We start from the raw sequence: 56884 nt of genomic DNA on the forward strand, positions 1-56884 counted from the left end.
GGAGAAGGATTCGAACCTTCGAAGGCAGAGCCGTCAGATTTACAGTCTGATCCCTTTGGCCGCTCGGGAACCCCTCCCCAAGTGCGAGGCGCATACTATCAGATCCAGAGGCTTTGTGAACCCCTTGATGAGGCTTCTGGCAGTAAAAAATGACTGTTCGTCGATTTTTTGATACATCCAGCTCAAAATTCAAGCTTATCAGCAAGTTGTGCGCTGCTTTTCTGCACAAAGCAGCATGTGTGCAAGCTGGCGATCGCGCTGAACATGAGGCAGATAAGAGAAGGCCGCCAGTGTCGGCGGTCTTCCCGGGCCTCACATCTAGCGCTGGAACGGGTAGACCGAACCCAGTCTCAAGATCTGGGTCAGCTCGTCCAGTGCGCTGCGGGACTCCTGCACCAGCGCCGGATCCCGCAGATCGTCGAGGGTCAGGCGGTCGCGGTAGTGGCGATCCACCCAGCCGTCGAGGCGAGCAAACTGGCTGTCGTTGATCAGGCAGGCCGGATTGACCGCAGCGAGTTCCTGATCGTTCATGGCGACCCGCAGCCGCAGGCAGGCCGGGCCGCCGCCATTGCGCATGCTCTGTTTCACATCCATGTAATGCACCGTCTTGATCGGGGTACCCTGCGTTAGCAGCTTGTCGAGATAGGCAGAGACCGCCGGATTGTCGCGGCACTCGGTGGGGGCGATGATCGCCATCTCGCCATTGGGCAGGGTGAGGATCTGGGTGTTGAACAGGTAGGATTTCACCGCATCCAGCACGGAGACCTCGGCGGTCGGCACTTCGATAAAGTGCAGATCCCCCTCACCAAACTTGCCGCTGATCTCGGCCAGCACCGCCTCAGTGTTGAGGAACGCTTGTTGGTGGAAGAACAGCACGTTCTGGTTGCCCACCGCGATCACGTCGTTATGGAACACCCCCTGATCGATCACCTCCGGGTTTTGCTGGATAAACACCACGCTCTCCTCGCCAAGGCCGTGCAGGCGGGCGATGGCCTGGCTCGCTTCCAGGGTCTGGCGTGCCGGGTAGCGCGTCGGCGCCGGGCGGGAGTGATCAAAGGCGCTGCGGCCATAGACAAACAGCTCGACGCCTGCCTCGCCATAGGCACGGCACAGGCGGGTGTGGTTGGCGGCGCCCTCGTCGCCGAAGTGATCATTTTCCGGCAGATGGAGGTGGTGGCTGAAGTGGCGATCGTTGTTGAACACGGCGCGCAGGATACGGCCCGTGACGTCCGGCTCCAGGGAGCGGTGAAACTTGTTGGTCAGGTTGGCGGGTGTGAAGTGAATGCGGCCATCCTGGGTATCGGCACTGGGAGAGACTGTGGCGGCGTTGGCGGTCCACATGCTGGAGGCCGAATAGCAGGCAGCCAGTACGGCGGGAGCCTGTTTGGCGGCCTGCTCCAGCACCCGGGCATCGTTGCCGCTAAAGCCGAGGCGGCGCAGGGTGGCGAGATCGGGACGCTCTTGTGGCGCCAGTACCCCCTGGGTCATGCCAAGCTCGGTCAGCGCCTTCATCTTGCGCAGCCCCTGTTTGGCGGCCTCTTTCGGATTGGAAGCCTCCTGGGCATTGCTCTGGGAGGCAACGTTGCCGTAGGAGAGGCCGGCATAGTTATGAGTCGGGCCGACCAGACCGTCGAAATTGACCTCGAAGTGCTTCATTGAGTACATCCTTTCGATTTTTATGATGGGTAGCGGTTCCTTCCGCGCACAATGCGTCGGGGTTGGGCCATTATAAAGAGATTTTATGTTTTTGTAACAAGCCGGTAACCAGCAGACGTTTTTATGTCGTTTCAGATATAAAAAGAGGGGCGGTATGGCAGAAAATTGAAAAAGCGGTTGCGTCTGGCCCGCACCCTTCGCATTAATAAATAAAGAAGCAATAAAAGAAGCCGTGTGGTTCGGGCTGGTCAGGCAAATTTGCTCACAAGATTGCTTTTTCGCGCCAAATCTCTTATACAGCCCCACAAAACCGCACACCAACCCCGTCGGGTGCAATGAGGATAATAGTTACAGCATGGGCAAATCACTGGTCATAGTGGAGTCTCCGGCCAAGGCCAAGACGATCAACAAATATCTGGGCAAGGACTACGTGGTGAAATCCAGCGTGGGTCATGTTCGCGATCTGCCCACCAGCGGCAGCGCCAGCACCGAGCCCAAGAAACCTGTCATTCGCGGCATCAAGTTGAGCGAAACCGAGAAGGCTGCCAAGGATCGCAAGGCCCTGTTTGCCCGGATGGGTATCAATCCGACCGCTGGCTGGCAGGCTAACTACCAGATTTTGCCCGGCAAGGAGAAGGTGGTCAGCGAGTTGCAAAGTCTGGCCGAGAAAGCCGACACCATCTATCTCGCAACCGACTTGGATAGAGAAGGAGAGGCGATCGCCTGGCACCTGCGCGAGATCATCGGTGGCGACGATAGCCGCTACAAGCGCGTGGTGTTCAACGAGATCACCAAGAGCGCCATCAAGGAGGCGTTCGCCCAGCCGTCCGAACTCAATATTGACCGCGTCAATGCCCAGCAGGCCCGTCGTTTCCTCGACCGCGTGGTGGGTTACATGGTCTCCCCGCTCTTGTGGAAGAAGCTGGCTCGCGGTCTCTCCGCCGGTCGGGTGCAGTCCGTTGCGGTGCGCCTCATTGTCGATAAAGAGCGCGAAATCAAGGCGTTCGTACCGGTCGAGTTCTGGGATCTCAATGCCGATCTGCTGACCGGTGACAAGGCTGATCTGCGGATGGAAGTGGTCAGCCGCAACGGCGCCGACTTCAAGCCGGTAACCCAGGCCGAGACCTTCGCCGCCGTGGCGGCCCTGGAAGGGGTCGACTACAAGGTGGTGAACCGGGAAGACAAGCCGACCGGCTCCAAGCCCTCAGCCCCCTTCATCACCTCCACCCTGCAGCAGGCGGCCTCTACCCGTCTGAGCTTCGGGGTCAAGAAGACCATGATGATGGCCCAGCGTCTGTATGAAGCGGGTTACATCACCTATATGCGTACCGACTCCACCAACCTCAGCAAAGAGGCGGTTGAAGCGGTGCGTGAATATATCGGCGAGCAGTATGGCGCAGCCTATCTGCCGGCCGAGCCGAATCTCTATGGTTCCAAGGCGGGCGCCCAGGAAGCGCATGAGGCGATCCGTCCCTCCAGCGTGCTGGTCACGTCCGAGATGCTGGAAGGCATGGAGCCGGATGCCATGCGTCTGTACGATCTCATCTGGCGTCAGTTTGTTGCCTGCCAGATGACCCCGGCCCAGTACGACTCCTCCACCCTGACCGTCAAGGCGGGTGAGTTCGAGCTCAAGGCTCGTGGCCGTACCCTGCGCTTCGCCGGTTGGACCAAGGCGCTGCCGCCGATGGGCCGCAAGGGTGAAGATAGCCAGCTGCCTGCGGTGACCGTGGGCGAGGTACTGAAACTGGTCAAGCTGGATCCCCGTCAGCACTTCACCAAGCCGCCTGCCCGCTTTACCGAAGCAGCGCTGGTGCGCGAGCTGGAAAAACGCGGCATCGGCCGTCCGTCTACCTACGCTTCCATTATCTCCACCATCGTCGATCGCGGTTATGTGCGAGTCGAGAGCCGTCGTTTCTTCGCCGAGAAGATGGGCGAGATCGTCACCGATCGTCTGGTGGAGAACTTCGTCGAGCTGATGAACTACGAGTTCACTGCCAAGATGGAAGACAAGCTCGATGGCATCGCCGAAGGGACGCTGGAGTGGAAGAAGGTGCTCGATGCCTTCTACGCCGAGTTTACCCAGGAGCTGGAGAAGGCCGACAAGGCGCCCGAAGAGGGCGGCATGCGTGCCAACCAGATGGTGATGACCGATATTGACTGCCCGGATTGCGGCCGCAAGATGGGTATTCGTACCGCCACCACCGGCGTGTTCCTCGGCTGCTCCGGCTATGCCCTGCCGCCGAAAGAGCGCTGCAAGAAGACCATCAACCTGGTCTCTGCCGACGAGTTCGTCTCCACCACTGACGGTGATGAAGCAGAAACCGAAGCGCTGCGCGCCAAGCACCGCTGCGGCGTGTGTGGCACAGCGATGGATGCCTACATCATCGACGACAGTCGCAAGCTGCACGTCTGTGGTCGCAACCCGGACTGCGATGGCTATGAAATCGAGAAGGGCCAGTTCAAGCTCAAGGGCTACGAAGGGCCGAGCATCGAGTGCGACCGTTGCGGAGCAGAGATGCAGCTCAAGAACGGCCGTTTCGGCAAGTACATGGGTTGTACCAACGAAACCTGCAAGAACACCCGCAAGATCCTGAAAAACGGCGACATCGCGCCGCCGAAAGAGGATCCGGTGCCGCTGCCTGAGCTCAAGTGCACCCAGTCCGACGCCCACTTCGTTCTGCGTGACGGGGCTGCCGGTCTGTTCCTGGCGGCCAGCAACTTCCCCAAATCTCGCGAGACCCGCGCGCCGCTGGTGGAAGAGCTGCAACGCTTCAAGGACCGCATCTCCGCCAAGCACAAGTATCTGGCCGGTGCCCCGCTCACCGATCCGGACGGCAACCCCGCCATCGTGCGCTTCAGTCGCAAGACCAAGGAGCAGTACGTGATGAGCGAGGTCAACGGCAAGGCGACCGGTTGGACCGCGCACTACGATAACGGTACGTGGCAAGAGAGCTTGCCCAAGCCGAAGAAAGCGTGATGAAAAGAGGCCCCGACATGGGGCCTCTTTGCTTATGGATAGCGGTATACTGAGACAGCTGCAAGGAGTGTAGCGTTGTAACAAGGAGGTTGATATGGAGATTAACGAGATCCGGCCGGGCATGAGCTGCATGACCCGGGAAGGGGCGGCCTATGTGCTGGAGGTGGACCGGCAGAGCCTGCTGGTGCTGCTGCAGCGCGAGGACGAGACCATACCGGTGCAGGTGCGCAGCGAAGAGATCCTGGCGCCGCTGGAGTGATCCGGCAGTGACCCCCTCAAAACGGCAGTAGAAAAAGCAGCTCGGCCAAGTCGGGCTGCCATTGCCACTCCTTCATTCTGACCCGTCCCCCGATCACCACGCCCCCCTCTTGCTGCAGGCGTCCCGTCTGTTCGGCAAAGCCTTGCGATCCTTTGGGTAGCGAGATGGTGCCCGCCGCGCCCAGCACCCGATGCCACGGCAGTACTTTATCGGTTTCCCGCAGCACCTTGCCCACCAGTCTTGCCCGTCCGGGCAGCCCGGCCAGATCGGCCACCTGACCATAGCTGACCACTCTGCCAGCCGGGATCAGGGCGATGATCGCCTCGATTCTGGCCACTTTTTCATGGGAGGGGTGAAACATGGATGCCTGTTGTTGCTGTAGTTGCTGTTGTTCGGATGGGTCATTGTGGCCTCTTGGCGTAGCCGGGAGCAAGGGGGCGGGGAGTGGGCGGAATATCGGATATCTGGGGCTGAAATGAAAAAAGGCGGCCGATTGGCCGCCAAAATAGAGACAACATTACCTCTGTGGTATCCGGTAGCGCACCTGCAACTGATCGAGAATCTGCAACTGGCCCGGCAGGCGGGCGGCGAAGTGATCCCAGCCCTTGTGGGCGGGATCGCTCCAGGCCACCTCGGCCGTGGCCAGCATACGCGGGAACAACATGTAGTCGAGACGATCACGGCTGGTGATCAATTCTGACCACAAGGGGCTCAGCACCCCGAGGATGTTATCGTTGGCATGGAAATCGGCTGGCGCAGGATCGCACGCATAGACCTGCTCCAGATTGAGGGTCCCCGCCCAGTAGAGGCCGGGTTCATGAATATCGGCGCTCCAGGCCAGATCCAGATAGAGGGACTGGGCGGGCGCCATCACCACCGGATAACCGGCTGCCGCGGCGTCCAGCCCCGCCTGGAAGCTGGTCCAGGCACAGACGGCGGCTTTGCGGCTCACCTTGTCGCCGTGCAGGATCTCCTCCCAACCGATCATCCGCTTGCCCTTGTCGGCCAGATAGCGCTGGCAGTGACGCAGCAGATGGCCCTGCAGCTCGCGGCAGTCGGCGTAGCCCTGCTTGGCCATCAGCTGTTGGCAGGCGGGGCTGTCGGTCCAGACACCGGTCGGCACCTCGTCACCGCCCATGTGGATCTGCGGGCCGGGGAAGAGTTCACACACCTCGTCCAGCACCGTTTCAAGGAAGCGGTAGGTGCCGGGCAGGGCGGGGTTGAGCACGTTGTCATCAAAATGCTGAACCGAGAGGTAGCGGGAGTGATCCGCCGTTTCCACCAGCAGCTCGGGCAGTGCCTTGATGGCGGCGTGGCAGTGGCCCGGAATGTCGATCTCGGGAATGACGGTGATGCCGAGCTCACTGGCATAACTCACCAGCTCCTTCACCTCGCTCTGGGTGTAGTAGCCGCCATAGGGCTCGGCGCCGCCGCTGAGCTGGGGGCCGATCGCCAGATCGTGGCCGCGCCAGGCGCCCACGTCAGTCAGAGCCGGGAAGGCCTTGATCTCGATCCGCCACCCCTCGTCATCGGTCAGGTGCCAGTGGAAGCGGTTGAACTTGTAGAGGCTCATCAGCTTGAGCAGGCGCTTGATGGTTGCCGGAGTGTGGAAGTGGCGGGCACAGTCGAGAAAAATGCCGCGAAAGCCAAAGCGCGGGGCATCCTCCAGCGTGACGCAGGGCAGGCTCTCCCCATGTTGCAGATACCACTGGGCCAGAGTGACCAGCCCATGACGCCAGCCTGCTTCGTCGGCAGCGGAAATCACCACCTCCTGTGGCGTGATGGTGAGTTGATAGGCTTCGGGGGCCAGTTTGGCCTCGGTCAGCCGGATTTCGGCGTCGTGATCCTGCTCCAGCGCCAGCGACGTTAGCTCGTTGAAGTGGGCCAGCAGACCCGGTACATCGCGGGGGGCGCTGACATGGGCCCGCTCGGCCAGCCGGAAGTTCCCCTCCAGCAGCACTTGATGAGCCGGTTGCGGCACTATGCCAAGCAGCGGCTCGACTTCGGGCAGGTCGGGGCGGGTTACCGGCGGGTTCTCCAGTCCGAGATCCTGCGCCGCCAGCGTCACCGGCAGCAGCTGGGCACCGGTGGTGGCCTCCGGCAGGCTGAGGAAGAACCCTTGCGGCATGTCGGAGAGCTTCTTGATGGGGGTCTGGCGGCAGCAAAAGCGCAGCTCGCAGCTACCCGCTTGCGGGACAATCACCTTGTAGCTGCCGCTTTGGCGCTCCAGCTCGCCCCCTTGCAGTGAGTCAGGGTCGATATGGCGGGCCAGACAGAAGTGCAGCTTCCACTGGGTATCCGGCATGCGGGAGAGGGTGAAGGTGAACCAGACATCCTCGCCGTCACGTCGGGCGACCTGGGTGTGGATCAGGGGTGTAGACATGGAAAATCCTCTGATTGGGCAAACAGGATGGCGCCATCGAGCGCATCTGCCTGGGGGGGGATCAGGTTGAGCTGGCCGAGACGGGGAGCGAGGCGCGAGCCAATCCCCCCCAGCAGGGCGATCTGGCTGGCACCGAGCTGGGTCATCCCGTCCAGCAGGATCCGCAGCTGTTCGCAGGTTTCGTCCAGCAGCTGGTTGGCTAGCTCGTCGCCATCGCTGGCGGCATCGAATACCCAGGGGGCAAAGTGGCCATAGTCGGCCGGAATGGCGCGGGCGGCCCAGCGCACTACTTCCGCCTGATCCCGCTTGAAGCGATCCATCAAGCGGATGGCGAGGGTGCTGGGAGGCAGAATTCCGTCGTGGCAGAGTAGGGATTGCTGGATGGCGCGCAGCCCCAGCCAAGCGCCGCTGCCTATGTCCGAAATGGGGAAGCCGCGGCCGGAGCAGGTGCGAATTTGACCTGCGTGATAGAGCAGCCCCACCGAGCCGGTACCGGCGATGAGGATGGCCCCCTCACGGCCACCAAAGGCGCCGAGGCAGGCGCCGAAGGCATCGGAGGTGAGCCTGACGCTGGCAAAGGGGAAGGGCATGGCGAGCATGGCGTGATAGCAGTCGGCCAGCTCGGCGGAGGCGAGCGCCAGCCCGACCCCCATCTGTTGTTCACTCTCGATGCCGAGCCCGGCGGCAAGGCGGGCGCTGGCGATGGCGGCCAGCACATTGGCGTGGGCATGGGGGATGCCCAGCTCCAGATTGGAGCCTGCCGCGCGCCCCTCGCCAAGCAGCTTGCCGGCCCGATCGCGAATGCGGGCGCGGGTGTGGGTGCCCCCGCCATCGACCCCGACCCAGAACTCAATCATGGCGGCCTCCCTGCTCATTTCGATCACTCAGGGCACTCTGCCAGCTGATGGCCAGAGCAAACCAGGCTGGCTGTATGGAGGATCCACTACTCTCCCCAATGCCAATGATGCTCGAGCTTGAGCCGATCTCAATCATGGTGCTCTCCCAGCTCATTTCGAGCACTCAGGGCGCTCTGCCAGCTGATGGCCAGGGCAAACCAGGCGGCGTGGGGGATCCACTGCTCGCCCCAGCGCCAGTTCTGATCCAGCCGATCCTTGTACGCTTCTGGGATGAATGCCACATCGTTTTCGTCATCAAACCCGGCGGTGATGCCGTTGCATATCCCCCCCTGCGCATTGGGATACCCGGTGGTATAGGCGGGGTTGTTGATGCCGTGACCCGCCAGCATGCAGGCGTTGAACGGGTTCTGCCCGAGGATCCAGTCGAGCTGGTGCTGGCCGAAGGTGAGCAGCGGCTTGCGTTGGCTCGGCAGCTGGGCAGCGGCGGCAAACGCCATGGTCGCCAGCGACGCGAGGCGGGCGTTCTCTCCCTGCCACCAGTAACCGGATTCGTTGTTATGGGGGATAAAGAAGCTGACGCGCGGCGCTTCATCCACCCCTTTCACATATTGGCGGGCGAGGGAGAAGGGGTTGCCCGCCCGGGCGCAGAGCGTCAGCTCGGCGGCCAGTGCCTGCTCTACCACGGTTTGCACCCGGGCCTTGTGCTCCTGATCCGGCTCTACACCTAAATATTCCAGCAGCGCCAGCACCGGCAGCCCCGCCTCGGCGGCGTGGTAGTAGGGGCGCGAGCCATCCTCGTTGGCCGACCAGTAGTGACCCAGCTCCGGATGAATGCGCTGGTGGGCGCAGAGCTTGCTGGCGCGGGCTCTTGCCTCATTCAGCCACTCGGCGCCAAAGGTGCGGGTCAGTTCCACCGCTGCCAGCAGGGCGCAGTAGTCGTCGATGATGTTTTCGACCCCGTCATCAAGATAGGCGAGGTTGTGCTCGCACAGGTGCTGGTAGCCGCGTTTGGCCGCCTCGGCGTAGCGGCTGGCATCGAAGTCGCCACTGACGCTCTCGCGGGCGGCGCGGGCCAGCGCGGCGATGGCCATGCCGCCCCCTTGGCGGAAACCCGCCTGCCAGTTGGCGGATTTGATCCCCTGTTGGGTGGCATAGGCACACAGCTCCCGCTGGGCGGGATCCTTGCTCCACTTGTCGAACAGGGTCATGTAGAAGAAGCCCGACTCATCCTGCATCCGGCAGAGGAAATCGGCGCCGTGCAGCGCCTCGTCATTGAGCCGCTTGCAGAGGTTCACCCCGTCGATATCGCGGCGCGGGGCCAAGAGTTCGCGGCATTTGAGCAGGGCCCACACCACCATGGGGGTCTGCTGGGGATTGAGGTAGTTGGCGTAGGAGAGGTGGCTCAGGTATTTGCTCATGTCGCCGCTGGCATCGAACCAGCCGCCGTGCACATCTTTGTGCTGGTCGGTGCCAAACAGACGAGCGTTGCGGTCGGCACGATCAAAGGTGCCGCTGGCGCGCTGTCCCTTGAAGTAGTGAATAACGTCCGAGAGGCAGCGGCTGGCCAGCAGATCCTGGCCGATGGCAAAACGGGTCGAGCGGACAATGCGCTGTTCTGTGGCGGCTGCGCCGATGGGGGCCGTGATCGCCTCCAGCCGGTAGTGGCCGGGCTCCTTGAAGGCAGAGAAGTCGGCGCTTAGGTAAGTGCGGCCCTGCCAGCCGGGCACGCTGCCAGCCGCTTGCAGCGGGGTTTCAAACAGGATCTGGCCATCATCTAGGCGTTGCAGCCTGACATAGCCGCCGAGATCATGGGCGGGGGTGGTTTGCAGCAGGGCGACCTTGTGGCCGTCGCACTCGTAGCCCACCTGATTGATCAAGAGTTCCATCAACTTCTTACTCCTGTGGTTCACCGCCGAACGGTGAGGCACATCACGGGGCTGTGGCCGCCCCGTATCGAGGCATGGCCGGACAGGGCTGTCCGGCCGGTCTAAGACTCACCATCACTCGTAGAGGTAGCAGCGCACGAAGTGGTTGTCGGCAAGCTTGGTGATGGCAGGCAGCGCCTCCTTGCAGCGGGGCATCGCCTGATTGCAGCGCCCGGCAAACGGGCAGCCACAGGATTCCGGCGTCCAGAGCGGGATCTCCCCCTTGCGGCCCCCCTCCAGCTCGGCGTGGATGCTCTTCTCGGGGTCGGGCACCGCCGAGATGAGCAGCTGGGTGTAGGGGTGCTGCGGGTGGTGCAGGATCTCGTCCACCTCGCCCCACTCCACCATGTGACCCACATACATCACCGCCAGATCTTCCGCCACATAGCGGGCGGTGGCGATGTCGTGGGTGATGTAGAGCATGGAGACCCCCAGCTCGTTCTTCATCTGCTCCATCAGGTTGAGGATGCCGATGCGAATGGAGACATCGAGCATGGAGGTGGGTTCGTCTGCCAGCACCACTTCCGCCTCCACCGCCAGATTGCGGGCGATGTTGACCCGCTGGCGCTGGCCGCCGGAGAGCTGGTGCGGATATTTGGCCGCAGTCGCCTTGGCGGGGGTCAGGCCGACCTTTTCCAGCAGTGCGTGGACCATGTCGGGCAGATCTTTCTTGTCGATCACCTTGCTGTGCAGCAGCAGGGGGCGGGCGATGTGGTGATAGATGGTGTGGGTCGGGTTCAATGAACCGAACGGATCTTGCCACACCATCTGCACGCTCTGGCGATAGTCCAGCAGGGCGGTGCCCTTGTTGAACTCCTCCAGATCGTGGCCGCGATAGAGAATGCGCCCGGCACTGAGCTTGTACATCTTGGCGATGATCTTGGCGATGGTGCTCTTGCCGGAGCCCGACTCACCGACCACCGCCAGGGCGCGGCCCCGGTGCAGGTTGAAGGTGATGTCGGACAGCGCCCGCATCTTGCCACTCTTGATGGCATTGGAGTTGATGGGGAAGTCCTTGTAGAGGTGCTGGACTTCGATGATGGGTGCATCGGTTTTGGCGATTTGCATGACAGACATCCTTAACAGCCAGCGGCCTTGTCCAGATAGATCACGGAATCTTGTTGCCGCCCCTGCTCTTCATAGAGGTGGCAGGCGGTCTGTTGCCCGGGGCGGATTTCGGCCAACTTGGTGTACTCCTGACGGCAGCGATCGTGCACCTTGCCGCAGCGGGCCTGAAAGCGGCAGCCGACCGGCACCTCCAGCAGGTTGAGCGGGGTGCCCGGGATCCCCTCCAGCACCGTCTTCGGCCCGTGCAGGGGCGGGAAGGAGTTGCCGAGTCCCTTGGTATAGGGGTGCAGCGGCGCGGTCAGGATCGCCTTGGAGGGGGCGACTTCAATCAGTTCGCCGGCATACATGATGCCGATGCGATCGCAGAACTCCACCATCAAGGAGAGGTCGTGGGTGATGAACAGAATGGAGAAGTTGAACTTCTCTTTCAGGGCATAGACCTTCTGCAGGATCTCCCGCTGCACCACCACGTCGAGCGCCGTGGTTGGCTCATCCATGATCAAGAGCTCGGGGTTGAGCGCCATGGCGATGGCGATCACCAGCCGCTGGCGCATGCCGCCGGAGAACTGGTGCGGATAATCTTTGAGCCGACTCGGGTGGATATCGACGATGGTGAGCAGCTCCTGCGCACGCTTGATCGCCTCGTAACGGGTCATGCCGGGGTTGTGGGCCAGCAGCACGTCGCAGAACTGCTCCTCCATCCGCAGCACCGGGTTCAGGGCATTCATGGCGGACTGGAACACCACCGACACCTGTTGCCAGCGGTAGGAGCGCAGCCGCTCCTCGTTGTAGTGGAGGATGTTCTCCCCCTTGAACAGGATCTCGCCACCGCTGATGTAGGCGGGTGGCTTGTGCAGCCGGGCGACCGAGAAGGCGACGGTGGACTTGCCGCAGCCCGACTCGCCGGCGAGGCCGAACACCTCACCCTGTCTGATATCGAAGCTGACCGAGTTGACGGCGCGCACGTCGCCATTTTCGGTGATGTAGTCGACGCAAAGATTGCGTACTGACAGCAGGGGATGCTTGTTCATGCTGTCTTCTCCTGTGCGGCAGAGAGCGGTGTGGCGACCGGTGTAGCCAGTTTCTTCCAGCGGTTGAGCCCTTTGTGGGAGCGCAGTTGCGGGTTGGCGATCTCGTCGATGGCGAAGTTGAGCAGGGCCAGACCGGCACCCAGGGTGGCGATGGCGAAGCAGGGGGCCAGCACTTCCCACCAGGCGCCGATCAGGATGGCGCTGGAGGTCTGGGCGTTGTAGAGCATGATGCCCCAGCTCACCACGGTCGGGTCACCGAGACCGAGGAACTCCAGAGTAGCTTCGGTGACGATGGCGTAGATGATGGAGCCGATGAAGCTCACCCCGATGATGGAGATGAGGTTGGGCAGGATCTCCACCAGAATGATGCGCCAGGCCGGCTCGCCCAGCACTTCGGCGGCGATGACGAACTCTTTTTCGCGCAGCGCCAGGGTCTGGGCGCGGATCACCCGCGCGCCATAGGCCCACGAGGTCAACCCTATTATCACGGCAATCACCGTCGGCGACGCCTCCCCGATAAAGCTCGCCAGCACCAGTAGCAAGGGGAGGTTGGGGATCACCAGCACCACGTTCATCAGGAAGGTGAGGCACTCATCCACCAGACCACCGAAGTAACCGGCGGTGATGCCGATGGCAACGGCCAGGGTGCAGACCAGCAGGCCTGCGCTAAAGCCCACCAGCAGCGAGATCCGGGCGCCGTTGGTGAACTGGGACCAGATATCGTGGCCCATGCGGGTGGACCCCATCACGAACTCGGTGCTGGGCGGCTGGTGCGGGCGAGCCACCCGTTTGGTCGGCTCGTTGCTGGCCAGAATGGGGGCAAAGATGGCCATCAGCACGAAGGCAACCACGATGGCGAGGCCGCAGGCGGCTTTGCGGTTGCCCAGTAATATTTTGAGGATGGTGGGCATTTGCATCTTATTTGCCTCCTGTACGCAGACGGGGATCCAGGAAGACGTAGAGCACGTCGGCCAGGAAGTTGAAGCTGAGCATGGTGATGGTCATGATGAGCAGCTGCCCCTGAATGAGCGGGTAGTCGCGCGCCAGAATGCCCTGATAGAGGGTCAGGCCCAGCCCCGGGTAGTTGAAGATCACCTCGGTGATGAGGGAGCCACCGATGACGAAGCCGAGCGCCATGGAGAGGGCGGTGACGCTGGGCAGAATGGCGTTGCGGGCGCCGTAGTTGAAGATCACCCGGTTGCTGGAGAGCCCCTTGGCCTTGGCCATGGTGATGTAATCCTCACCGAGCAGGTTGATCATGTTGTTGCGCATGGTGATGAGAAAGCCCCCCACCTGCACGATGGCCAGGGTCAGCACCGGCATGATGGCGTGGGTCATGATGCTCTTGATGTGCTCCCAGCCCCAGTCTGCCGGAATTTCCGGACTGTAGGCGTAGCCGATAGGCAGCCACTCGAGGCTGACCCCGAACAGGAACAGGGCGAGCAGGGAGACCACCACCGGCGGAATGGCCTGCATCACCAGGGTGAGCGGGGAGAGAATGCTGTCCATCCGGCCGCCGCGATACCAGGCGGCGAAGATGCCGACGATGGAACCGATGGAGAAGCTCAGGATGGTGGAGGTGCCGACCAGAAACAGGGTCCAGCCGATGGCACGGCCCAGCACGTCAGAGACCTGCTGCGGGTAGAAGCGCACCGAGGTGCCGAGATCCCAGGTGAAGACACTCTTCACATAGGTGAGAAATTGGGTGCCGATGGGGCCGTCAACAAAACCGAAGGTGGCTTTGAGCGCTTCCAGGGCGGCGGGTTCCATCATGGCGCCAGCGCGGGCAAACATAACAGATACGGGGTCGCCAGGCATGGCACGAGGTAACAGGAAGTTGATGGTGGCGGCTACCAGAAAGGCAACCAGGTAGAAGGAAAAGCGTCTCAGTATGAATCCCATGATGGTACCTTTTACTGCAAGCCTGCCCCGCGTCGGGTATAGCTACCCCAACCCCGGCAGAACCGGGCAAGAAGGGGATTAACGGGGAAGATGGCCCCCCGCAGGGGGCCGGGATTGTTTAGCTGTTTGGCTTGAGGGACAACACGTGCAGCAGACGCTCAGGGGTGTCCGGGTGGAGCTGAGGTTTGGCTACCGGGTTATCAGCACTGAACCAGCCGTTGAAGCGCTTGGTGCTGTACTCATACCAGGTCGGGTTGTTGAAGACCGGAATGATGGTCTGGTTGGCACCAACACGATCCTGGATGGCGAACATGATCTCCTTCTGCTTGGCCGCATCGGCGGTCTGGGTGAAGTCATCGATCAGCTTGTCGAGCTCGGGGTCCTTGTAACGGGGCGCGGCGAAGCGGTTGCCACGGTCACCCATGTTGCGGGAGTGGAACGCGGTCTCGAAGTACTTGTGCGGGTTGGCACCGGCAAAGTAGCCCTGCAGCGCCACATCAAAGTCGCCAGTGATGAGGTTCTCGGTCCAGACGGTCGCTTCCGGGGTAGCGGTCTTGGCGTTCAGGCCCAGCGCCTGCAGCCCTTCCACACCAATCTGTACTGTGTTGACCCAGTCGGTCCAGCCGTTCGGCACCAGTACCTTGAACTCGATCTTTTTGCAGCTCGGAGTGTCGAGGAACTTGTCGCCGTCACAATCCTTGTAGCCTGCCTCTTTCAGCAGTGCCTTGGCCCCTTCCAGATCGAACTTGTTGTACTTGCCGTACTTCTTGTCCACTTCCGGGTTGTTCCAGGAGTCAAAGGCTTTGCCCAGACCTGACGGGTACTCGTTGACGGTGGGGTAGCCGTAGCCCGCGATATCCACCATGGACTGGCGATCCATCGCCATGGAGAAGGCGCGACGGAAGTTGATGTCGTTGAAGGCTTCGTGGTTGCCCGGGTTCTTGGTCTGGAAGTTGACGTTGAACGCCACGGTACCGGAGGCCGGGAACCAGTATTTGTTATTCTTCGGATCGTTGCCGACGTAGAGGCGCTCGATGTCCGGCACGAAGGAGCCGAACCAGTCGATGTCACCCTTCATGACAGCAGCCAGCACCTGGTCGTTGGTGGCCATCTGCGGCATGCGCAGACAGTCGATGGCGAGGTTGGCGTTATCCCAGTAGTGCGGGTTGCGGCACTGGGTGTAGAGCTGGGCGGAGAAGTTGTCCACTTCGGTGAAGGGGCCAGTACCGACCGGCTTGTCGTTGGTGAAGGCAACCGGATCTTTCACCGATTTCCACTGGTGCTCCGGCACGATAGGTACCAGCACCAGATCATTCACCACGTTGGTGTTGACCTCGGTCAGGTCGAATTTGACCTTGTTGGGGGCCAGCTTCTCGACGCTCTTGATCTGGGTCCAGATTGAGCGCTCATCCAGCGCCTTGTTGGCCTTGACCAGATTGAAGGAGAAGATGATGTCATCGGCATCAAAGGCTTCGCCGTCAGACCACTTCACGCCGTCACGCAGATCGAAGGTGACGGATTTCAGGTCATCGCTGAACGCATAGTTGGTGGCCAGACGATAGACGGGTTTGCCCCCTTGCATATCGTTGAAGATCACCAGCGGTTCATAGATGAAGTGACGGGTGGTGTGCAGCAGGCCCGCTTGCAGGAAGGGGTTGAAGTTCTTGACCCACGCGGTTTCCTGTTGTGCGACCATGGTCAGCACGGTTTTGTTTTCTGCAGCCATGGCGTTGCCGGCGGCGCCGGCGAGCATCATGGTGCCCAGCATTACAGCAGTAGAGATTTTGGATACTTTGGCAAGCATATGTTTTCCTTTCTTATTTTTTTGGCATTCCCGAGGGGTCGCCTTGTTTTGTGTGAGCACCGACTTCGCATGCTGATGAAATCGGCCCTCTGTGTTGGTCAGGTGTCTAACCTTTGTCATTCTGTTTTCCAACGTCCCTAGCAAACCAGAATTAACAGGAAAACAACAACTATTGATTTCGTCGTTTTCGTAAAAATTGACGGTGTCACGTCAATCTCGTCAAAATTAATTTTTATCTGTTTAAAATCATTGGGTTGCGTTATTTGTTTTCGTGCAAAAAGTGGCTGTGAAAATGGCGTATATGACAAAATTGTGAATTGGATCGGCTCTCGATTTCGGGGTTGTGCGGGGCTTTGTTTTGCGCAAAAAGAAACCAGATTGCCAATTGTGATCCGGCCCCCGTTTAGGGCGCGGGTCACGGCTTGCGGTTGGCGAGTTGACGCAGGGTCTGGGCGCTGTGTTGCAACTGCTGGCGCTGGTGGTCATTGAGCGGGCAGTGGCCCAGCACATACTCGGTAGTGGCCACCACCGTCTTCCAGCGCGGCGACTTGGGCAGGGTATCCAGACTCAGATATTTGTCGAGGGTGCGGGTCTGCGGGCTGGATCTGTCCATATAGACCCGCCACAGCTTGCTCTTCTCCGCCAGCACGATTTTTCCCTTGCCGGTGCCCTGCTGCCAGGCATCCAGGGTGAGCTGCATGGTCTCGACCAGCGCCCGGCGCAGCGGCTCGTCATCCTGCTGGCGAATGAGGTCATCGGCCAGCGAGCGGAACTCGCCGCCAAGGCGGCTCAGCTCGCCCAGCAGCTGCTCATCCTCGATGATGGCTTGCCGCGAGAGGTTCTTGAGGGCGTTCTCCAGCGCCATTACCCGGTTTTCGTCCTGACGCTGTTCGGTACTCAGGGTGAGGGCGAAGGCGGCCTCTCCCCCCAGCGCGATGGGCAGGGCGCGGGCATTGAGCACGTCCTTCTGCCCGGCCACCAGAAATTCCAGATTATGTTCCCGCTCGCTGGCAAGGTCGGGCCACTGCTGTTGCAGCGGGGTGGCGAGCCACTCATTGAGGGGCTGCCCCTCCATAGCTTCCGGCTCCTGTCCCAGCAGGCGCGCCATCACCCGCGAGGCAAACAGCACAGTGCCTTGCTCGTCGATAAAGATCATCGGGTCGGCTCCTTCGCCGAGCAGGGCCAGCAGCCGCTGCTGATCCTGATGCAGCCGATCCTGCAGGGTGAGGCGATGTTCGATCTCCTGCTTCAACAGCCGGTTTTCCACCAGTGAGGCGCGTCCTGCCTTGGCCTCCAGCAGCGCCTTGACCCGGGCAAACAGCTCCTCCTTGCAGAAGGGTTTGACCAGATAGTCGTTGGCACCGGCCCCGAAGCCCTCCTCGATATCTTTGGGCTGGTTGAGGGCGGTGAGCAGCAGCACCGGCAGCATCTCTTTCGGGTGCTGCTCGCGCAGGCGGCGGCAGACGTCAAAACCGGAGAGGGTCGGCATCATCACGTCCAGCAGGATGAGATCCACCGGCTCCTCGGCCAGCTTGGCCAGCGCATCGTGACCGTCGCTGCTGGGCAGGATGCGGTAGCCGCAGGGCTGCAGCAGATGGCGCAGGATGTGCAGATTGATGGGCTCGTCATCCACCACCAGAATAAGCGGCGCACCCTCGGGGGGAGGGGGCAGATCGTCGCTCTCCCAGTCCGGCAGGATCAGCGGTTGCTGGCGAACCAGCTGATGCTCGATCTGGCGGCTGTCGAGGGTCAGATTGGCGGCTTTGCCGGTGGCAAGGGGCAGGGTAAAGGCGAAGGTGGAGCCGACGCTTGGCTCGCTCTCGACAAACAGCTCGCCCCCCATCAGGTGTACCAGCTGGCGGGTGATGGAGAGGCCAAGGCCCGCCCCCTGCTTGCTCACCTCCGGGCTCATCTGCACCAGCGGCTCGAAGATATGTTCCAGATGGTCGGGGGCGATGCCGATGCCGGTATCCGTGACCTTGATGCGCAGGAAGTTGTTCTCGACGATGGCACTGAGCACCACCTTGCCCTGCGGCGTGTATTTGATGGCGTTGCCCACCAGGTTGTAGAGCACCTGTTCGAGCCGCTGTTCGTCGGCCAGCACCGGCGGCAATTCGGCCGGGCTGATATCAACCAGGGTGAGGGGTTTGGCCTGCACCAGATGCTGGCAGAGATCCAGTACCAGCCGGATAACTCCTTTGGATGAGACGGGCTGGGGGTGGATCTCCAGCTGGCCGTAGCGCATCTGGTGGTAGTCGAGCAGATCGTCCACCAGACGGGCCAGGCCATCGGCGCTCTTGATGATGAGGCCGAGCTGCTTTTGCTGCCCTTCGGTCAAATCCTGCTGGCTGGCTAGCATCGACTCGGCCATCCCCTTGATGCCGTGAATGGGGGTGCGCAGCTCGTGGGAGGTGTTGGCCAGCAGTTCATCCTTGAGCTTGTCCGCCTGTTGCAGGCTGAGGTTCTGCTTGTGGGTCAGCTTGACCTGCTGTTGCAGCTCCTGGGTCTGCTGCTCGATCAGTTCGATTTTGTCCTTCACCGAGCGCTGCATATGGCGAAACGCCTCGGCCAGCCGATCGATATCATCGCCGGTGCGCTCGATGGCGATGGGGTGATCCAGCGCGCCGTCGGCCACCTGCTCGGCCGCTTCGGTCAGGGAACGCAGCGGCGCCGTGATGGAGTGGGAGAGCCAGCGGGAGAAGAGGATCAGCAGCAGTACCGAGCCCGCCCCCAGCACTATCACCAGGGTTTCCAGCTGGCGGATCGGGGCATAGGCTTCCCGGGTGGAGATCTCGGCGATAAAGGCCCACTCGGTGTCGAACACCTTCACCTGGGTGTAGGCGGCCAGCACCTCGTCATCCTGATAGGAGTAGAACAGCCCGACCCCCTGCTCGCCGGAGAGGGTCTTGGTGATGAGGGGCGTTTGCAGCGGCCGGAAGTTGGGGCTGAAGCTGTTCTCGACGCTGAACTCCGGCGCCAGCCAGGCATCGGCGCGCATCCGCTTGTCAGGGCCGATCAGGATGGTCTCGCCGGTCTCGCCCAGCCCCTCCCGCTCCGCCATGATCTGGTTGAGCTTGTCCGGCAGCAGCTCGAAAATCACCACTCCGCGCACATAGTCGTACTGCATCACGGGCGCCGCCATGTAGGCGACCACCTGCCCGGTCAGCTCGTTGCGGCCAAAATCGGTGAACTCGAAGATCTGCTGCGGCTTCTGGCCACCATCGAGGCGGCGTTTGATCTTGGCGAAGGTCTGCCCCAAGCCGCTGCCCTGATAGGGGCCGGAGAGCAGATTAGTGGCAAAGTTGGGATGCTTGGTGACCGAGTAGACCACATCACCGTTGAGGTCCACCAGAAAGATGTCGCTGTAGTTGGACTTGCGCACCATGTCGGCATAGCCGCGATGAAAGCGCTGGTGTACCCGGCCATACATCTCGTCGGCGAGGATCAGGGCACTGATGGAGGGTTCGATCTCCACCTGGCTGTCCGGTTTGCGCAGTTGATCCCAGGTGCCGGGCAGATAACGGGCCTGGGCGCGGCTGCGGGCCTCCTGCGGCGTGGTGCCCAGTTTCTCGAAGGCACCGGTAAAGCCATAGAAACGGCCGATACTGTTGCCGGCGAAATCCTGCTGGGAGAAGTTGATGATCTGCTCTTTGAGGTTGTTGAAGTAATCCTCGAGCTGACTCTTCTTGATATTACGGACGGAGACCAGATGGTTGGAGGTCTGGGTGGTGAGATCCTTGCCGTGGCTGTAGAGGAAGAAGAGGGTGATGACCAAAAATGGCACCATCCCCAACATGAAAAAAGCCAGCATTAGCTGCGGTCTGAGTCCACGAAGCTTGAAGATCCATTTCATCTTGTGATTTTCAATTGAGAATCCGGTTATTAAGCCGCTCAAGTCTCGAACGAAAGCGTAATCATTTCAACGACTTTATCCCAAATTCGCTTGGTGGGTCACAGCTGGATGGAGAAAATTGCAGCAAGCCGTCTAAACCCTGAGCAAACAGTCTGCGTCAGGGCTTAAATTGCGAAAAAGGGGTTGTGCTGGCGCTCGTGGTACGTATAATGCGCCTCGTTGTCAGGCAACTGGCACGAAAGCAGTAACGCGGGAATAGCTCAGTTGGTAGAGCACGACCTTGCCAAGGTCGGGGTCGCGAGTTCGAGTCTCGTTTCCCGCTCCAAATTTCCATCGCACCAACGATGGAACTCACTTTCAAGACAATCAGTCTTGTCAGCATGGCGCGTTAGCAAAGCGGTTATGCAGCGGATTGCAAATCCGTTTAGTCCGGTTCGACTCCGGAACGTGCCTCCATCTTCTCTCTGTTTTTCCTGAATCATCACTCTTCGAGCCGTGAACCTCGGTCAGTATCCTTGCTGCACCAGTAGCTGTTCGCAGCCTGCCTGTTTCCATTCGCGCTCGAGATAGTGGCTCACATCCGCCATGTTTTGCCCCCGATATTGAAATTGCAGCTCGGCGCTCTGGTGTCCGAGATCCGCCATCCGTTGTTTCAGGCTGCCGCATTGCCACAGGCTGACGGTGGGTACACCCCGTTCGGCCAGCACGATGGCATCGTCCCTGTTCAACTGCCACTCCTCCAGTTGTGCCCGTGTCAGGGCAATCATCAGCACCAGCAGTGCCACTTCAGACAGTTTCATGCGCATCTCCCTACAGCATGTTTTTCCCCTGATAACTGTGGCAAAGCGCACGATTTTCGCAAGTTTGTTAACTGTTGGTTAATGACGTAACCCGTTTTCAGTATTTCCCGTTTTTTGCCATTTTTTTATAAAAAAATGGGTTGGTGATGTAGTAATCCTACATGGAGTGGAGTAATCTTTGCTCAGTGGTCTTACCAGTAAGGAGTTACATCATGTTTCATCCCTTTTCCATGACTCAGATTATTCTTCGTCGCATTTATGTATTGCTGGTGGGCATTCTGGCGTTCCCCGTGATGCTGTTTCGCAGCGATCGTGCCCGCTTCTACAGCTATCTGCACCGGATCTGGAACAAAACCAGCACCAAACCGGTTTGGCTCAAAATGAGCGAGCGTGGCGAGCGGATCTTCTACTAATCCGCAATTTGATTTCGATGAAAAAGACAGCTTCGGCTGTCTTTTTTTATATGTTTAAAAACATATAGTTAACGATGTGCTCTGCTATTATCCGCATTCCGGTTACATGGTCGGCGTCGGTGGTTCCTGTGTCGTGCAGATTTGCCGAGCAGGCCCACTTCCGTTTGGCCCCCTCTCTCGACCTGCTCTGTGATGCAAGGAGATGCGATGATCATTCGTCAGGCCCGAGCCGTAGATATTCCCGCGCTGGTGGCGCTGCGCATGCAGCTGTTCTGCGAGGTGGGTGAGCTGGCGAGCCCGCAGGCAGATCCTGCCCTGTGGCAGGCCACGGTTGACTACTTTACCCGTGCGATGAGTGAAGAGGGGGCTTTATCCTGGCTGGCCGAGGCCGATAAGCAGGAGGGCGGCAAGCAGATCGTGGCGGCGGGAACGCTGGCGCTGTTTGTGCGGCCACCCTATCCCGGCAATCTGGCGGGGGTGGAGGGGTATCTGCTCAACATGTATACGCTGCCGCAATGGCGCCGGCAGGGGATCGCCACGGCGCTGCTCGACGCCATTACCGCTTGTGCCAGAGCGCGTCAGCTCGGCAAGGTGTGGCTCCATGCCAGCGATGAGGGGCGCCCCCTCTATGAGCGGATCGGGTTTGTCACTAATCCTGCCTCGCTGGAGTGGCAACCGGGGGCCGGATAAGGGGGCAACCCCGTTCTGGTGAGTCCCGGCCGGTCCGTTTGATTTACCGCAATAAATATGGCGTCAGATGGGAGCGCGATGACGCGGCCAACTATGCTGATGGAGCTCGCCACCATTATCTTATTGATCCACTGTGTGGTTTGGCCATGGTGGGGGCCAGTCTGGAGGATACGTTTCGATGTTCAATAGCAAACTGAAAGCCGAGTTGCAGCAGTGTCAGGAGCAACTTCTGGCACAGCAGGGATTTTTCGACGCCGTGCATGGCAGCGTGGCGACCATTACCTTTACTCCGGATGGCACTGTGCTGGCCGCCAATGATCTCTTTCTCAACGTGGTGGGTTTCAGTGCGCCCGAGGTCGTGGGCCATCATCACCGGATGTTTTGTGACACGCAGTATGCCCAGAGCAGCGCCTATCAGCAGTTTTGGGCCGATTTGAAACAGGGGCGCTCCCGTACCGGGGTGTTCCAGCGCTTCAACAAACGGGGCGAGGCGATCTGGCTGGAGGCGACCTACTTTCCCGTCAAGTTGCGGGGTGTGGTGACCAAGGTGATCAAGATTGCCGCCGACATTACCGAGCACCATCTGCAACTGCTCAGCCAGCAGGCGCTGGTGACGGCACTGGACCGCTCGATGGCGATGATTGAATTTACCCCAAGCGGAGAGGTCGTTACCGCCAATGGCAACTTCCTCCAGACCATGGGCTATACCCTGGCGCAGGTGCAGGGCAAGCATCACCGTATCTTCTGCGATGATCAGTTTTATCGTGAACAGCCCCACTTCTGGGAGGAGCTGGGCCGTGGCCAGTACAAGTCCGGCCTCTTCTGTCGCCAGAACAGTCACGGCGGCAAGGTATGGTTGGAGGCGACCTACAACCCGATCCTCGACGAGAATCGCAAGGTGGTGAAGGTGATCAAGTTCGCCAGTGACATCACCGAGCGGATCAACAAGAGCGATGCGGTGCGCGAAGCGGCCATGCTGGCCCACGGTGCGGCGCGGGAGACCCTGAACTGCGCCGAGCGCGGGGCGGGTCTGCTGGCCTCGGTGGTCGACACCTCCAGCCTGATTGCCAGCCAGCTGACCCACAGCATTGGCCTGATCAACCAGCTGAACGAGCAGTCGCGCAACATCGAGGCGATCGTCTCCACCATCAGCAGCATTGCCGATCAGACCAACCTGCTGGCCCTCAACGCGGCCATCGAGGCGGCGCGGGCGGGGGATCAGGGGCGCGGCTTTGCGGTGGTGGCCGATGAGGTTCGCCAGCTAGCGGCCCGCACCTCCCTCTCTACCGACGAGATTGCCAAGGTGGTGCAGAACAACCGCGAGCTGACCGCCAGGGTCACCTCCGAGATGTCCGATGTCGCCAGCAGCGCCGAGCTGGGCAAACAGCAGGTGGGCGAGGTGAACGAGGTGATGAGCGAGATCCGGCGGGAGGCCAACAACGTCTCCAGCACCGTCTCGGATCTGGCGATCTGAGCCCCCGGACTTTCTGCCATGCCGGGGCATTGACTCATCTTTGAGCAGTCAGTGCCCCAATCTGAACCCCTCCTGTATCGTCCCGCCATTGTGAATTGTTCTGGTTTGACCTCTTGATTAGGCTTGCCGCCTCATTCATTTCAGAGCAGGAACAGAACAAGATGGCATTACAACAGAAGGGGCGGGCAATGGCCCTGCTGGTTATGGTCGCGAGCATGGGTCTGGGCGGCTGTATGGGGCAGATGGGGCTTTCCGGCATGGTTACCAAGGGCAACCTGAGCGTGGTGGATAACCGCTACGGTCGTGCCGGGGTCTTTATGCTGCTTGCACCAGTCTACGGTCTGGCAGCGACCGCTGACCTGTTCGTCTTCAATACCATCGAGTTCTGGTCTGGCAAAAACCCCATTACCGGCAAATCCCCGGCCGTGGTGGACATGAAGGCCAACCCGGTGATCAAGGTGAACCAGCATCTGGATCCGGCCCTCAAGAAGGTGCCGCTGGCCATGCTGCCACAGGGGGTGCGCGAGGTTGAGATCAGCTACCCGAACGAGCGTACCGCCCAGATGGAAGTGCACTATCTGGATGGTCGCAGCAGCATGATGCGCGGCGAGAAGCGCGGCGAGCTGATGGATATCTACTTCGACGGCAAGTTTGTCTCCACCCTGACCCGATCAGAGCTGGAGCAGATGAGCGCGAACGCCAGCGCCGCAGCCTGATCATCACGGCTGATACCGACAAACAACGCCCCGCAACTGCGGGGCGTTTTACATTGGGCCTAGTCGGGCTGCTTGCGATGGGGCGGGGTGAGGATCAGCCCCAGCAGGCGGCGCAGGTGGGTGAGCTGCTCGGTCAGCTGGACGTTGAGCCAGAGGTAGCCATTGATGGCCGCCTCGGTGTTGGGGGGCAGTGACACCTGCGTCGCCACCTCGTGCAGGCGGGCGATGGCGGCATCCGCGCCGCGCCCGTCACCGGTTAGCATCATCAGGGCAAGCTGGCTGATCGCCTCCTCGGTGGCCTGATGGCAGGCGTGCAGTTCGCGGGTGCTCTGCATCAGGAAGTGGCTCTCCCGATCGTTCCAGTAGGTGTTGGCCAGCATCTCCAGAGTGCAGAGGGTGTTGCGCATGGTGACCTGCACCGCATCAAACAGCGAGATACTGTGGCGCGTCTCTTTGGCCGCGGGGGCCAGCAGGGCCCGCAGTTTACCGGTCTGGGCCAGCAGTTGGGAGAGATTGTGCTTGAGGCGCGGGCGCTCCAGCACATTGGGGGAGAGGTGGGTGTGATAGAGCCGCCCCGACTGTTGCAGGATCTGGTGCAGTTGCAGCCGCCAGTGGCTGTAGGCCCGCTGGGGATAGATGCTGCAAAAGAGCAGCGCCAGCAGGGAGCCCAGTATCACATCGGCACTGCGCCACAGCGCCGTCTCGATATCGCCCGGCATGGCCCCCATGGTGACGCCCAGGGTGATGCCGATCAGCAGCCCCACATAGGGGCGCTTGCCGAGCGCCAGATAGCCGCAGAGGAACATGATGCACCCGCACCAGATCAGGGTGAGTGGCAGGGAGTAGATCTCGAGATAAAGTGCTACCACCCCGCAACTGGCGCCGAAGATGGTGCCCACCACCCGCTGCAGGGCGCGGGAGAGCACATTGCCCCAAAACGAGATGGGGCCCATCACCACCACCAGGGTGATCAGCGGCCAGGTGCTCTCCGGCAGTTTTAGCTCGCGGGTCAGCAGAAAGGTGAGCATAAAGGCGAGCGCAATGCGCAGGCCATGGACGATCCGGTAGCGGCCATAGACCAGCAGATCGAGTCGGGAGAGGGGGGCATCAAGACGCACAGTGAGCCTCGTATAAGGTTGCCTGTTGGTGGTGGTGGATGGGCGCCTACATCCGGCCGACGCCCCGTCGGGATTCAGGCCAGTCGTCCCTGCAATGGGTGGATCCAGACCCGCTCGCCAACGGCGATCCCGGGTTGGTCCGGCACGATTTCGATCAGGCAGTTGGCATCGGCCATGGAGCTCAGAATGCCGGAGCCCTGCGGCCCGGTGGTGCGCACCCGCAGCTGGCCGTTACGGTCCTGATGGAAGATGCCGCGCAGAAACTCGGTGCGGCCCGGGCGGCTCTTCATCTTCTCGTCCGCCAGTGCCGAGAGGCGCAGCGGTTGCCACAGCTTGCCCTGCAAGCGGGCGATGGCGGGCTCGACAAATTGCAGCACGCAGATCATCGCCGCCACCGGATTGCCCGGCAGGCCGAAGAAGGGGGTCTGCCCCAGCTTGCCAAAGGCGAGCGGGCGGCCCGGCCGCATCTGGATGCGCCAGAAATCGATCTGGCCCAGCTCCGCCAGCACCAGCTTGATAAAGTCGGCATTGCCCACCGAGACCCCGCCCGAGCTCAGCACCAGATCGGCGCTGGCGGCAGCCTGCTCCAGCTGCTGGCGCAGAATGGTTTTGTCATCGGGAATGATGCCAAGATCCATCACCTCGCAACCGGCGGCGCGGATCAGGGCCATCAGGGTGAAGCGGTTGCTGTCGAAGATATGGCCGGGGGCGAGCTGCTCGCCCGGTGCCTGCACCTCGTCACCGGTACTGAACAGCGCCACTTTCAGCGGGGTGCGCACAGTGAGACTGGCTTGACCGAGTGATGCAGCCAGTCCGAGCTGGGGGGCACCAAGCCAGGTGCCAGCCGGAATGGCGACCGCCCCCTTGGCGAGATCTTCTCCGGCGAGACGCACATTCTGTCCCGCCCGGATCGGGGCGGTGACGGTGACCCACTCACCTTCAATCTGCGTCTCTTCCCGCATCACCACGGTATCCACGCCGGGGGGCAGCGGGGCGCCTGTCATGATCTGCACCGCCTGACCGGCCAGCACCGGCTCATGGCGCTGCTGGCCCGCCAGCACTTCCCCCACCAGTTGCCAGCGACCGGCGGCGAGATCGTCGCTGCGAAGGCCAATGCCGTCCATCGCCGAGTTGGCGTGGGGCGGCACATTGATGGGGCTTATCAGATCGGCGGCTAGCACGGCGCCGTGGCACTGGGCCAGCGGCTTGTCCAAGCAGGCCGTGCTCGGGGTGAGGGCCGCCAGAATGGCGTTGCGGGCCGCCTCGACCGAGAGAAAGCCCTTGCCCGCCTCCGGCTCCTTGCTCTGGCAGCCGTCAAGCCAGCTACAGACGAAGTCGGCGATGGCCGCCAGATCGTTGATATCGAGGCGGGGCAGGCTTGTCTGCTGTTGTTCGCCACTCTGTTGGGGCTGATCGCTGGCCAGCGCGATGATGTCGCCGTCTTCGGGGAAAAGCAGTGGCTTGCCAATTTCGGCGCGGTGCAACTCGATTTTCGGGAAGTGTTCGTGCTTGAACCCCTCGACCAAGAGCAGATCGAGCTCTGTCTGATCGAAGCTGGCCAGCAGCTGGCGAAAATCAGCTTCGGCCAACTCTGTTTCAATGATGCGAGCGTGGCGGCGGCGGGAGGCCACCATCATCTGCTGGGCACCCGCCTTGCGCAGGCGATAGCTGTCCTTGCCCGGCTGGTCGATATCAAAGTCGTGGTGGGCGTGCTTGAGCACCCCGATACGCAGGCCGCGATCCACCAGCAGGGGGATCAACTGCTCCAGCAAGGTGGTCTTGCCGGTGCCGCTCCAGGCGGCGAAGCCGAGCAGGGGAAGAGTGGGGGCCGGGGTCATGAAGTGACTCCTTGTTGGGGGTCGATAGCCGGGGCAAGCAGACGGGCCTCGTAGGCGGCCAGCTCGGCAGGGCTGTTGAGATTGATAAAGGCATCCGGCTGATCGGCAAAGCTCACCACCGCCATATTGTGGCGGGCAAACCAGATATCGATTTTGCGCTCACCCTCGGCCAGTGCGGCGGTGAGGGAGGGGAGCAGGGATTTGTGCAGCAGGGCCACCACGGGCTGCAACCAGTCGCCATCGTGGGCCACCACCAGCTCGGTATCCGGGGTCAGGGCGGCGCGAAAGCGGCTCATCAGATCCAGCGGCAGGGCGGGGCCATCGCAGGGGACAAACAGCACCCAGTCGTGACGGGCGGCGGCAAGACCGGCCTGCATGCCCGCCAGCGGGCCGAGATAGTCGTTGTTGTCATCGCGGATGACCGGGGCCAGCGCCTGATAGCGGGCCTGACTGCGGTTGGCGTTGATCAGCACCTCATCCACCTGGGGGCGCAGCCGTTCCAAAACGTGGTCGATAAGAGGGCGTCCCGCCAGTGCTACCCATCCCTTGTCTTCGCCCCCCATCCTGGTGGCGCGGCCTCCTGCCAGGATCACGGCCGATACGGGAAAAAGTCTAGAGGGAGATTCGCTTCTTGAAGTCATGTCGCTCGATGATTTTTAAAGGGGTCGTCTCTTGCAGCTGGCCACGGGCGAGGATCCATTGCCGCTCGCACAGGTCGGTCAGGGCGTTGCTCTGGTGGCTGATGACGACCAGGCCGCTGCCATGTTCCCGCAGATCTTGCGCCAATGCGGCCATCAGGGCAACCGAATGTGTGTCCAGATTGGCGGTGGGCTCATCCATCAGCAGAAAGGCCGGTTGCAGCGCCCAGGCGCGAGCCATCGCCAGCCGTTGCCGTTCGCCACCCGAGAGAATGCTGATGTGCTCCCGTGCCAGCCCCTCCAGCTCGACCCGGCGCAGCGCTTCGAACACCCGGATCTCGCTGCCGAGCTGTTTATCCAGCGCCCAGGCCACGTTGTCGTGCACCGTGCGATCGAACAGATAGGGGGTCTGGTGCAGATAGGTAACCCTACCCGGCCCCAGATCCCGCTTGAGCAGCCGGTTGAGCCGCTGTTGCCAGCGCCCCGGCAGATTGGTGTGGCCGCGGGTGGGGGCGAGCAGCCCCGCCAGGATCTTGAGCAGGGTGGTCTTGCCCACCCCGTTGGCCCCGTGCAGCCAGATGGCATCCCCCGGTGCGATGGCGAGCCGGTCAATCTCGAACAGCTGGCGTTCGCCAAAGCGCATGGTGAGTTGCTGGGCGGTCAGGGCCATGGGGTACTCCTGTTGATACACAGTGGGGGCATGGTCAGTTCTTCAGATAGCTGTGGCCGCGACAGGCGGTGAGCAGCAGGTTGAGCAACAGGGCGAGGGTGAGCAGCACTATGCCGAGCGCCCCCCCCTGGGTGAAGGCCCCTTTCTGGGTCTCCAGCGCGATGGCGGTGGGGATATTGCGGGTGAAGTGCAGGATATTGCCTCCCACCATCATGGAGCAGCCCACCTCGGTGACGATGCGGCTGAAGGCGCCGATGATGGCGGCAAGCAGGCCAAAGCGGCACTCGTGCATCAGGCCGATCAGCGCCTTGGGCCAGGAGACGCCCAGGGTCAGGGCGGTCTCCCAGGCGCGCCGATCGCTCTGGACAAACGCCGCGTGGGCCATGGTGGCGATCACCGGAAAGGCGATCAGCATCTGCCCCACCACCATCGCCTGCTGGGTAAAGAGCAGCTTCCAGTCGCCAAAGGGGCCAGCCCGCGACAGCAGCATATAGAGCAGCAGGCCAATCACCACAGTCGGCACCGACTGCAGGGTATTGATGCAGGAGAGCCAGAGCCAGCGGCCGGGCAGCGGCAGATAGGCCAGCGCAAAGCCCAGCAGCAAGGCGGGCAGCAGCACCAGCAGCAGGGCGATGCAGGAGACGGAGAAGGAGACCCCCACCACCTGCCACAGTTCAGTGTCACCACTGAACAGCAGGGCGAGGGCAGCCAGCGTGGTATCGATCAAGGTAGGCATGACGCCTCTCTCTCATCGTGCAGGGCGAGGGCCGTCAATACGGTCGTGTCGAGCAGTGTCGGCATCAGACGCCTCCCTCAGCGAAGCGGGGGAGGGCCATCAACATCATCGCAGGGGTCAGCGTTGCCATTATTTCCCGTTGGCATCCGCCACAAACAGCGCCTGACCCGCCACCTTGAAGTCGCCGATCAGGGTCTGGCCATGCTCGGAGACCAGCCAGTTCTTCAGGGTGCGGGCCCCTTCGGTGTTGAGATCCGGGTAACGCTCGGGGTTGACCAGGATCACCTGATAGGGGTTGAACAGACGCTTGTCACCCTCCAGCAGTACGGCGAGATCCAGCTTGCTCTGGTAGGCGAGCCAGGTGCCGCGGTCGGTCAGGGTGTAGGCACCGAGCTCGGAGGCCATGGTCAGGGTCGGGCCCATCCCCTGGCCGATGGATTTGTAACCGGCAAACTCGGGTTTGACGTCAGCGGCTTGCCACAGGGTCTTCTCCTTGATGTGGGTACCGGACTCGTCACCGCGGGAGATAAAGGTCTGGCCCTGATCCTTGATGGCTTGCAGCCCCTTGGCCGCGTCGTGCAGCTTGGCCAGACCCGCCGGATCTTTGGCCGGGCCGACGATAACGAAGTCGTTGTACATCAGGTGCACCGGCTCGATGCCAAAGCCCGCCTCGACAAACGTCTTCTCGGCAGAGGGGGCGTGGGTCATCACCAGATCCGCGTCGCCATTTTCGCCCATCTTCAGGCTTTGGCCGGTGCCGGCCGCCATCACCTGCACCGGATAACCGGTCTCCTTGGTGAACTGGGGCAGCAGCCAGCCCAGCAGACCGGACTGCTCGGTGCTGGTGGTGGTGGCGAGGCGGATTGGCGCCTTGGCTGCTTCGGCATGGGCGGCCCCGGCGATCAGCAGGCTGGCCGCGAGGGAGAGGGCAAAACGTTTGAGGTTGGTTTTAATCGTCATCTTGATGCAACTTTTCATGAACGATGAGAGGAGGGCAAGAGTAAGCAAGCAAGGTGCCAAACTGTTCCTTTGTCGCTGCATTCACGGTTTGCCGTTTAAAAACAGAAGCTTATTAAAATCAATTAGGTGAGCTTGTTATCGCTTTTAATAATTGGTGTTGGTGCTTTTGATACGGTAAGGACAAAATGTCCCACTAAGGTTCCGGTTATCGGGACATTCTCCGACCTTACGTGCATCCGAGGTACTTTTTTCATGACTGCACCTGCCAGCCGCTGGTCTGCCCTCTCCCTGCTCATCGTTGACGATGAGCCCGGCATGCGCAGCTTTCTGGCCAAGGCGCTGGCCAAGCGCTTCGCCCAGATTGAGACTGCCGCCAGCGTGGAGGAGGCGGAAGCCCTGCGCTGCCGCCTTCACTTCGACCTGATCATCGCCGACATCCGGCTGCCGGGGCGCTCCGGCATCGAGTGGCACGAAGCCATCGACCCCGCCACCCGCCGCAGCGACATCATCTTTATGACCGGTTTTGGCGATATGGAGACGGCCCTCAAGGCGCTGCGCCTCGGTGCCAGCGACTTTATCCTCAAGCCCTTCAATCTCGATCAGATGGTACAGGCGGTGGACAGAGTCATCGAGCGCCGCCAGATGGAGCGGGAGAACCTGCTGCTGCGCCGGGAGGTGAGCAAGCTGTTCCCGCCCACCCTGATTGGCGACAGTGCCAAGACCCGCGAGCTCAAGACCCTCATCGCCCGGGTTGCCCCCTCCAACGCCGCCGTGCTGGTGGAGGGGGAGTCCGGCACCGGCAAGGAGCTGGTGGCCCGCGCCCTGCATCAACTCTCCGGTCGGATGGGGGCCTTTGTGCCGCTCAACTGCGCCGCCATCGCGCCCGAGCTGCTCGAAAGCGAGCTGTTCGGTCACGTACAGGGGGCCTTTACCGGCGCCCGCAAGGGACGTGACGGCCTGTTTCGGGTCGCCCATCAGGGGACGCTATTCCTCGACGAGATCGGCGAGATGCCGCTGGCCATGCAATCGTCCCTGCTGCGGGCGCTGGAGCAGAAGGCCATCCGCCCGGTGGGTGCCGAGCGCGAGCTGGCGGTGGATGTGCGCATCGTCGCCGCCACCAACCGCAACCTCAAGGCCGAGGTGGAGGCGGGCCGCTTTCGCGAAGACCTCTTCTATCGCCTCAACGTGGTGGCGCTGCCGGTGGCCCCGCTGCGGGATCGGATCGATGACATCCCCGCGCTGGTACACCACTTCACCCGCCAGCTCACCGCCGAGATGGGGATGGGCTCGTTGAGCTGGACCCACGAGGATGTGGTGGCGATGCAGGCTTACCCCTGGCCCGGCAACGTGCGCGAGCTGCGCAACCTCATCGAACGCTGCCTGCTGTTGGGCAAGCCGCCGGCGGATTACTGGCAGAGCAGCAAGCCTGCCGAAAAGGGGGCGAGCGAGGAAGGTTATCCGCTGGCGTGGCCGCTGGCCGAGGTGGAAAAAGCCCACATCCTGCAAGTGGTGGCGAGCCATGATGGCAACAAGTCGGCTGCCTCCCGGGTGCTGGGGGTGGCGCGCAAGACGCTGGAGCGCAAGTTCAAGGAGTGGGCCATCGAATGAAGAGCCGTAACCGGATGGCGTGCCGATGAAACTGACCCTGCTGCCCCGCTGCGTGCGCACAAAAGTACGCTGGCGCCTGCTGCTGCTCACCTCGGTGCCCATCATGCTCACTCTGGTGGGCATGATCGCACTCACCCTCTACTGGACCCTCACCTACAGCTGGCAGAACCTGCTCACCACGGTGCGCAGCGATCTCGGGGTTGCCCACCACGCCATCACGGTGCAGCAGCAGCGCCAGACCGAGCATCTGGAGCATTTGCGCGATGCCTGGGCCTTTCAGCTGCGGCTGCGGGAATCGCCGGATCAGTTGCAGGATTGGGTGATGCCGCTGGCGGCCAACTATGGCCTCGATTTTCTGCGCTTGCGCCGTGGCCCCGCGCTGGATCAGCTGACGGCGCAGGAGCGCGCCGCCCTCACGGCCGGACGCAGCGTCAGCCACTTCGTGGTCTGGTCGCAGCAGGAGATGCGCGCCCTCTCCCCGCAGTTGGCCAAGCGGGCTGTGCTGTGGCAACGGGATGGCACCAGGGCGGTGGAAAACCGGGGGCTGATCAGCCTCTCTCTGGCTCCGGTGATGGGCCGCGACGGGTCGCTTTGGGCCGTGCTGGAGGGGGGCGAGCTTGTCAACGGCAGCACCCGGCTGGTGGATGAGCTCAAGGGGCAGGTGTTTGCCAAAAACACCCTGCCGGATGGCAGCGTTGGCACCGTCACCCTGTTTCTCGACGATCTGCGGGTGAGCACCAACGTGCCGGTCAGCAGCAGTCGCCAGATTGGGCGGGCGGTAGGCACTCGGGTCTCGCCGCCAGTGCGCGAGCAGGTGCTGGGGCGGGGGGAGATGTGGATCGATCGCGCCTTCGTGCAGGATGCCTGGTATGTGTCGGGCTACGAGCCACTGCTGGGGGCGAACGGCGAGCGGATCGGCATGCTCTATGTGGGCTTTCTCGAGTGGCCCATCATCCGCACCTATCTCACCAATCTGGTGGAGCTGGGCTCCGGCGTGGTGCTGCTGTTGTTGCTCTCCGGCCTGCTGGTCTATCGCGGCGCGCGGGATCTGTTCACCCCCATCGAGCGGATGCACAAGGTGGTGCGGCAGGTGCAGGCGGGTCAACCGGCCCGCATCGGCCCGCTGGCCCTCGACCCCGATCACGAGCTGGCCCAGCTTGGTCGCCAGTTCGACGCCATGCTGGACAGGCAGGAGGCGCACCAGCAGCAGATGGCCCGCAGCGCCGACGAGCTGGAGCAGAAGGTGGCCGAGCGTACCCAAAGCCTCGAGCAGAAGACCGCCGAACTTGAAGATCATATCCATATGCTGACCGAGGCGCGCCAGCAGCTGCTCATCAGCGAGAAGCTGGCGGCCCTTGGCGAGTTGTCGGCCGGGGTGGCCCATGAGATCAATAACCCGCTAGCGGTGATCCTCGGTAATGTGGAGCTGATGAAGCTGGAGCTGGGGGAGGCGGCCGAGCCGGTCAGCGAGGAGCTGGCGCTGGTGCTGGCCCAGATCGAGCGCATTCGTGCCATCACCCGCAGCCTGCTGCAATACTCCCGCCCCGGCGACTACGAGACGGCGCCGGTGTGGCAGCACCTCAATCCCATCATCGAGGAGAGCCTGACACTGGTGCGCTCCGCCCTACGTCAGCAGCAGGTCGAGCTGGTGGCCGATCTCAAGGCGCAGCAGCCCATCGAGGCGGACCGCCAGCAGTTGTTGCAGGTGCTGATCAACCTCTTGGTCAACGCCAGCCACGCGCTGGGGGAGCAGGGGGAGATCCGGGTCGAGAGCCGCGACTGGGTCGATGAACTGGGTCAGCTGCGCGGGGCCGAGGTGCGGGTGATCGACAACGGCAGCGGCATCGAGGCGGCGATTATCGACAAGATCTTCGATCCCTTCTTCACCACCCGCGCTACCGGCACCGGGCTGGGGCTGGCCCTGAGTCACCGTATCATCAGCCGCTGGGGCGGCGAGCTCTTGGTGGACTCTACCCCGGGGCAGGGGAGCTGCTTTACCGTGCGGCTGCGTAGTCATGCCCTGCTGCCCAGCGGCAGCGAGCCTGCGAAACTGGAAGGGTGGCGCATTGCGCTCAATGCCGAGGGGCGTGAGACAGGCGATTAATCTTGTTATAAAAAGGCCCGTTATAAAAACAGCCCGTCAACATGGTTGGCGGGCTGTTTTGTCGGTGGGTGAGTGGTTATTTACTGCGGGCTCCACACCAGCTTGCCGCTCTGGGTCAGGTCATAGCCGCCGAGGCGGGCCGCCAGCTCGCGCCCCTCGGGGGATTGCAGCCAGCCGATCAGCTGTTGCAGCAGGGTGCGAAAGAAGACCCCTTGCGGCATCACCAGATCGAAGCACTCCTGTGACAGCGGCATAAAGCCGAGGCCAAATTCGGTGGCGGTGCTCTGGGCACCGGGCCCGACGTCGGCATCGCCACGGCTGATGGCGGCGGCCAGCTCCCGCTCGCTGTTGACCTCGAGGGTGCACTCCAGCCGGGTCAGCGACTCCCCCTGCGTTTGCAGCCACTCCTGCAGGGCACGCTGGCTGCCAGCCCCCTCCTGACGCATGGCCCAGCGCCAGTCGAGCGCTTCTTTCGCCTCTTTGGGTTGCAACCCCTGGCGCAGCACCAGCCCCTGCACCCGCCTAAATCCATGAACGATCACCCATTGTCGGTGGCCCTGATACTGCTGCACCAGCGCAGGATGGCGCAGGTGGGCCTCCTCGGCCTGCCCCCAGTGGATGGCGCAGAGATCCACATGGCCGCGTGCCAGCATCGCCAGCCCCTGACGGGTGCCGCATGGGGTGTAGCCCACCAGTGCCTGTGTGCCGAGCTGCTGAGCCAAGCGACTGCTGGCGTAGTGGAGCAGCACGTCGTCCGAGCCTGCCAGCAGCAGCCGGTCGTTCATCACCCCCTCATGGCAGCTGCCAAGCAGCCAGCGATCGAGCAGGGATCGCGGAAACAGCCACTTGCCGGTCGCCTTGGTGGCGGGGATGCGCGCCTCGTTGGCGAGCTGGTAGACCTTCTTCTCGTTAAGATCGAGGTATTCCGCCACCTGCTTCACATTCATAAACTCGTTCATGGCTTGTGTTTGACCCTCTGGCTGGTCTGATCGAGATACAGAGCTATCGGTTCGGCACTCATCAACTCGTTCATTGCCTAGTCCCGCATCCCGCGACCGGCCAGACTGGGCGCCAGCACCGGCGGCTTCTCGTCCAGCACGATATGGTCGTGGCCGCTGAATACCTCGAAGTGGCGCCCCTTGGCGCGGGCAATCATGGTGATGCCGAGCTGGCGGGCCAGATCCAGCCCCATCTGGGTGACGCCGGAGCGCGAAAACAGCACCGGAATGCCCATCTGCGCCACCTTGATCACCATCTCCGAAGTGAGCCGCCCGGTGGTGTAGAAGATCTTGTCGTGGCCGCTCTCGCCGCGCATCCAGAGCTCGCCCGCCAGGGTATCCACCGCATTGTGGCGCCCCACATCCTCGACAAAGGAGAGAATTTCACTGCCACGGCAGATGGCGCAGCCATGCACGGCACCTGCCATCTTGTAGGTTTCGTTATGGGCCGACAGCGCCTTGAGCAGGGCGTAGAGGGTGCTCTGTTTAAGCTCGGGCGCCGCCAAGACCACCCCTTCGAGCTTCTTCATCACGCTGCCATACATGGTGCCCTGACCGCAGCCGGAGGTGACCGTCTTCTTCTCCAGGGATTTGTCGAGATCGGCGGCCTGCTGGCTGCTCACTACGGCGGCGGCCTCGCTCTCCCAGTCGACAATCACCGACTCGATGGCCGCAATATCCTCGATAAAGCCCTGATTTTTGAGATAACCCAGTACCAGCGCCTCGGGGCGGGCCCCCAGCGTCATCAGGGTTACGATCTCCTTCCAGTTGAGGTAGACCGTCAGTGGCCGCTCACAGGCGATTTGGCGGGTTTGCAGCTGTCCCTGTTCATCCATCACCTCGACGGCCATAGTGAGCTGGGCTGCTGCATTGCTTTTGATAAAGGTCGGTGTCATGGGCCCCTCGCGACCGGTTGCCGGGATCTAAGGGGAGGGATACAGCAAGTTTTGTTCCAGATTACTTTGGGCGAGACTCTCTTTCTACGGGGTTGAATAGGTTCAAATACAGTTTGCGATTCGAATCAACTTCCATTACAGGTAGATGACGTGGTTAATATGGTGCAGTAGGGAATACCTATGCATTTTGTGAAGGAGAGAAATTAATGGTTTTGCCTAAAGATCGACTTCGGAAAATTCATGGTATTGCAGAGCCACTAGGTTCTGCTGACCCATCGGTTCTTGCAAGAAGAAAGTATCACGAGATGGTTGCTACATGGTTGGCGAATAAATCTTATATTTTGCAATTACTCTTCGTGACGATTGGTTTCGTGAACGTATTGCTTCCTGCATTGTCTAGGCCTTGGCGTGCGGTGATCGAAAGTACTTTTATAGCCAGAGAGATATTTCATGATTATTCAACATTTAGCGGGTTGGCAATAGCCAATCTCTATATTTTGATAGCATTATTCCTAATTAGAACCTTGCAAATAAAGAGCCTGCCAGGAGGTTCTGCTTTTGCTCTTTCCTATAGAAACATTATTGATATGGAGCTCTTTCCAAGAACCCCAAAAGAAGAATTAGCTTATTGGTCTGAGATTGTATTTGGCCTTGCAGGCACGACGATATGGCTGTTTATACCATTTGGAGTGCTTGCATATTTCATCAAAATATCTCGTGTGTTGGGCTAAATCGTAGGTTGGTGCTGAACGTAGTAAAGCCCAACGTTTACCGAATGATCTTGTTGATGTTGGCAATCATCTTGTTACTCGGTTATTGCCAACATTAAGCTGGATTGGGATGTGGGAGAATTGGTTTTTCTTTACTTAACTAGAGAAAAGTGGATTGAGTTATCATGCCTTCAATTATTTGGAATGGTAATTTCCGTGCAAATAGTGTACGACTCCATTATTTTTAGGTCTGCACAACAAACGTCGCAGACCAATATCCATCTAATATTAGAGGTCGCTTATAGTTGTTTCATTTTGAAGCGTATACCCAAGCTCAAGGGGTAATGTTTTTTCTGATGAAAAATCTTTAGGAGTAAATTCATTGGAGGATCTTGATTCTGAAAGTAATCCCATATGTTGATAGGCTTCCGCCACTAGTTCGCTACAGAAGAGTGAACTTAAATCTTCATTATTTTTTCCAAAAATCCCATCGTAGGCTGATTTTATAAGCTCTATCTTGCTTTTTTCATAGGGACGTCCACTTACTTCATGTCGAAAAGCATTTAACCTAGTGATCATATCTATGGTTAATGGCTTGGACAGTTGTCTGATGCTAATCTGATAGCCTTTTGCAAAACACTTTTCTAAACGTTCGGATAGCTCAACCCGTTGAACACCTTTTGTGAGTTTTCCTGTATCGGCATCAGATATATCGCTAAGGGTTGTCGACTCCCAACAAAATATAGATCCCAAAGGGTCTAATGGGTCATCAAAACGATAAACCATACCAACATGAGACCAGTTGCTTAGAGTGAAAAATTTTATTCCATCAGAAATCCCTCCTTTTCCTGAAAATAGTAATATATCACCGGTTTTTAATTGACTACGAATGTCTTGATATTTCATATCACACCTCACTGACATTGATTTTTTCATGGCATAGATTACTGCCATGTATGTATCAGTCTATCCAATGGTTTGAAAAGTACATTGCTGGTACTGTGATTTCTATGTCATTTCCGTAAAAAAAAGATCACAAATATGCCTATTTTTATTCTTATTTTGTTGGGGCAGTATAAATAATTGTGGCCCCACTCTTGCTAAGTCTTATCCCATTGATGGCCGTGGCCGCCCTGAATGTCCCGCCTTGATCCGCCCCGACAGGGACGAATCACAGGGGAGGGCGGCCCGGCAGAGACCTTCTGATGGGAGCCGTGACAGTGCAAGACACAACCAAACCCTTGCCGCCGCAGCGCTGGCTGCAGCTGGAGTTAAAGGCCATCGACAGCCAGGTTGGCCGCTGGCAGAGCCGCCGTTTCGAGATTGCGGCGCTCCACCCCGCCGAACCTGAGGCGACCGGTGCCTTGCCCCTTACCCTGTTTCGCGATGAGCGGGGGGATTATCGCTTCAATTTAAGCTCCGGTTCGCCCCGCCTCTTTGTGACCGGAAGCCGCGTGGACAGTGGCTTTGTGGCAGATGGCCTGACCCTGAGTCAGACCGTGGCCGCCGCCTATATGGATGGCGAGCGGCAGGTGCTCTCCTGCCCGCTGCCCGAAGCGCTGCAAGCCTGGGTGGAGGCCTTTATCGGCCGCCACGGCGAGCTGCTGGAGGCCCGTCGCAAGGGCAAGAAGGGCAAGGGGCGGGCGCAGGATCAGCTCGGTGTCGATAGCCAGGATCAAGCCAGCTGCGGCGCCGTCAAGGCCACCGGCACCGATGGTCGCGAGCGTGGCAGCGACGCCGGAGTCAGTGCCGGAAACAAGGCCGGAAACAGCGCCCATGAGTGAGTTCCTCAAACGCTGGTCGTCTCGCAAGAGCGAGGCGCGCAAGCATCAGGCATTGCAGCCGAGGGACGAGGCCATTCCCGAGGTTGTGGCCGCGCCAACCGAAGGCAGTGGCGAAGGTGAAATCTCAGATACCCCGCTGGATAGCCCCGTAGTCAGCACTGACAAGGGGAGCAGTGAACCCCTTGCCGTTGAGGGGGCCGAGAGTGGCGAACCGCCGCTAAAAACGGCCCAGCCGGGCAAGGCCAAACTCCCCGACAGGGAGGCGCTGCGCGCCATGTTTCGCAGCCACAAGCCGGATGGGCTCGACGACTACACCCAGGATTTCAGCCAGCCCGAATTGCTGCCCGCGGCCCTGACCGCCGGGCTGCGCAACTGGCTGGTGGATCAGGTGACCGCCCCGGAGAGCGAATCGGCCAATCCGGCCAGCGGATCCGCTGAACCGCTTGCTGTTGTCAGCGAACCTGCCGCCGAGCCGCAAGGGCTGGCTGATAACCATTCTCAAACCCACACCGACGATCGGGACATTTTGGTTTCCTCTTGTGGACAAAATGTCCCAACCAAAGGTGGGGGAATGGAACCCTCAGGATCCTGACTCCCTGTCAGTCACTTTTTTTCCGGGGGAGTTGGCTCGCCTCTTGCTCTCTCGGCTTACCAACAAGCGCCCATCCCATGAGGTGGTGCGCGCAGGAGTGTATGTGAGCACTGAACAAACATTGCCAAATCTGGCCCACGGGGCGAGGGCGGCCGCGCATAACGCTCGCGCCTATGCCCTGCAGCATACGGTCAAGACCGACAACCTGATCCCGGCCACTGTCTCTTACCAGAGTCAGGGGCGCCTGCTGCTGGTCGGCCCGGAAGATCGCATTCGCCGCGCAGCCAGCCTGCTGCCAGCTGGGGTAAAGCCCACTCTGCTGGTGAGCGAAGCGGTCCACGATGCCGAGGCGACCGATCTCGAGACCATTTTTGATGCTACCGCATCCCTCGCGGCCCTGACCCTGCGCGAACCGGGCCTGACAGGGTATCTGGGGCAGTTCCAGCTCACCGGCCTCAATGGTCAGGGTGAGCGGGTTAATCTGGCGGCGCTTTGCTTCCCACAACAAGGCTTTCCACAACAAGCGGCTGCTGTCAGTGAACAGCCACGCGAACCGCGCTTTGATCTGGTGGCCGATCTGGGCCGCGCCCCGCTCTTTGCGCTGGAGCGCCCGCCGGTCGGCTATCTGTATCTGGTTGATGACGATGGGCTGGCTGAAGGGCTTGCCGAGCTCTGTGCGCTGACCGGTATCTTCGACAAGCCGCGCTATTTTCGCCTCGACCCCGAGGCCTGCGCCTTTACCGCCCGCGGCGTGCCCGGTTGCAGCCGCTGCCTCGATGTCTGCCCGACCGATGCCCTCAAGCCCATCAATGGGCGCATCCAGATCGATCCCCATCTCTGTCAGGGCTTCGGCAGCTGCGCCTCGGCCTGTCCGACCGGGGCGATTGCCTATCACCAGCCCGATGCCAACACCAGCGGCGACTATCTGTTCCGGTTACTCAAGCATTATCGGGAGGCAGGGGGCGACGCGCCGCTACTGCTGATCGCCGGTGAAAACGAGCGTGAATGGGTGGAAACCGAACTCACCCGCCTACCTGCCAACTGGCTGCCAGTCTGGGTGGAGGAGAGCGCGAGTTTAGGCATCGAGAGCTGGTTCGCCGCACTCGCCTATGGCGCCAGCGCGTTGCGCATTGCGCTCGGTGACGATGCTCCCGAAAGCGTCCGTGCGCTGGTTGAGCGGGAGCTGGCGAGCGCCGCCGTGCTGCTGGCGGGCGCGGATCTCACAGCAGATCGCATCGCCCTGCTTAACCCGGATGCCGAACAAGATAAGCCGATCTCCAGTGAGCCAGCCGTTGCCCTGCTGGAGAAGCCGCTGAAAGGGGACAAACGGGAAAATCTGTTTGCCGCCTTCGATGCCCTCTGGCAGGCCAATGAGGGGAGCCGCGAGCCGCTGGCAGTGCCCCACGGCGCCCCTTACGGCAGCGTTGAATTGAAAGAAGCTGACTGCACCCTCTGCATGGGCTGCGTGGCGGTCTGCCCGAGCCGCGCTCTGCATGCGGTGGGGCACACGCCCGGCCTCAACTTTATCGAGCAGGATTGCATCCAGTGCGGCATGTGCGAAAAGGCGTGCCCCGAGCAGGCCATCGTGCTGGTGCCCCGCCTGCAACCGGTGCCCGAGGCGCGCCGCGCCGTGCAGAGCCTCAAGGCCGAAGAGGCTGCCTGCTGCATTCGCTGCTCCAAGCCGTTCGCGCCCGCCTCGATGATCCGCCGCATCCAGCAAAAACTGGCCGGTCACTCCCACTTCCAGAACGAGGCCGCCCAGCGGTTGCTGATGTGCGAGGACTGCCGGGTCAAGGATGTGTTTGCAGCGCTGGCGGCGGATCCCGTCTCCCAGCTCAAGGTGTGAGGGGCCAGTGATGAGTGAACAACATAACGAAAAGGCTGGCGAACTGACCATGACCGAACTGGAACAGAGCAGCGCCGATCTCTACGCCCTGCTGGCAAGCCTCTGGCGTGCAGCCCCCCGTGGCGAACAGCTCGCCTGGCTGCAAGGGTTACAGGCTATGCCGGGCCCCTTTGCCAGAGGGTTGGGGCTGGTGCAGCTGGCGGCCAGCAGCCACCACGAAAACGAGCTTGCCGAGGAGTATCAGGATCTCTTTATCGGGCTGGGGCGCGGGGAGATCGTGCCGTTTGCCTCTTGGTATCTCACCGGCTCATTGATGGAGCTGCCGCTGGCGGTGCTGCGCGCAGATCTGCAGTCCCTCGGTTTCGAGCGCCAGAGCGGAGTGTGCGAGCCGGAAGATCATCTCGCCGCCCTGTGTGAGGTGATGGCGGTACTGATTGGCGAGCAACACCCGGAGCGCAACCGCTTCTATGAGCGCCACCTTGCCCCTTGGGTACTGGCCTGCTGCCGCGATCAGCAACAGGCGAAAGGGGGCAGCTTCTACCGGGCGGTCGGTGCGCTGGCCGAAGATTTCTTCACGCTGGAAAACGAATTGCGCCTGCCGTTTGGCGCCTGTGTGGTGAAGGGCTGAACGCCCCTGTCTGTGCACAACAAGAGCTGTGCATAACAAGAGCTGCGCATAACAAAACGAGCAGACGAGATATCCCATTGGACGCGAAGCTGGCGCGCAGGCGCCGGACATTACAAAAACAGAGGTCACAAGAATGAGCGATGAAAAGCTGAAAGACCCGTCCCGCCGCAATCTGATCAAGGGAGTTGGCGTGGTCGCCACCATAGGCGTGCTGGCCGGTGCCACCGGTCGGGTGGTGGGCAAAGAGGTGCTGACCCACGACACCGAGCCTGACAAGGGCTATCGGGAGACCCCCCACGTTCACGACTTTTATCGCACCCTGCGCGGCACCGACTGAGCCGGATCAGTGAAGGAGAACTCATGAAACTGACAAAACGTGCCGAGCAGCCCCAGGCGGGCGAGCAGGGCAATGAGGCCATTCGCGGTCAGGGGCTGACCCGTCGCGCCTTTATGGTCAACTCGGGTCTGGTGGCCGGTGGCGCCGTGGCCGCCGGTTGGCTGGCCCCTGCCATGATGCAGCGGGCCGAGGCCAAAACCGTGGCCGCCGAGGTGCCGGTCGAGGTGAAGCGCACCATCTGCTCCCACTGTTCGGTGGGCTGCGGCGTCTATGCCGAGGTGCAGAACGGCGTCTGGACCGGTCAGGAGCCAGCGTTTGATCACCCCTTCAACCTCGGCGGTCACTGCGCCAAGGGGGCGGCCCTGCGCGAGCACGGCCACGGTGAGCGTCGCCTCAAGTACCCGATGAAGCTGGTGAGCGGCAAGTGGCAGCGCATCAGCTGGGATCAGGCCATCGAAGAGGTGGGCAATGAAGTGCTGCGGCTGCGCAAGGAGTCCGGCCCCGACAGCGTCTACTGGCTCGGCTCGGCCAAGCACTCCAACGAGCAGGCCTACCTGTTTCGCAAGATGGCGTCCCTGTGGGGCACCAACAACGTGGATCACCAGGCGCGCATCTGCCACTCCACCACGGTCGCTGGCGTCGCCAACACCTGGGGCTACGGCGCCATGACCAACAGCCTGAACGACATGCACAACAGCAAGTCGATCATGTTTATCGGCTCCAACCCGGCGGAGGCCCATCCGGTCGCCATGCAGCACATCCTGCTGGCGAAAGAGCGCAACGGCTGCAAGATCCTGGTGGTCGACCCGCGCCGCACCCGCACCGCTGCCAAGGCGGACATGTACCTCTCCCTGCGTCCGGGCACCGACGTCGCCTTTATCTGGGGCATGCTCTGGCACATCTTCAAGAACGGCTGGGAAGACAAGGAGTTTATCCGTACCCGTGTCTATGGCATGGACGAGGTGCAAAAAGAGGTGGCGCGCTGGACCCCGGCGGAAGTGGAGCGGGTAACCGGCCTTAACGAACAGCAAGTGCACGATGCCGCCAAGCTGCTGGCCGACAATCGCCCCGGCTGCGTGGTCTGGTGCATGGGCGGTACCCAGCACACCACCGGCAACAACAACACCCGCGCTTACTGCATCCTCGAACTGGCCCTCGGCAACGTGGGCAAGAGCGGGGCGGGCACCAACATCTTCCGTGGCCACGATAACGTGCAGGGCGCCACCGACTTTGGCGTCACTTCCGACTCCCTGCCCGGCTACTACGGGCTGGAAGAGGGCTCCTGGAAGCACTGGGCCCGGGTGTGGGATGTGGATTACGAGTGGATCAAGGCGCGTTTTGACAACAAGGCCTACAACGGCAAGCTGCCGATGAACAACAACGGCATTCCGGTCTCCCGCTGGGTGGACGGGGTGCTGGAGAACGCCGATCTGATCGAGCAGGGCTCCAACATCCGCGCCATGTTCTACTGGGGTCATGCGGTCAACTCCCAGACCCGCGGCCCGGAGATGAAGAAGGCGATGCAAAAGCTCGACATGATGGTGATTGTCGACCCGTATCCCACCGTCGCCTCTGTGATGAACGATCGTACCGACGGCGTCTACCTGCTGCCGGCCACCACCCAGTTCGAGACCTATGGTTCCGTCACCGCCACCAACCGCTCCATGCAGTGGCGCGACAAGGTGATCGAGCCCCTGTTCGAATCCAAGGTCGATCACGAGATCATGTATCTCCTGAGCAAGAAGCTCGGCTTTGCTGACCAGCTGTTCAAGCACATCAAGGTGGAGAACAACCAGCCACTGCTGGAAGACATCACCCGCGAATACAACCGCGGCATGTGGAGCGTGGGCTACACCGGTCAGAGCCCGGAGCGGCTCAAGGCGCACCAGCAGAACTGGCACACCTTCCACAAGACCAACCTAAAGGCCGAGGGCGGCCCGGTCAGCGGCGAAGTGTATGGTCTGCCGTGGCCCTGCTGGGGCACCCCGGAGATGAAACACCCCGGCAGCCACATCCTCTACGACACCAGCATTCCGGTGTCGGAAGGGGGCGGCGGTTTCCGCGCCCGTTTCGGCATCGAGTATCAGGGCGTGTCACTGCTCGCCGAAGACTCCTGGCCGAAAGGGAGCGAGGTAGAGGATGGCTATCCCGAGATCACTGCCGACCTGATGAAGCAGCTCGGTTGGTGGGATGAGCTGACCGAGGCCGAGAAGAAGGAGGCCGAGGGCAAGAACTGGAAGACTGACCTCTCCGGCGGTATCCAGCGGGTGGCTATCAAACACGGCTTCGTTCCCTACGGTAACGCCAAGGCGCGCTGCGTAGTGTGGACCTTCCCGGATCAGGTGCCTAAGCACCGCGAGCCGCTCTATACCCCGCGCCGGGATCTGCTGGCCGACTACGCCACCTGGCCAGACTCCAAGAGCCTGTGGCGCCTGCCGACCCAGTACGCCTCGGTGCAGGAGAAGGATGTCAGCAAGGAGTTCCCGATCATCCTCACCTCCGGCCGTCTGGTGGAGTACGAGGGGGGCGGTGACGAGACCCGCTCCAACCCCTGGCTGGCCGAGCTGCAGCAGGAGATGTTCGTCGAGATGAACCCGGCGGATGCCAACGATGTCGGCGTGCGCGACGGTCAGGATGTGTGGGTCGAGGGGCCGGAAGGGGGCAGGGTCAAGGTGAAGGCGCTGGTGACCCCGCGGGTCAAGCCGGGGCTCGCCTTTATGCCGTTCCACTTCGGCGGCCACTTCGAGGGCAAGGATCTGCGATCCAAATATCCGGAAGGGTCTGACCCCTATGTGCTGGGGGAGTCGGTCAACATAGTCACCACCTATGGTTATGACCCGGTCACCCAGATGCAGGAGACCAAGGTCACCCTGTGCCGTTTTCGCAAAGTAGGAGCCTGATCTCATGGCCAGAATGAAATTCATGTGTGACACCAAGCGCTGCATCGAGTGCAACGGCTGTGTGACGGCGTGCAAGAACGAGAACGACGATGCCCTGGAGTGGGGCATCCAGCGCCGCCGGGTGGTGACCCTCAACGACGGCCTGCCGGGTGAGACCTCCATCTCGGTTGCCTGCATGCACTGCACCGACGCCCCCTGCATGGCGGTCTGCCCGGCCGACTGCTTCTATCACACCGACGACGGCATCGTGCTGCACAACAAGGATCTCTGCATCGGTTGCGGCTACTGCCTATTTGCCTGCCCGTTCGGGGCGCCCCAGTTCCCGAAGACGGCCGCTTTTGGCGATCGGGGCAAGATGGACAAGTGCACCTTCTGCGCCGGCGGCCCGGAAGAGGATCACAGCGAGGCGGAGCGCCAGAAGTACGGTGCCAACCGCATCGCCGAGGGCAAGCTGCCCATGTGCGCCGAGCTCTGCTCCACCAAGGCGCTGCTGGCAGGGGATGCGCAGGTGATCTCCGACATCTTCCGCGAGCGGGTCGCCTATCGCGGCGCCCCTCATGCGGGTTGGGGTGAGGATGATAAGGCGCTCTATCGCGATGCCAGCAAACCTCACGATGGCAGAGGCAAGGGGCTCAAGCTTGGCAAGCAGGAGGATGGCCAATGAGACACTGGCTGACAGCGCTGCTGACGGCCTTGCTGCTGTTCAGCGCGCCCGGCTTCGCCGATGCGCAGAAGGAGACGGTCGGCTTTGCCGGCGCCGACTACTGGCGGGCGGTGAAGGATGGGCAGGAGGGGGTGACCACCTCCCGCTCGCCGGAACACGGGGTGCTGATCTCGGTGCCGGGCCAGCTCTGGTTCGAGGTAAAGACCAAGTGGGTGTCGCCGCTCGGTGCCATCGCCATCTTCGGATCCCTTGCCATGTGCGGTCTGATGTACTGGGCGGTGGGGCCGACCAAACTCTCCAAGCCGCGCACCGGGCGCAAGCTCAAGCGCTGGAGTCGGCTGGATCGGGCGCTGCACTGGACCACGGCGGGCATGTTTCTGACCCTCTCTGGCTCAGGGCTGGCCATCATCTACGGCAAGCACTTCATCAAGCCGGTGGTGAGCCTCGGGGTGTGGGAGAACTGGATCTGGTTCGCCAAGGTGTTCCACAACTACGTGGGGCCGCTGTTCTTCCTCTGCCTGATGGGGGTGCTCATCAAGTGGTTCCGCCACAACATCGTCAACATGGTGGATGTGAAGTGGTTCATGAAGGCGGGCGGCATGCTGGGGCCCCACAAGGGGAGTCACCCCTCGGCGGGCTTCTCCAACGGCGGCGAGAAGGCGATCTTCTGGCTGCTGATCTGGTTTGGCGGCATCGTGGTGGCGACCGGGCTGTTCCTCGACTTCCCCATCTTCGGCCAGCTGCGTCGCCAGATGGAGTGGGCCAGCTTTATCCATATCGTGGGGGCGCTGATCCTCATCTGCGGCTTCATCTTCCATATCTACATGGGCCTGTTCCAGCTGGAAGGGGCGCTGGAGGGAATGGTGACCGGCGAGGTGGATGAGACCTGGGCCAAGGAGCACCACGACCTCTGGTATGAAGAGGTAAAACACACCCTCGATGAGCCCAAGGCGGGTAAATCAAGCTGACCGTCTGGCACGGAACACATAAAGGGAAGGGGCGCTGCGGCGCCCCTTCTGTTGTTTCATCCTCTCTGTTTGGTGTGTCAGCTCACCGGTTTGAGCGGGAGGTGGATCTTGTAGCAGAGCCCTTCACCCGGTGGGCTGGTGACATTGACCGAGCCGTGCAGGTTGTTCTCGACCAGATTGTGGATCCGGCAGGCGCTCAATCCGCAGTGATTGGCGTTGCCACGCAGGGTAGTGAAAAAGGGTTCAAACAGCCGTGGCAACTTGTCGGCGGGCATGCCGGGGCCAGAATCCTTGTAAGTGAGCAGTAGTGAGCCTTCATGCTGCCCGATATGGATGGTGAAACTGTGTTCCCCGATGCCCTGAAAGGCGTGATCCAGACTGTTTTTGATCAACTCCTGGATCAGATCCAGAAACAGCGATTCGGGGGCGGTCAGGATGACCTTGTTGCCGTCCAGATGGTAACTGACCTTGGCAATCTGCAGTTCGGGGGAGAAGGCCAGCAGCAGCTTCTGCACACTCTCCTGCACCGAAAAGGTATTGGCATCCAGTTCGGTCTGATCCCGGGTAAGCTCCTTGAAACGGGTGATCAGCAGTGCAACCCGGCGCAGGCTGGATTCAACCAGTTCGGTGCCCTCCTTGATATCGGTAAGCTGCTGATGGAGCAGTCGCTGGCCCAGCACGCCGCTTTTCACCGCGTTGGCCAGCAGGTCGCCAGCGCCCTGGATCAGGCTTGAGGCGGTAATGCCGACCCCCAGCGGGGTATTGATCTCATGGGCAATCCCGGCGGTGAGCTGAAACAGGCTTTGGTAGAGCTGCACTCTGGCTTGCTGGCGCCCCAGCTCCTTGAGGCGCAGCTGGTTTTGCACCCGGGCCAGCACTTCGAGCTGATGAAATGGCTTGGAAACATAGTCACAGCCACCGGCCTGAAAGGCTTGTTCAAGGGCGCTGACCTCGCTGTTTGAACTGATAAAGATGATGGGTAGTGTCCATTGTCCCTGTTGTTGCTGGATCCGCCGACACGCTTCGTAGCCATCCATCACCGGCATATTGATGTCCATCAGGATCAGATCGGGTGTGACCTGCGCTGCGGCATCCACGGCCTGCTGGCCATCTGTCGCTTCGCGAACCTGATAACCGGCCTCTTCGAGCAGGCTGCGCAGGATGTAGCGGTTGGAGGCCATGTCATCGACGATCAGTATGTTGCTCATGGTGTTGCTGTTTGGCATACCGCAGTGCAGTTCCGTTGCTATGGGCCTAATCTTCAGCATAGTGGGTCGTCCCCTGATCGGGTTACAAATAAGGGGGGAAGTGATTCAAACGGGTTTTGTGCGCCAGCGGTGTACGAAACATGTGCAATAGTAAGCGTGCAACGGTAAACGGGCATGGTTTCAACGGAGGGGCGTTTGAAGATGAACAAAGCGTTATTGGCAGCGGTGTGGTCGATCGGGTTGCTGGGTGGGCTCTCGGCCTGGTCAGTGCAGGCGGCTGACGGGATCAAGACCCAGCAGGTGCAGTTCAAGAAGGGGGAGTCCGGGGCGACCATCAACGGCACTATTCAGGGCAGCCAGACCCTCGATTACAAGCTGACGGCCAACAAGGGCCAGAGCATGGTGGTGATCCTGACCGGCAAGCCCTACTTCAATATTTTGCCGCCAGGCAGCAAGGGGGAGGCGATCTTTATCGGCTCCACCGAAGGGAACAACTTTGAGGCGACCCTGCCCGCCAAGGGCACTTATACCATTCGGGTCTACCAGATGGGGGCGGCCGAGAGCAGCAAGGCCAAGACGCCGTTCAAGCTGGAGGTGGGCATCAGCGGCTAATGCCAGCAGCTGACAAGCATCACGACGGTGGCGGCCACAAAGGGCCGCCACCGTTGTTTTATCCCCTCTGTTTTTGCCTCGCCAAGGTCAATATTCACCCCGGGCCAGTCGCTCGAAGTAGCGCTGATAACGCCCGCTGGCGATGGCCTGCTGCAACTGCTGATTGAACTGATCCCGCAGTTTGGCCGAATCCGGCATCTTGCGCGGGAACATCACGAAGCTGTCGTTGCGCAGAAAAGGGGTCTGACTGTGGGTGATGAGTGCCGCGCTGGCGGGATCGAGCTGGCTTTGTAGCTCAGCCAGACCGACCCGAAGCTCTTGCGGATAGAGGTCGATCCGATCGCGCAGCAGCTTGCCGAAATTCTGTTTCACGTCGGTGACTTTCTGTTGGGTTACCTTGCCGTCGGCTACCATCTTGTCCAGCTCGGGCCCGTAGCTGTAGGCGATATCGCCCCCCAACCGCATGCCTGTGATCTGCTCAAGGCGCTCGGCCTGCAATTTCCGTGCTTTGAGGGAGAAGAAGACAAACTGCTCCTGCAGCACCGCCTCGCTGAACAGAAAATCCTGTTCCCGCTCTGGCTTGTACATCCAGACGGCGGTGGCATCGTAGAGCTGGCTGTTGGCCGCCAGCGAATAGACCCGCCCCCAGGGGGCGAAGTGAAACGTCACCTCATAGCCCGCCTCCTTGAACAGATCGCGGATGAGATGCGCCACCGGCCCGTGCTGTTTCGACTGCTCCGAGACAAAGGGGGGCCACTCGCCGACGATGATATTGAGCACCCGCCCCGGTGCGGCGAGAGCCGACTGGCAGGTCAGACACAACCACAGAGCAAGCAGCGGGATCAGGCGCATGGCAACAAGAAGGGGGCGCAGGCTGGCTGAGTCGAGGGCATCAGGTCACTCCCGGCTGTGATGCGGTGAAAGGGGCTGGGTTGCCCGCAATGCTAACATGAGTCTCATTCTTTGCCGTGGATATTTGTCTCGTCGGGGCCGCCAGGCGCCTATTTTGGCCGCAGGGTATGCCCAAGCTCACAAAACCGATCGAGTAAACGTCATATGATTGATTTCATTATGAGTCTTGCTCTCCTGCCGAACGGCAATTTCACGTAAATCAAAGAGAATGACTATGGCTACCGGACAATATCTGCTGTGGAAAGATGCACAGGGACAGGATTTTCGCCCCGTTGCACTGACCGGCACCGATCTGCTCAACAATCGATACCTCAACAAGGGCACTGCCTTCACCGAACAGGAGCGGGCCGATTTCGATCTCGACGGCCTGTTGCCCCCTCAGGTGCAAACCTTTGAAGCCCAGCTCGAACGGGTTTATGAAGGGTTCAAGAGCGCCTGCAGCGACATCGAGAAGTACCAGAACCTGCGGGCGCTGCAGGATCGCAACGAAACCCTCTTCTACGCTCTGTTGTCGCGCCATGTGGAGGAGATGACTCCCTACATCTATACCCCGACCGTAGGCAAGGCGTGTCAGGAGTTCAGCCACCGCTTCCAGAAGCCGCGTGGTCTCTATATCACTCCCGACAACGTGGATGACATGGGGATCCAGGCCCGTCACTTCGATGCCAAATCGATCCGCATTATCGTCGTGACCGACAGCCAGGGCATTCTGGGGATCGGCGACCAGGGGGTCGGCGGTATGGGGATCCCCATCGGCAAGCTGGCGCTCTATACCCTGGGGGCCGGGATCCATCCCGCCTGCTGCATGCCCATCGCGCTGGATGTGGGCACCGACAACCAGAAACTGCTCGATGACCCCATGTATCTGGGCCGCCCGCACAAGCGCATTCGTGGCAAGGAATATGAAGATTTCATCGACAAGTTCGTGCAGGGGGTCAAGCGTCACTTCCCCAATGCCGTGCTGCAGTGGGAAGACTTCAGCAAATCCAACGCCTTCAACAATCTGGCCCGCTACCAGCAGGCGCTGCCGTCGTTCAACGATGACATTCAGGGCACCGGTGCCGTGGTGCTGGCCGGTATCATAGGCGCGGTCAAGGTCAAGGGCGAAACCCTCGGTCAGCAGAACTATCTGGTCTATGGCGCCGGTGCCGGCGGGGTTGGCGTGGCGGATCAGATCTGCGCGGGGATGATCCGCGAGGGGATGGATCCGCAGGCGGCCCGTGATCGCATCTATATCCTGGATACCCAGGGGTTGGTGTGTGATAACCGCGAAGGGCTCGATGAATACAAACGCCGCTATGCCAAGCCGGGTCTGCTGCTGGCGGGCTGGGATACCGAGGTGGCGGGCAAGGCCAATCTGGCCGATGTGTTGCGCCACGTGCCCATCACTGTGCTGCTGGGGACCAGCGGCTCGGGTGGTGCCTTCAAGGAAGAGCATATCCAGTTGCTGCAAAAGCACTGCGAGCGCCCCATGGTGTTCCCGCTCTCCAACCCGACCGCCAACTGTGAAGCGCTGCCGGAGGATATCTACCGCTGGAGCAACGGCAAGGCTATCGTCGCCACCGGTAGCCCGTTCAAGGATGTCGCTTTTGAGGGCAAGGATTACCGTATCGGTCAGGGCAACAACGTCTTTATCTTCCCCGGTGTGGGGCTGGCGGCGATTGTTAGCCAGATCCGCGAGATCACCCCGGATATCTTCACCACCGCCGCCTTTGCGCTGGCCGAGTGCGTGAGCGAGGAGGATTTGGCACAGGGCTCCGTCTATCCGCGTATTCGCGAACTGCGCAGCATCTCGGTGCATGTGGCGACCGCGGTGCTGAAAGATATCGTGCGCCGGGATCCCTCCCATTCGCTGATCGGTCAGGATCTGCAGCAGCATATCCTCCACCACATGTGGGAGCCGGTTTACCTGCCTTATCGTCGGGTATAGGTCACGTACGGGTTTTACTAACATATTGATAGTAAAGGGGGATGGCATGGCCATCCTCCTTTTTTACCGCTGTGTTCCGGTTTTGGTTGCCAGAGCGGATAGCCAGATAGTGAGTTTGTCAGCATCGGGGTCAAGTTCCCGTGGTTTTCTCCACTTGGCGTACAAAACATCACCCTGTTGAATTCAATCTCAATAAACCGGGCAGAAAAACGATTGGCGTTCGCCACAATAATGCGTAAAATCGCATACTCGATGCTTGTAGCAACGAATCCCGCCTAAAAAGCCAGTTTCATGCCCTCCCCAAGCAGTAAAAGGTAACAAGTGACGCGTTTGTGTTCATTTTGTGCCTTGAAAAAGTCTTGTGATAACTGAAAAGTGATAAATATCTCCATCAGTTATCAAAAAATTAAGGACATCCATGTTTTCCTTAGTCAAGCAAAGTGTCGCCGGGCTGCAAATCCTGTTTGTCGCCTTCGGTGCCATGGTTCTGGTGCCCCTGCTCACCGGATTGAATCCCTCCATGGCCCTGCTTGGCGCCGGTGTGGGCACCCTGTTGTTCCAGCTCTGCACCCGCCGTCAGGTCCCGATTTTCCTCGGTTCCAGCTTTGCCTTCATCGCCCCCATCATCTACGCCACCCAGACCTGGGGATTGCCATCCACCATGTTTGGCCTGTTTGCCGCCGGTTTCATGTACTTCATCCTGGCCGCACTCATTCGCGTGCGGGGCATGGGCTTTGTGCACAAATTGCTGCCGCCCGTGGTGATTGGTCCGGTGATCATGGTGATCGGCCTCTCCGTGGCGCAGGTTGCCTGCAACATGGCGATGGGCCGTGCCGGTGGTGAGCAGGTGGTGCCTGCAGGGACTGCGCTGACGCTGGCCGGTATCTCGCTGGCGGTGACCCTGATTGCAGCGGTGTTCTGCAAGGGCTGGATCAAGTTGATCCCCATCCTGTGCGGTGTGATTGCCGGTTATGTCTCTGCCGTGCTGATGGGCCAGGTGAACTTCGACGGCCTGATCAACACCCCCTGGCTGGCGCTGCCTCACTTCGAAACGCCGGAGATCAACTGGGCCGCCGCCCTGTTTATGCTGCCGGTAGCGATTGCCCCCTGTATCGAGCATATCGGTGGCGTGCTGGCCATCGGTGGGGTAACCGGGCAGGACTACACCAAGAACCCGGGCCTGCATCGTACGCTGGCCGGTGACGGTATCGGTGTCTGCTTCGCCGGTTTCATCGGCGGCCCACCCGTGACCACCTATGCCGAAGTGACCGGTGCCGTGATGATCACCCGCAACTTCAATCCGGTCACCATGACCTGGGCTGCCGTGTTTGCCATCATTCTGGCCTTCTTCGGCAAGTTCAATGCGCTGCTCACCTCCATCCCGATGCCGGTAATGGGCGGTATCATGCTGCTGCTGTTCGGGTCCATCGCCGCCATCGGTCTCAAGACCCTGGTGGAATCCAAGGTGGATCTGGGGCTGTCACGCAATATCGCCATCGTCGCAGTGACCCTGACCGTGGGTGTCGGGGCGCTGGAGATGAAGATTGGTGACTTCGCGCTGGCCGGTGTTGGTCTGGCCTCCGTTGCCGCCATCCTGCTCAACCTGATCCTGCCGGCACACTCCGAAGAGGGTGTGATGGACGCCGCCAAGGATTGAGTGTCGCCAGACGTTCATCGTTGATTCGGAGAAGGCCACCTCGCGGTGGCCTTCTGTTTTTCGGGTCTCTTGCACCTGTTTTCGGCTCGGCTGAGCCCATCAGGAAGGTAATCTGGAAGCAGATGAGGAGGTTAGCTCTCTCATTTGACGTATCTCTTTTCGTGACCTTAGCTAAAGGACAGGTTTGGCTCTGAGGTCTCCTTGAGCTGTATGGGAAAATGGATGTTGGCGTTTTCAATCATTTCTCTCCCAAACCCCTGTCATGGAACGATGCGCCCCTTCTCTGCCACGGCGCTGTTGCACGGCACCGGTTTTATCCGCCCCTGTCCACACGCTTCTCTCATGCTGCTCTGGCATGTTTTCCACCTCGATGTGTTGTGAGCCTCTCTCGCCAGTGGTGTTTTATCGTGCGCTGGCCAAATCCGGATCTGTTTGCTGCTGCACATGGGTGGGCGGCGAGCCGTGAAAGCCGGCATGACCCCGGAGGGTCAGACGTGCACCGCCATCGGTAATGGCGGATGTTCAGGGATGAATGGCAAGCAAAGCGAGGTTGCGATGAACTATCAACTGCTGTGGAAAAGTGCAATTTTTTCAGTCTCTTCCATGATGGCGATGAGCGCGGTTCAGGCGGCGCCATTGAACGTGATGACCGAGGATTACCCGCCTTTCAACATGCAGGGGGAGGGGGGCAAGATTGTCGGGCTGTCGACCGAGGTGGTCGAAGAGCTGTTCAAGCGTGCCGGGGTTGAATACAAGCTGACCCTGATGCCGTGGAAGCGGGCGTACGAAGATACCCTCGGCACCCCCAATACCGCCCTCTACTCCACGACCCGCACCCCGGAGCGGGAGGCGCTGTTCAAGTGGGTCGGGCCACTGGTCAATAACAACTGGGTCTTCTTCTCCAGTTCGACCGCCAATATCACCGTCTCTTCGCTGGACGATGCCAAGCAGTATTCGGTGGGGGGGTATAACGGCGATGCGGCGGCCGAGTATCTCAAGGCGCAGGGATTCACCAAGTTGCAGCTGGCGGCCAATGACACCGCCAACGTGAAGAAACTGGAGGCAGGCCGCATCGATCTCTGGGCTACCGGCCAGTATCTGGCCCCCTATCTGGCCAACAAGGAGAAAGTCGCCAGTCCCAAGCAGGTCTTCGTGTTCAAGGAAACCCAGATGAGCTTGGCGTTTAACAAGGATACGCCCGATGAGCTCATCACCAGGCTCAACGAGATCCTGGCCGCCATGAAGGCGGATGGCACCATCGACAAGATCAATGCCAAGTACCAGTAACAGTACCAATAGCAAGTGCCACGCAGGGGCACTGCGCCGGCTGCCGTAAAAACCGGGAGGAAGCCATGGATTGGAAAAGTCTGACGTTCAGGATTGCCGTGTTGACCTCCCTGTCGGTGAGTCTGCTGCTGGTATTGTTTGGTGCCTACAACTACAACGCCGCCAGAGCGGAGAGCTATAGCAAACAGAGTGCGCTGGTCGAACAGGCCATCGGCCGGCTGCAGCTCTCCCTGCCCGGCCCGCTGTGGAATTATGAATCGACCTTCATCGAGGCGTCACTCAAGTCCGAGCTGGCGGCCGACATCCTCAGCGCTTTACTGGTGGTCAACAAGGAGAAGCTGGTGGCCGGGTTTGCCCGTGACACGGCGGGCGCCATTGCCCCCGTGACGGCCATGCCTGCCGATACCGCTGCCTATGGGGGATATGATCTGGTCTATGACGACAGCGGCCAGAAAAACACCGTGGCCCGATTGCTGGTGCAAACCAGTGATGCCGCCATTCAGGCCCACTTGCGCCAGCAGTTGCTTACCACCGTCTGGCAGATCCTGGTGCTCGATCTCTGCATCATCGCACTGCTGATGGTGCTGATTCATCGCAATGTGCTCAGGCCACTTCATCAGATGAATCAGGCGGTATTTGATCTGGCCAGAGGGGAGGGGGATCTGACCCGGCGACTCAAGATCAACCGTCAGGATGAGATGGGGACGCTGGCCACCAACATCAACCACTTTATTGCCAAGCTGCAGGATATGGTGGCGGAGATTAATGAGCTGTCCGCCGGAGTGCTGCAAAATGCCGAGCGCTGCGACACGCTCTCGGCAGATACCCGTATTGGCAGTGACGCCCAGCAGTCCGAGCTGGATCAGGTCGCCACCGCCATTACCGAAATGAGTCAGGCGGTGCAGGAGGTGGCTGGCAACGCGGTGAAAACCTCCGGCGCCACCGATGAGGCCAATCACTATGTGGAGCAGGGTTACCATCTGGCGGGCCATGCCAATGAGGCGATCCATCAGCTGGTGGGTGAGGTGGAGCGGGTCGCTACGCTGATGCGCACCCTATCGACCGAGAGCAGCAGCATCGGCACCATCATAGAAGTGATCAACGGCATTGCCGAACAGACCAATTTGCTTGCCCTCAATGCCGCCATCGAGGCGGCCCGCGCGGGCGATCAGGGGCGCGGATTTGCGGTGGTGGCAGATGAGGTGCGCACCTTGTCAGGCCGTACCCGCCAGTCAACGGAAGAGATCAGTGCCAGCATCAAGCGGCTGCAGCAAGCGACCCAGAATGTCGGGGCCGGGATGCAGCAGAGCCAAGAGAAGGCCTCCCGGGCCGGTGCCGAGGCGGCAGATGTGCAGGCTTCGGTGGAGAAGATAAAAAATCAGGTCAGCCTGATCCGCGAGATGAACATGTATATCGCCCAGGCATCGGAAGAGCAGCACTCGGTGGCGGAGGCGGTCAGTCACAGCGTCAACCGCATTGCGACGCTCAACAGCGAGAGTGCAGCCAGAGTGGCACAGGTTGCCGAAGCCAGCAGTGATCTGCGCCAGTTGTCGGCCCAGCTCGACACCTTGCTCAAGCAGTTCCGGGTCTAGTCAGTTAACTGCGCCCTGTCGATGATGCTGGTGCATCCTGCGGGGCCAGTTCCCTTTATTGTGCGGTGCGGCGAGGTGTTGTGAGGGACTGGGCCCCCTGCCCGGTCGTGGTGCTTTTAGCTATGCTCACACAGCTGTTCCGTTGAGATTGGCATGGCCGCGATGCGTGAAACGCTCAGCACCATGCTCTGGCCGATACGCACTCCGACAGCGCTGGACGCATATTTTCATTTTCCCCGCTTATGCCTGACTGCATCTATTGTGCCGCCGATCCCGACCCATTAAAATTTCGCGCCATTACACTACATCCTGAGTCGCCATCTGGCCTCATCGGGCGTGGAATCCCATCTTCTTCATGATGAATGCAAATAACAGGTGGTTGGTATGACGGGGGCTGCGCCAGGCAATAACATATTGGCCTATCACTTCGGTGATTATGTCTTTGATGTCAAAAGGCGAGAGCTGATCTTCTGTGCCGACAAGGACAACGTGGCAAGTGCCAGAGTGGTGCGTTTGTCATCGGCCGAGAGCCTTATTTTCAGCTATCTGCTCGATCACCAGGACGAGGTGTGCGACAAGGATCTGCTGCTCGACATCGGCTGGCTGGGTCGCCCCATCAGCCCCAACTCCCTGAACGTGGCCATCGCCAATATTCGCCGCCACTTTGCGTCATCGCCCCAGACGCTGGATATCAGAAGCACCCCGAAAAAAGGCTACTCCCTTCACCTGAACTGCAAGATGAAGTGCGATTACGGCAAGCCGCTGCCCACAGAGAGTGAGCCCTTGCCCGAGCCGGTGAGCGAGCCCACGCCCGCTGTGGCTGAGCTGTCATCGTCGACATCACCACGGCCTGAGAATGAGGCTATCAGAGAGCCTGTTTCTGCCGCGCCCCGTTCCTTCGCAGAGCGTGTCAAACTCGCCTGCCTCGGCAGTATCGGGCGGCCAATGCTGGCAAGGGGCCTGATATACGTCAATCTGCTACTGGTTTTGCTGGTGGCGTTTGTCGCCAGCTATCTCCATTTCGAGTGGCTCCATGTGCACTGTACCGACTCGCCGACCGGCGTTGTTTGCCAGATGGAGGCACGGAGCGATGTGCCACCAGTCAAACCGGCATCGCTGGTGCTGGTCTCCGGCCACCAGGTTCGCGTGCTTTCCTATAAAGAGCTCGAAAAAACGCTGTAAGGGATCTCTGATGAAACGAACGCTGAAAAATACCTTGCTGCTGTTGCCACTGCTTGTCGTGCTGCTGTTTGTGGTCGGGATGTTTATCAACAGTCTGGGCTGCCATTACGACCTGAAAATGTCGGCCAATGGAGTCAACTATCACGGGGTGTGCCGCTGGGGCAAAATCACCGTGATCGAAGAGGAGGAGGCGACCAGGGAGAAGTGGCGAGTGACCGGTTTTCAACTGACCTTCTTCAACCAGCTTGTTTACCTCATCGACAGTCGTACCCAACTGCACGAATCGGGTAACGATGACTCCTATCTCAATGAGTACAACCTGATCCAGTCGCAATATGCGCTGGTCAATTACGCCTGGGTGCCGCTGACCGAAAACAAGGTGGCGATCTTCCAGCGCGACCCGGTGCACGAGGTCGTGATTGCCCAGCGAGATGGCTGGTTCGATCTCTACCGCTGGTTCTTCCCCCCGGCACCCTTGGTGCCTGTTCAGTCGCAAAGCGCAGGTGCGGGGTGACTCGCTAGTTTCTAAGCAGTTTACACCAGGGGCCGGTGACCTCGCAGTGGCCGGTCTCGTCACTGTTTTGCCAGCCCAGTCGATGATAGAAGGCTAATGCCGCCGTATTGCGGGTCGCCACCTTGAGCGAGCCGCGCGGCGAATCAGCGAGGCCCCGCTCAAGCAGGGCGCGCCCGATCCCCTGACC

The 56884-nt window shown here is 60.7% G+C and carries 48 protein-coding genes and 2 tRNA genes (1 of these 50 cut by a window edge); 26 read left to right on the forward strand and 24 right to left on the reverse strand.

The annotated features are described in order from the left end of the window. Positions 1-318: 318 nt before the first annotated feature. Complete coding sequence (gene astB / locus PG888_RS12430) at positions 319-1656, reverse strand: N-succinylarginine dihydrolase (RefSeq protein WP_182937994.1); 1338 nt, start codon at positions 1654-1656, stop codon at positions 319-321. 355 nt (positions 1657-2011) lie between these two features. On the opposite strand from astB, the gene topA reads away from it, so the two are divergent. Together topA and PG888_RS12440 are read left to right on the forward strand one after the other, a co-directional pair. Then, entirely contained in the window at positions 2012-4633 is a 2622-nt protein-coding gene (topA, locus tag PG888_RS12435) for a type I DNA topoisomerase (RefSeq protein ID WP_182937993.1), read from the forward strand. Positions 4634-4727: 94 nt separating this feature from the next. Next, complete coding sequence (locus tag PG888_RS12440; RefSeq protein ID WP_162851498.1) at positions 4728-4892, forward strand: hypothetical protein; 165 nt, start codon at positions 4728-4730, stop codon at positions 4890-4892. Between the two features lie 16 nt (positions 4893-4908). Here the strand turns inward: PG888_RS12440 and PG888_RS12445 are convergent, their stop codons facing one another. The 10 genes from PG888_RS12445 to PG888_RS12490 form a co-directional block, all read right to left on the reverse strand. Continuing rightward, on the reverse strand, positions 4909-5253 hold the full coding sequence (locus tag PG888_RS12445) for an MGMT family protein (RefSeq protein ID WP_270693468.1): 345 nt from the start codon (positions 5251-5253) through the stop codon (positions 4909-4911). Between the two features lie 156 nt (positions 5254-5409). After that, a complete protein-coding gene (locus PG888_RS12450) occupies positions 5410-7275 on the reverse strand; it encodes a beta-N-acetylhexosaminidase (RefSeq protein WP_182937992.1) in 1866 nt (621 codons plus the stop codon). After that, positions 7260-8132 carry a BadF/BadG/BcrA/BcrD ATPase family protein gene (locus PG888_RS12455; protein WP_182937991.1) on the reverse strand — a complete coding sequence of 291 codons (873 nt, stop codon included), beginning with the start codon at positions 8130-8132 and terminating at the stop codon, positions 7260-7262. Before PG888_RS12455 ends, PG888_RS12450 begins: the two co-directional genes overlap by 16 nt. A gap of 128 nt (positions 8133-8260) precedes the next feature. Beyond that, positions 8261-10018: a glycoside hydrolase family 9 protein gene (locus PG888_RS12460; RefSeq protein WP_182937990.1), complete on the reverse strand. Its 1758-nt coding sequence runs from the start codon at positions 10016-10018 to the stop codon at positions 8261-8263. 114 nt (positions 10019-10132) lie between these two features. Further along, the gene (locus PG888_RS12465; protein WP_042061369.1) at positions 10133-11125 is read right to left on the reverse strand and encodes an ABC transporter ATP-binding protein; all 993 of its coding nucleotides are present in this window, start codon (positions 11123-11125) and stop codon (positions 10133-10135) included. Between the two features lie 11 nt (positions 11126-11136). Beyond that, positions 11137-12156 (reverse strand): ABC transporter ATP-binding protein, encoded by a 1020-nt coding sequence (locus PG888_RS12470; RefSeq protein ID WP_042658671.1) that lies wholly within the window; start codon positions 12154-12156, stop codon positions 11137-11139. Further along, complete coding sequence (locus PG888_RS12475; RefSeq protein WP_042061373.1) at positions 12153-13073, reverse strand: ABC transporter permease; 921 nt, start codon at positions 13071-13073, stop codon at positions 12153-12155. The genes PG888_RS12470 and PG888_RS12475 overlap by 4 nt, the downstream gene beginning before the upstream one ends. Position 13074: 1 nt before the next feature. Beyond that, a complete protein-coding gene (locus PG888_RS12480) occupies positions 13075-14058 on the reverse strand; it encodes an ABC transporter permease (protein ID WP_033135896.1) in 984 nt (327 codons plus the stop codon). Positions 14059-14176: 118 nt separating this feature from the next. Continuing rightward, positions 14177-15862 (reverse strand): ABC transporter substrate-binding protein, encoded by a 1686-nt coding sequence (locus PG888_RS12485; protein ID WP_042061376.1) that lies wholly within the window; start codon positions 15860-15862, stop codon positions 14177-14179. A gap of 415 nt (positions 15863-16277) precedes the next feature. Then, positions 16278-19715 (reverse strand): ATP-binding protein, encoded by a 3438-nt coding sequence (locus tag PG888_RS12490; protein ID WP_182937989.1) that lies wholly within the window; start codon positions 19713-19715, stop codon positions 16278-16280. A 249-nt stretch (positions 19716-19964) separates the two neighbouring features. Between PG888_RS12490 and PG888_RS12495 the strand changes: the two genes are divergently transcribed. Together PG888_RS12495 and PG888_RS12500 are read left to right on the forward strand one after the other, a co-directional pair. Beyond that, positions 19965-20040, forward strand: a tRNA-Gly gene (locus PG888_RS12495). Between the two features lie 57 nt (positions 20041-20097). After that, positions 20098-20171 (forward strand) — tRNA-Cys (locus PG888_RS12500). Positions 20172-20221: 50 nt separating this feature from the next. Here the strand turns inward: PG888_RS12500 and PG888_RS12505 are convergent. After that, a complete protein-coding gene (locus PG888_RS12505) occupies positions 20222-20515 on the reverse strand; it encodes a hypothetical protein (RefSeq protein ID WP_139708736.1) in 294 nt (97 codons plus the stop codon). Between the two features lie 212 nt (positions 20516-20727). Between PG888_RS12505 and PG888_RS12510 the strand changes: the two genes are divergently transcribed. The 4 genes from PG888_RS12510 (at position 20728) to PG888_RS12525 (ending at position 23808) form a co-directional block, all read left to right on the forward strand. Then, entirely contained in the window at positions 20728-20928 is a 201-nt protein-coding gene (locus PG888_RS12510) for a YbfA family protein (protein ID WP_182937988.1), read from the forward strand. Positions 20929-21135: 207 nt separating this feature from the next. After that, positions 21136-21618, forward strand: a complete 483-nt coding sequence (locus tag PG888_RS12515; RefSeq protein ID WP_075112035.1) for a GNAT family N-acetyltransferase — start codon at positions 21136-21138, stop codon at positions 21616-21618. Between the two features lie 178 nt (positions 21619-21796). Then, the gene (locus PG888_RS12520; RefSeq protein WP_182937987.1) at positions 21797-23092 is read left to right on the forward strand and encodes a methyl-accepting chemotaxis protein; all 1296 of its coding nucleotides are present in this window, start codon (positions 21797-21799) and stop codon (positions 23090-23092) included. Positions 23093-23253: 161 nt separating this feature from the next. Then, positions 23254-23808 carry a DUF3332 domain-containing protein gene (locus PG888_RS12525; RefSeq protein WP_042061387.1) on the forward strand — a complete coding sequence of 185 codons (555 nt, stop codon included), beginning with the start codon at positions 23254-23256 and terminating at the stop codon, positions 23806-23808. Positions 23809-23867: 59 nt separating this feature from the next. On the opposite strand, the gene PG888_RS12530 is transcribed toward PG888_RS12525, so the two are convergent. From PG888_RS12530 to PG888_RS12555, 6 genes are all read right to left on the reverse strand, one after another. Then, positions 23868-24926: an FUSC family protein gene (locus tag PG888_RS12530; RefSeq protein WP_111807750.1), complete on the reverse strand. Its 1059-nt coding sequence runs from the start codon at positions 24924-24926 to the stop codon at positions 23868-23870. Between the two features lie 74 nt (positions 24927-25000). Then, positions 25001-26764, reverse strand: a complete 1764-nt coding sequence (locus tag PG888_RS12535) for a bifunctional molybdopterin-guanine dinucleotide biosynthesis adaptor protein MobB/molybdopterin molybdotransferase MoeA (protein WP_182937986.1) — start codon at positions 26762-26764, stop codon at positions 25001-25003. Further along, positions 26761-27405: a molybdenum cofactor guanylyltransferase MobA gene (gene mobA / locus PG888_RS12540; RefSeq protein WP_182937985.1), complete on the reverse strand. Its 645-nt coding sequence runs from the start codon at positions 27403-27405 to the stop codon at positions 26761-26763. The genes PG888_RS12535 and mobA overlap by 4 nt, the downstream gene beginning before the upstream one ends. After that, the gene (locus tag PG888_RS12545; RefSeq protein WP_182937984.1) at positions 27377-28072 is read right to left on the reverse strand and encodes an energy-coupling factor ABC transporter ATP-binding protein; all 696 of its coding nucleotides are present in this window, start codon (positions 28070-28072) and stop codon (positions 27377-27379) included. The genes mobA and PG888_RS12545 overlap by 29 nt, the downstream gene beginning before the upstream one ends. Before the next feature lie 34 nt (positions 28073-28106). Further along, positions 28107-28808, reverse strand: a complete 702-nt coding sequence (locus PG888_RS12550) for an ABC transporter permease (RefSeq protein WP_270693472.1) — start codon at positions 28806-28808, stop codon at positions 28107-28109. Positions 28809-28937: 129 nt separating this feature from the next. Continuing rightward, positions 28938-29768, reverse strand: coding sequence for a substrate-binding domain-containing protein (locus PG888_RS12555; RefSeq protein ID WP_182937983.1), 831 nt, complete (start codon positions 29766-29768; stop codon positions 28938-28940). Between the two features lie 252 nt (positions 29769-30020). Here PG888_RS12555 and PG888_RS12560 point away from each other — a divergent pair, with 252 nt between their 5' ends. Continuing rightward, positions 30021-31376, forward strand: coding sequence for a sigma-54-dependent transcriptional regulator (locus PG888_RS12560; protein ID WP_182937982.1), 1356 nt, complete (start codon positions 30021-30023; stop codon positions 31374-31376). 25 nt (positions 31377-31401) lie between these two features. Beyond that, entirely contained in the window at positions 31402-33480 is a 2079-nt protein-coding gene (locus PG888_RS12565; protein WP_182937981.1) for a sensor histidine kinase, read from the forward strand. Positions 33481-33560: 80 nt separating this feature from the next. On the opposite strand, the gene PG888_RS12570 is transcribed toward PG888_RS12565, so the two are convergent. Together PG888_RS12570 and PG888_RS12575 are read right to left on the reverse strand one after the other, a co-directional pair. Beyond that, positions 33561-34427, reverse strand: coding sequence for a helix-turn-helix transcriptional regulator (locus tag PG888_RS12570; protein ID WP_182937980.1), 867 nt, complete (start codon positions 34425-34427; stop codon positions 33561-33563). Positions 34428-34516: 89 nt separating this feature from the next. Beyond that, entirely contained in the window at positions 34517-35374 is an 858-nt protein-coding gene (locus tag PG888_RS12575; protein ID WP_182937979.1) for a formate dehydrogenase accessory sulfurtransferase FdhD, read from the reverse strand. 206 nt (positions 35375-35580) lie between these two features. Between PG888_RS12575 and PG888_RS12580 the strand changes: the two genes are divergently transcribed. After that, positions 35581-36105 (forward strand): hypothetical protein, encoded by a 525-nt coding sequence (locus tag PG888_RS12580; RefSeq protein WP_182937978.1) that lies wholly within the window; start codon positions 35581-35583, stop codon positions 36103-36105. 267 nt (positions 36106-36372) lie between these two features. Here the strand turns inward: PG888_RS12580 and PG888_RS12585 are convergent, their stop codons facing one another. Further along, positions 36373-37038 carry a hypothetical protein gene (locus tag PG888_RS12585; RefSeq protein ID WP_270693475.1) on the reverse strand — a complete coding sequence of 222 codons (666 nt, stop codon included), beginning with the start codon at positions 37036-37038 and terminating at the stop codon, positions 36373-36375. 251 nt (positions 37039-37289) lie between these two features. On the opposite strand from PG888_RS12585, the gene PG888_RS12590 reads away from it, so the two are divergent. The 8 genes from PG888_RS12590 (at position 37290) to PG888_RS12625 (ending at position 45803) form a co-directional block, all read left to right on the forward strand. Further along, positions 37290-37868 carry a DUF3305 domain-containing protein gene (locus PG888_RS12590; RefSeq protein ID WP_182937976.1) on the forward strand — a complete coding sequence of 193 codons (579 nt, stop codon included), beginning with the start codon at positions 37290-37292 and terminating at the stop codon, positions 37866-37868. After that, positions 37861-38460 (forward strand): DUF3306 domain-containing protein, encoded by a 600-nt coding sequence (locus PG888_RS12595; protein ID WP_182937975.1) that lies wholly within the window; start codon positions 37861-37863, stop codon positions 38458-38460. The genes PG888_RS12590 and PG888_RS12595 overlap by 8 nt, the downstream gene beginning before the upstream one ends. 103 nt (positions 38461-38563) lie before the next feature. Beyond that, on the forward strand, positions 38564-40306 hold the full coding sequence (locus PG888_RS12600) for a 4Fe-4S binding protein (protein ID WP_182937974.1): 1743 nt from the start codon (positions 38564-38566) through the stop codon (positions 40304-40306). Between the two features lie 10 nt (positions 40307-40316). Then, positions 40317-40934 carry a TorD/DmsD family molecular chaperone gene (locus PG888_RS12605; protein WP_075112025.1) on the forward strand — a complete coding sequence of 206 codons (618 nt, stop codon included), beginning with the start codon at positions 40317-40319 and terminating at the stop codon, positions 40932-40934. A gap of 133 nt (positions 40935-41067) precedes the next feature. Then, positions 41068-41271 carry a transcriptional initiation protein Tat gene (locus tag PG888_RS12610; protein ID WP_021229865.1) on the forward strand — a complete coding sequence of 68 codons (204 nt, stop codon included), beginning with the start codon at positions 41068-41070 and terminating at the stop codon, positions 41269-41271. Positions 41272-41294: 23 nt separating this feature from the next. Beyond that, positions 41295-44171: a formate dehydrogenase subunit alpha gene (locus PG888_RS12615; RefSeq protein ID WP_182937973.1), complete on the forward strand. Its 2877-nt coding sequence runs from the start codon at positions 41295-41297 to the stop codon at positions 44169-44171. A 4-nt stretch (positions 44172-44175) separates the two neighbouring features. Continuing rightward, positions 44176-44835, forward strand: coding sequence for a formate dehydrogenase FDH3 subunit beta (gene fdh3B, locus PG888_RS12620; RefSeq protein ID WP_042658689.1), 660 nt, complete (start codon positions 44176-44178; stop codon positions 44833-44835). Further along, the gene (locus PG888_RS12625) at positions 44832-45803 is read left to right on the forward strand and encodes a formate dehydrogenase subunit gamma (RefSeq protein WP_182937972.1); all 972 of its coding nucleotides are present in this window, start codon (positions 44832-44834) and stop codon (positions 45801-45803) included. The genes fdh3B and PG888_RS12625 overlap by 4 nt, the downstream gene beginning before the upstream one ends. 77 nt (positions 45804-45880) lie before the next feature. Here the strand turns inward: PG888_RS12625 and PG888_RS12630 are convergent, their stop codons facing one another. Next, entirely contained in the window at positions 45881-47011 is a 1131-nt protein-coding gene (locus PG888_RS12630; protein WP_182937971.1) for a hybrid sensor histidine kinase/response regulator, read from the reverse strand. A 201-nt stretch (positions 47012-47212) separates the two neighbouring features. On the opposite strand from PG888_RS12630, the gene PG888_RS12635 reads away from it, so the two are divergent. Beyond that, on the forward strand, positions 47213-47623 hold the full coding sequence (locus PG888_RS12635; protein WP_042060598.1) for a hypothetical protein: 411 nt from the start codon (positions 47213-47215) through the stop codon (positions 47621-47623). An 87-nt stretch (positions 47624-47710) separates the two neighbouring features. On the opposite strand, the gene PG888_RS12640 is transcribed toward PG888_RS12635, so the two are convergent. After that, a complete protein-coding gene (locus PG888_RS12640) occupies positions 47711-48475 on the reverse strand; it encodes a substrate-binding periplasmic protein (RefSeq protein WP_182937970.1) in 765 nt (254 codons plus the stop codon). Between the two features lie 274 nt (positions 48476-48749). Between PG888_RS12640 and PG888_RS12645 the strand changes: the two genes are divergently transcribed. The 6 genes from PG888_RS12645 (at position 48750) to PG888_RS12670 (ending at position 56697) form a co-directional block, all read left to right on the forward strand. Next, positions 48750-50465: an NAD-dependent malic enzyme gene (locus PG888_RS12645; protein ID WP_182937969.1), complete on the forward strand. Its 1716-nt coding sequence runs from the start codon at positions 48750-48752 to the stop codon at positions 50463-50465. A 418-nt stretch (positions 50466-50883) separates the two neighbouring features. Further along, complete coding sequence (locus PG888_RS12650) at positions 50884-52122, forward strand: uracil-xanthine permease family protein (protein ID WP_042060573.1); 1239 nt, start codon at positions 50884-50886, stop codon at positions 52120-52122. A 555-nt stretch (positions 52123-52677) separates the two neighbouring features. After that, a complete protein-coding gene (locus PG888_RS12655) occupies positions 52678-53409 on the forward strand; it encodes a substrate-binding periplasmic protein (protein ID WP_042060596.1) in 732 nt (243 codons plus the stop codon). Between the two features lie 65 nt (positions 53410-53474). Next, positions 53475-55001 (forward strand): methyl-accepting chemotaxis protein, encoded by a 1527-nt coding sequence (locus PG888_RS12660; protein WP_182937968.1) that lies wholly within the window; start codon positions 53475-53477, stop codon positions 54999-55001. A 384-nt stretch (positions 55002-55385) separates the two neighbouring features. Then, complete coding sequence (locus PG888_RS12665; protein WP_270693481.1) at positions 55386-56183, forward strand: winged helix-turn-helix domain-containing protein; 798 nt, start codon at positions 55386-55388, stop codon at positions 56181-56183. A 10-nt stretch (positions 56184-56193) separates the two neighbouring features. Next, the gene (locus tag PG888_RS12670; protein WP_182937966.1) at positions 56194-56697 is read left to right on the forward strand and encodes a hypothetical protein; all 504 of its coding nucleotides are present in this window, start codon (positions 56194-56196) and stop codon (positions 56695-56697) included. A gap of 4 nt (positions 56698-56701) precedes the next feature. Here the strand turns inward: PG888_RS12670 and PG888_RS12675 are convergent, their stop codons facing one another. Then, on the reverse strand, positions 56702-56884 hold the final stretch of the coding sequence (locus PG888_RS12675; RefSeq protein ID WP_042658696.1) for a GNAT family N-acetyltransferase. 237 nt of this gene lie beyond the right edge of the window; the window shows 183 of its 420 coding nt (coding positions 238-420); its start codon lies beyond the right edge, outside the window — the gene reads right to left on this strand; it ends in the stop codon at positions 56702-56704.

Origin of the sequence: Aeromonas sp. QDB23 (assembly GCF_027707745.1) — a bacterium.
In the GTDB taxonomy this organism is placed as follows: Bacteria; Pseudomonadota; Gammaproteobacteria; order Enterobacterales; family Aeromonadaceae; genus Aeromonas; species Aeromonas allosaccharophila.

Coding starts and splice junctions, on each gene's coding strand:
- mobA (WP_182937985.1), bottom strand. CDS start 27,405: ATGACTTCAAGAAGCGAATCTCCCTCTAGACTTTTTCCCGTATCGGCC.
- PG888_RS12545 (WP_182937984.1), bottom strand. CDS start 28,072: ATGGCCCTGACCGCCCAGCAACTCACCATGCGCTTTGGCGAACGCCAG.
- PG888_RS12535 (WP_182937986.1), bottom strand. CDS start 26,764: ATGACCCCGGCCCCCACTCTTCCCCTGCTCGGCTTCGCCGCCTGGAGC.
- PG888_RS12605 (WP_075112025.1), top strand. CDS start 40,317: ATGAGTGAACAACATAACGAAAAGGCTGGCGAACTGACCATGACCGAA.
- PG888_RS12445 (WP_270693468.1), bottom strand. CDS start 5,253: ATGTTTCACCCCTCCCATGAAAAAGTGGCCAGAATCGAGGCGATCATC.
- PG888_RS12480 (WP_033135896.1), bottom strand. CDS start 14,058: ATGGGATTCATACTGAGACGCTTTTCCTTCTACCTGGTTGCCTTTCTG.
- PG888_RS12475 (WP_042061373.1), bottom strand. CDS start 13,073: ATGCAAATGCCCACCATCCTCAAAATATTACTGGGCAACCGCAAAGCC.
- PG888_RS12670 (WP_182937966.1), top strand. CDS start 56,194: ATGAAACGAACGCTGAAAAATACCTTGCTGCTGTTGCCACTGCTTGTC.
- fdh3B (WP_042658689.1), top strand. CDS start 44,176: ATGGCCAGAATGAAATTCATGTGTGACACCAAGCGCTGCATCGAGTGC.
- PG888_RS12455 (WP_182937991.1), bottom strand. CDS start 8,132: ATGATTGAGTTCTGGGTCGGGGTCGATGGCGGGGGCACCCACACCCGC.
- PG888_RS12640 (WP_182937970.1), bottom strand. CDS start 48,475: ATGCGCCTGATCCCGCTGCTTGCTCTGTGGTTGTGTCTGACCTGCCAG.
- PG888_RS12510 (WP_182937988.1), top strand. CDS start 20,728: ATGTTTCATCCCTTTTCCATGACTCAGATTATTCTTCGTCGCATTTAT.
- PG888_RS12505 (WP_139708736.1), bottom strand. CDS start 20,515: ATGAAACTGTCTGAAGTGGCACTGCTGGTGCTGATGATTGCCCTGACA.
- PG888_RS12485 (WP_042061376.1), bottom strand. CDS start 15,862: ATGCTTGCCAAAGTATCCAAAATCTCTACTGCTGTAATGCTGGGCACC.
- PG888_RS12560 (WP_182937982.1), top strand. CDS start 30,021: ATGACTGCACCTGCCAGCCGCTGGTCTGCCCTCTCCCTGCTCATCGTT.
- PG888_RS12555 (WP_182937983.1), bottom strand. CDS start 29,768: ATGACGATTAAAACCAACCTCAAACGTTTTGCCCTCTCCCTCGCGGCC.
- PG888_RS12490 (WP_182937989.1), bottom strand. CDS start 19,715: ATGAAATGGATCTTCAAGCTTCGTGGACTCAGACCGCAGCTAATGCTG.
- PG888_RS12665 (WP_270693481.1), top strand. CDS start 55,386: ATGACGGGGGCTGCGCCAGGCAATAACATATTGGCCTATCACTTCGGT.
- PG888_RS12610 (WP_021229865.1), top strand. CDS start 41,068: ATGAGCGATGAAAAGCTGAAAGACCCGTCCCGCCGCAATCTGATCAAG.
- PG888_RS12465 (WP_042061369.1), bottom strand. CDS start 11,125: ATGCAAATCGCCAAAACCGATGCACCCATCATCGAAGTCCAGCACCTC.
- PG888_RS12635 (WP_042060598.1), top strand. CDS start 47,213: ATGAACAAAGCGTTATTGGCAGCGGTGTGGTCGATCGGGTTGCTGGGT.
- PG888_RS12450 (WP_182937992.1), bottom strand. CDS start 7,275: ATGTCTACACCCCTGATCCACACCCAGGTCGCCCGACGTGACGGCGAG.
- PG888_RS12650 (WP_042060573.1), top strand. CDS start 50,884: ATGTTTTCCTTAGTCAAGCAAAGTGTCGCCGGGCTGCAAATCCTGTTT.
- PG888_RS12550 (WP_270693472.1), bottom strand. CDS start 28,808: ATGCCTACCTTGATCGATACCACGCTGGCTGCCCTCGCCCTGCTGTTC.
- PG888_RS12585 (WP_270693475.1), bottom strand. CDS start 37,038: ATGGCAGTAATCTATGCCATGAAAAAATCAATGTCAGTGAGGTGTGAT.
- PG888_RS12655 (WP_042060596.1), top strand. CDS start 52,678: ATGAACTATCAACTGCTGTGGAAAAGTGCAATTTTTTCAGTCTCTTCC.
- PG888_RS12630 (WP_182937971.1), bottom strand. CDS start 47,011: ATGAGCAACATACTGATCGTCGATGACATGGCCTCCAACCGCTACATC.
- PG888_RS12660 (WP_182937968.1), top strand. CDS start 53,475: ATGGATTGGAAAAGTCTGACGTTCAGGATTGCCGTGTTGACCTCCCTG.
- PG888_RS12525 (WP_042061387.1), top strand. CDS start 23,254: ATGGCATTACAACAGAAGGGGCGGGCAATGGCCCTGCTGGTTATGGTC.
- PG888_RS12440 (WP_162851498.1), top strand. CDS start 4,728: ATGGAGATTAACGAGATCCGGCCGGGCATGAGCTGCATGACCCGGGAA.
- PG888_RS12615 (WP_182937973.1), top strand. CDS start 41,295: ATGAAACTGACAAAACGTGCCGAGCAGCCCCAGGCGGGCGAGCAGGGC.
- PG888_RS12590 (WP_182937976.1), top strand. CDS start 37,290: ATGGGAGCCGTGACAGTGCAAGACACAACCAAACCCTTGCCGCCGCAG.
- PG888_RS12595 (WP_182937975.1), top strand. CDS start 37,861: ATGAGTGAGTTCCTCAAACGCTGGTCGTCTCGCAAGAGCGAGGCGCGC.
- PG888_RS12460 (WP_182937990.1), bottom strand. CDS start 10,018: ATGGAACTCTTGATCAATCAGGTGGGCTACGAGTGCGACGGCCACAAG.
- topA (WP_182937993.1), top strand. CDS start 2,012: ATGGGCAAATCACTGGTCATAGTGGAGTCTCCGGCCAAGGCCAAGACG.
- PG888_RS12520 (WP_182937987.1), top strand. CDS start 21,797: ATGTTCAATAGCAAACTGAAAGCCGAGTTGCAGCAGTGTCAGGAGCAA.
- PG888_RS12470 (WP_042658671.1), bottom strand. CDS start 12,156: ATGAACAAGCATCCCCTGCTGTCAGTACGCAATCTTTGCGTCGACTAC.
- PG888_RS12625 (WP_182937972.1), top strand. CDS start 44,832: ATGAGACACTGGCTGACAGCGCTGCTGACGGCCTTGCTGCTGTTCAGC.
- PG888_RS12580 (WP_182937978.1), top strand. CDS start 35,581: ATGGTTTTGCCTAAAGATCGACTTCGGAAAATTCATGGTATTGCAGAG.
- astB (WP_182937994.1), bottom strand. CDS start 1,656: ATGAAGCACTTCGAGGTCAATTTCGACGGTCTGGTCGGCCCGACTCAT.
- PG888_RS12570 (WP_182937980.1), bottom strand. CDS start 34,427: ATGAATGTGAAGCAGGTGGCGGAATACCTCGATCTTAACGAGAAGAAG.
- PG888_RS12515 (WP_075112035.1), top strand. CDS start 21,136: ATGATCATTCGTCAGGCCCGAGCCGTAGATATTCCCGCGCTGGTGGCG.
- PG888_RS12575 (WP_182937979.1), bottom strand. CDS start 35,374: ATGACACCGACCTTTATCAAAAGCAATGCAGCAGCCCAGCTCACTATG.
- PG888_RS12565 (WP_182937981.1), top strand. CDS start 31,402: ATGAAACTGACCCTGCTGCCCCGCTGCGTGCGCACAAAAGTACGCTGG.
- PG888_RS12645 (WP_182937969.1), top strand. CDS start 48,750: ATGGCTACCGGACAATATCTGCTGTGGAAAGATGCACAGGGACAGGAT.